This is a genomic window from Kitasatospora sp. NPDC056076 (assembly GCF_042266305.1).
Taxonomy (GTDB): Bacteria; Actinomycetota; Actinomycetes; order Streptomycetales; family Streptomycetaceae; genus Kitasatospora.
In genome coordinates this window covers 115,343-173,013 of sequence record NZ_JBHJWG010000012.1, presented here as the reverse complement: position 1 = coordinate 173,013, position 57,671 = coordinate 115,343, and the positions used below count along the sequence as shown (strand labels likewise).

The following is a 57,671-nucleotide window of genomic DNA, read 5'->3' as shown; positions in this document are numbered from 1 at the left end:
CACACCGGCCAGGCCACCCACACCACCCACACCGTCCAGGCCACCCTCACCACGCACCCGGCACACCCCGCCGCCGAGGCCGCCTTCCGCCTCACCCCCCGCCAACTCCCGGCCAGCATCAGCGACTTCATCGGCCGCCGGAGCCAGCTCGACGAGATCAAGAAGCTGATCGTGCCCTACGCCGGCACCCAGGCCCCCGGCTACGCGGTGCCGATCGTCAACATCTGCGGCCCGGGCGGGGTCGGCAAGTCCGCGCTGGCGGTGCGCGCCGCGCACGAGGCCGGCGCCCACTTCCCGGACGGCCACCTCTACGCCGACCTGCACACCCCGACCACCGAGCCGGGCGCCCCCGGCGAGGGCGGCGAGGGCCGGACCGGGACGCTGCTCGCCCGCTTCCTGCGGGCGGTCGGGGTGCCGGCCAAGGCGATACCGGAGGACCCCCAGGAGCGGGCCGAGATGTACCGCAGCCGGCTGGCCGACAGCCGGGTCCTGGTGGTCCTGGACGGGGTGACCAGCGCGGAGCAGGTGACGCCGCTGCTGCCGGGCAGCGCGAGCTGCGCGGTGCTCGCGACCAGCCGGGTCCGGCTGTCCCGCGTCCCGGGGATCCACCGGGTGGACGTCGAGGTGTTCGACATGTCCAACGCGCTGGACCTGCTCGCCGGGATCATCGGCAGACCGCGGGTCCAGGCCGAACTGGACACCGCCGTCGAGCTGGTGCACCTGTGCGACGGGCTGCCGCTGGCGCTGCGGATCGCCGGCGCCCGGCTGGCCTCGCACCCGCACTGGCCGGTGGAGCGGCTGGTCCGGCGGCTGCGCAACGAGCGCCGCCGGCTGGACGAGCTCAGCCACCACGGCCTCGAACTGCGCTCCACCATCAGCCTCACCTACCGCGCCCTGCCGCCCTCGGCGCAGCGGCTGTTCCGGCTGTTCTCCCTGGTCCAGCTGCCGGACGCGCCCGCCTGGATCGCGGCGGCGCTGCTGGACTGCGATCCGTACACCGCCGAGGACACCCTCGACCTGCTGGTCGAGGCCCAGGTGATGGACATCGTCCAGTACCCGAACCAGCCGGGGCCGCGCTACCGCTTCCACGACCTGGTCCGCGCCTACGCCCACGAGCAGCTGGTGGCCACCGAGGACGCGGCCGAGCGGGAGGCCGCGCTGACCCGGATGCTGGGCGGCTGGCTGGCCCTGGCCGAGGACGCCCACCGCCGGGAGTACGGCGGCGACTACACCGTCATCCACGGCACGGCCGAACGCTGGCGGCCGCCGTTGGAGGGCCGCCCCGGCGCGGCCGGGACCGGGGTGGACGGCTGGGACACCGAGCGGCTGGCCCTGGTGACGGCCGTACGGCAGGCCGCCGCGGCCGGGCTGGACGAACTCTGCTGGGACCTCGCGCTCACCTCGGTCACCCTGTTCGAGGCCAAGGGGCACTTCGACGACTGGGAGGAGACCTCCCGGCTGGCCCAGGAGGCGGCCGTCCGGGCGGGCAACACGGTCGGCCGGGCCGCGATGCTCTACTCGCTCGGGACCCTGCACATGTTCCAGACCCGGCACGAGCAGGCCCAGGAGCACTTCGCGCTCGCCCGGGAGCTGTTCGAGGCGGCCGGGCACGACCACGGACGGGCCCTGGTGCTGCGCAACGACGCCTTCCTGGACGGGGTGCGCGGCGACGACCTGGCGATGCGGGAGAAGTACGACGAGGCGCTGACCGTGATGCGGCTGGTCGGCGACCGGATCGGCGAGGCCCACATCCTGCGCAGCCTGGCCGGCTGGTGGATGACGGCGGGCCGGCCCGAGCAGGCCCGCACCCTGCTGGAACAGGCCCTGGTGATCTGCCGGGCGGAGCACTGCGTCCGGGTGGAGGCCCAGGTGCTGCAACGCTTCGCCGAGCTGCACCTGTCGGCCGAGCGGACGGACCTGGCCGAGGACGCCCTGCGGGAGGTGTTGCGGATCGTCCGGGCCGGCGGCGACCGGATCGGCGAGGCCTACGCGCTGCACGGCCTCGGCACGGTGCACCGCCGGGAGGGCAGGCTGGACGGCGCGGTGGACACCCTGACCCGGGCGCTGGAGCTGTCCCGACAGGTCGGCGAGCGGGCCGTGGAGGGCCGCTCGCGCTACGCGCTGGCCGAGATCGCGCTCCGCCGGGCCGACCGCGCCCAGGCCGCCGGGCACCTCAAGGCCTGCCGGACGCTGTTCACCGAACTCGGGTCCAAGCCCTGGCTGGAGCGCACCGAGGACCTGCTGGCCGAGTCGCGGCGCAGCCCCGAACCGGCCGCCGAGGCCGGACCGGCGCTGCGCCTGGGGAGCCGCCCGGACCGCTGCTGACGGCGGACCACCGCCCGGCCCGTCCTGCCTACTGTCCTGCCGCGAGGGGCTGTTCGTCCGCCGCCCGCCCGATCAGCTCGGCCAGCTCCGCCACGGCCAGGCTGCCGGGCTCGCGGCGCTCCCGTACCCAGCGGTGCACCAGCTCCTGGAGCAGCTCGTTGACGGGCGTCGGCACCCCGCAGCCGCGCCCCAGCAGCACGACCTCCCCGTTCAGGTAGTCCACCTCGGCGGACCGGCCGCCCCGCTTGAGGCTCTGCCAGGTCGAGCCGTGCCCGGCCCCCGGGTCCGACGGCCGGCGCTCGACCGCGCCGAGGCGCAGTTCGGTCAGCTCCTCGGGCGTCGCGAACGCGATGTCCGAACGCTCCAGCACCGCGACGGCCTCGGCCCGCGCCCGGGCGGCCAGCTCCGCGGATTCGGCCCCGGGCCGCTGCCCGCACAGCGCGTCGACGGCGTTGGCCAGGTTGTCGACCAGCTTGCCGTACTTCCAATACAGCACGTCCTCGTCCAGCACGGCCCGGAAGTCGGCCAGGTGCAGGTCCCTGGCGATCTGCCGGACGGTGTCGTCGACACCGTCCGGGTAGCGGCCCAGGACCAGGGCGCCGGTGCGCGGCCCGCACCAGGTGCGCACCTCGCCCGGGGTGAGGAAGGCGGCCGGCAGCACGACCATGGCGCCGTACACCCGGCGGAAGTGCCGCAGCGCCAGCCGCTCGTTCTCCACCCCATTCTGGAGGCAGACCAGCGGCAGCCGGGCGCCGGCCCGCGCACCGGCCGGGCCGACCGGGCGGTCGGCCCAGTCGGCCAGCGCGGCCGCGGTGTCCTGGGTCTTGACGGCCAGCAGCAGGACGTCGCCCTCGCGCAGCTCGACCTCCTGCGGACCGGCGGCCACCGGGATCCGGGCGGTGTCCGCCCCCGCCGGGCCGTGCACGGTCAGCCCGTGCTCGCGCAGCGCCGCGCCGTGCTCGCCGCGCGCGACCAGGACCACCTGCCGCCCGGCCCGGTGCAGCCGCGCGCCGACCACGCCGCCGACCGCCCCGGCGCCGATCACGATGTACCGCTCGTCCATCGACTCCTACTCCTCCCAGCTGATCCCGTTCGCGTACCACGCGGCCAACTCATCGGCGTTGGCGGCGATTTCGGCCGCGTCCCGGCCAATGATCACATAGCCGCCGAGGTAGTCCCCGGACTTCTCGCCGCCGTGGTAGCGGTGTCCGACCGTGCCCTTGATCCGCTCCTCGACCACGAAGGACGGCGGGTCCTGCGGCAGCCCGGTCAATCGGCCCTGCCCGGGGTAGAACAGCACCCAGCCGCCGGAGCCGCCCGGCGGCACGGCCCGCAGCTCCTCGGCCCGGGGGATCCGCTCGCCGAGCTGGGCGGCGAACCAGCGCTGGTCCAGGTCGAAGCCGGTGGCGGCGCGGATCGCCCCGGTGGTGCGGGCCCCGCCGGTCCGGCTGGCGACCTCGCAGAGCACCAGACGGTCGTCGGGGGTCAGGAAGACCTCCAGGTGGAAGTTGGTGCAGTCCGGCGTCGGGAGCACCGCCAGCACCGTCTCGGCGTACTCGATCAGGCGCTCCACCAGCGGCTCGCCCCGGTTCATCTGGGCCGAGCCGAGGTAGCCGCCGGAGTGGAAGGTGAGGCAGTCGTTGAGGTAGTGCGAGACGAACACGGCGGCCAACCGGCCCTCGGTGACCAGGCCGTCGACGACGTACATCCGGCCGTCGACGAAGCGCTCCACCTCGGCGTGCTCGGGCAGGCCCCCGGCGAGCAGTTCGGTGAGGTCGGCCTCGTCGCGCAGCACCACGGTGCCCTTGGAGCCGGAGCCCAGAGCGGGCTTCACCACCACCGGGTAGCCGTGCTCGCGGAGGAAGCCGAACAGGTCGAGGGCGACCCGCACCGGCGCGAACTCCGGTACGTCCAGGCCCTTCTCGCGCAGCATCGTCTTCATCAGGACCTTGTCGCGGAAGGCCAGGGCGCTGTCCCAGTGCTGGCCGGGCAGGCCGAGCAGCTCGCGCAGCCGGGCGGCCCGCAGCACGTCCCGCTCGCCTCGGGCGATCACCGCGGCGAAGTCCTGGTCGGCCAACTCCATGGCCACCCGCTCCAGTTCACTGCCGCCGTGGTAGCCGGAGATCGACCGGGCGGCCGGCAGGTGGGCGTACTGCGGGTACTTCTCCTCGGAGACCAGCAGGGTCAGCCGGACGCCGAGTTCGGCCGCCCAGACGTCGTACGGGGTGTCGGCGTGGTCGCTGTCCACCAGCACCAGGGCGTGCGGGGCGGTCGCCCCGGTGGCCGGCTGCTGCGGCGGTCGTGCTTCCGTCTCCATTGCTCCTCCAGTCGGATGGTGGGCGGGGGCCGGCTCCCGGCCGGGGTCAACTCCCGACGGGGGCCGACTCCCGCGCCGGGGGTCAACTCCCGCGCCGGGGTCAGCTCCTGGCCAGGGCGGGCTGGTCCACCGGCTGCATCACGCCGTGCAGGTGGACCAGGCTGTCGCCCGGCGCGCCCCGGCGGACCTCCGTGACGGCGGCCGTGACCACGTGGTGGTCGCCCAGGGTGCGGACGTCGTGCCGGGTGCAGACCAGCCAGCTCAGGCAGCCGTCGAGCAGCGGGACCTGGTGCGGCCCGGGGTGCCAGCGGGTGTCCGGGCCGAAGCGGTCGGCGCCCGGGGTGGCGAACAGCCGGGCCAGCTCCTGCTGGTGGGCGCCGAGGATCTGGACGCCGAACCACTCGCTGTCCCGGACCCGCGGCCAGGTGCTGGACGTCTCCGCCAGGGCGAAGGAGACCAGGGCCGGGCTGGCGCTGACCGAGGTGAAGGAGGTGATCGTCACCCCGACCGGCCCGGGCGCGGTGAGCACCGCGATCCCGGCCGCGTGCGGGCGCAGCGCGGCGCGCAGTTCCTTGGCGTCGACGCTCACTCGGCGACCCCCGGGCCGGGGGCCGGGGCGGCGCCGACCAGCCGGTCCGGGCGGGCCGCGATGGTGGCCAGGGTGCGGGCCGGCGGGCCGGTCTCGGCGGGCGCGGTCCGGATCGCGATCCGGGCGGCGAGGGCGCTCGCCCGCTCGGCCGCGTCCCGGCCGTCCCGGCCGCGGGCCAGCACCAGGCCGCAGCGGTCGTAGGACCAGGCGATCGGCACCACGGTGTCGCCCGGGGCGACGCTCACCGAGGCGTCGACGACCGCCGGGTCGGCGAGCACCCCGTCCAGGCCCTCGACCGAGGCGACCACGCCGGGTTCGGCGGTCAGGAAGCGGATCGAGGCGCCGCAGGACGGCTCCCCGGGCCGGACCGGGTCGGTGCGCCCGGCGTACCAGAGGAAGGCCAGGGCGTCGGTGTCGATCCCGTAGACCTCCTTCACCAGGTCGGTGATCCGGTCCCCGCCGCGCCGGCTGTGCGACTCGACCAGCCGGGGCCCCTGTTCGGTGAGGATCACCTCGGTGTGCGCGGGGCCGTCGGCCAGGCCGACGGTGTCGAGCATCGCGAAGACCAGGTCCTCGACCCGGCGGGCGGTGGCGTCCTCCAGCGGGGCGGGCTGGGTGTGGCCGACCTCGACGAAGGAGGCGAGCTTCTCCTTGGCCGTGAAGGCGAGCACCACGTGCCGGCCGGCGTAGCTGAAGGTCTCCACGCTGATCTCGGTGCCCGACAGGAACTGCTCCATCAGGAAGGAGTGCAGTCCGAAGCCGGCCGCCCAGGCGCCCGCCTCGTCGACGGCGGCGAGGTCCTCGACGAAGCGCACCCCGAGGCTGCCGGAGCCGTAGCGCGGCTTGATCACGGTCGGGCCGTGCTCGGCCACGAAGGCGCGGATGTCCTCGGTGCCGTGCCCGATCCGGGCCGCGACGGCGTCCACGCCGCGCTCGGCGAGCAGGGTGCGGAAGGCCAGCTTGTCCTGGAGCACCTGGACGAGGTCCAGCCCGTTGCCGGGCAGGCCGAGCCGGGTGGTCGCGGCGGCGGCCGGCTCCAGGCCGTCCTCGATGATCGAGACCACCCGGACCAGCGGGCGGGACCGGTGCACGGTGGCGAGCAGTTCGGCGACGGCGGCGGGCTCCCGGTAGTCCGTCAGGTAGGCCTCGGCGACGTGCGCCAGGCCGGCCGGGTCCAGCTCCTGCGGCCCGTACACCCAGACGATCTCGAAGCCCGCGGCGCGCACCTTGCGCAGGGTGGCGGGGGTGCCGCCGATCACGGCGATCCGCGGCGCGGGCGCGCCCTCGGCGGGGCTGGTGCGCTCGCTCATGACCGCAGCTCCCGTCCGGCCTCGGACTCCAGCCAGCGGACCAGCTCGACGTTGTCGGCCTGCTCCGGCAGCTTCTCCCGGGCGTCCTCCCAGAGCGCCCGGCAGGCCCGGCCCAGGTCGGAGCGGCCGCCGGCGTCCGCCAGCAGCCGGTCGGCGATCCGCAGGTCCTTGAGCATCAGCCGCAGGGCGAAGCCGGAGTCGAAGGTGCCGGTCAGCACGTGCGCCGGGAACTTGGTCTCGGAGGCGTGGTTGCGGCCGGTGGAGGCGTTCACCACCTCCAGCATGACGGCCGGTTCGAGGCCGAACGCCCGCCCCGCGAGCAGGACTTCGGCGGTGGCGGCGAGGCTGACCGAGGACAGCAGGTTGTTCAGCGCCTTCAACGCGTGGCCGGCGCCGGACGGGCCGACCCGGTACACCCGGCCGAGGGTGGTGAGCGCCGGCTCGGCCAGGTCGAGGGCCTGCGGGTCGCCGGCCGCCATCAGGGTCAGCTCGCCGCCGCGGGCCGCCGCCGGGCTGCCGGAGACCGGGGCGTCCACCACGTGCACGCCGTACCGGGCGGCCAGTTCGCGCAGTTCCCGGGTGTCGGCCGGGTCGCTGGAGCCGGTGTCGACCAGCACCGAGCCGGCCGCCATGGCCGGCAGCAGCTGCTCGGCGACGGCCCGGACGGCGGCGCCGTCCGGCAGCATGGTGACCACGACCGGCGCGGCCAGGCCGGCGGGCGCGGCCGCGGCGGTGATGCCGCTCTGCTCGGCCGCCCGTTCGGCGGCGGCGGCGTCCAGGTCGAAGGCCGCCACCTCGAAACCGGCCTCGGCCAGGCGCCGGCACATGCCGCCGCCCATCGTCCCGAGTCCGGCGAATCCGATCCGCATGGTCGGTCTCCCTACGTTCGCATCCATCACGTTGTCGTCAATTCGGTTTCCCGGGACGGGAGTTTGGCGTGCCCGGCGAGCGCGACCCGCTCCGCCGCGGCACCGGTCAGCGCGAACACCGCGGCCGCGCCGATCCAGCCGACCGCGCCGGAGCCGAGCAGCAGCCCGGTGACCACCACCGGTCCGAGCACCCGCTGGCCGGCCAGGCCGAGGCCGAACACGGCCAGGTAGCGGCCGCGCGCCTCGGGCGGGGCGAGCTCGATGGACAGGCTCCAGGTGGCCGAGGTGCTGACCACCTCGCCCACCGACAGCGCCACGATCGCCAGCACCAGCATCAGGACGGACGCCGCGCCGTGCACCGCGCCCGCCGCGGCGAAGCACAGGCTGCAGGCGGCCAGCGCGATCCCGCCCCACAGCAGCATCCGGCTGCTGCGCCGCACCTCGTCGGCGAGCCGGCTCACCGGCAGCTGGGCGACCACCACCAGGACGGTGTTGAGCGCGTACAGCACCGACACGGTGGCGTGCGGGGCGGTGGTGTGGTCCAGCACCCAGACCGGCATCGCCACCAGCAGCAGCACGTCGAAGAAGGACAACAGGAAGTTCAGGCCGGTCAGCGCCAGGTAGTGGCGGTCCGGCAGGGCCCGGGGGCCGCCGCCGACGGGGGTGGCGGCGGCGGCCGGTCGGGGCGGGGCGGGCACCCGCAGGACCAGGACGGCGCCGCCCAGGAACGCCGCGGTGATCAGCACCATGGTGATCCGGTACGCCTCGACGGTGTCGAGGGTGAGCGTCACCCCGCCGGCCATGGCGCCGAGCCCCAGGCCGATGTTGCGCACCACGTTGACCAGGCCGAGCAGCCGGCTGCGGTCGCGCTGCTGCGGCAGCGCGGCCGCGACCAGGGCCTGGAGCACCGGCGGGCCGGCCCGGTCGAAGGCCACCGAGAAGAGGGTGACCAGCAGGTACTGCCAGAGGTCCGTCACGAACGCGAAGGCGAGGAAGCAGAGTCCGCGCCCCGCGTACACGGTGGCGAGCACCCGCCGGGCGCCGTGCCGGTCGGCGAGCACCCCGGCCAGCAGCGAGCCGGCCAGGGCGGCGGCGCCGGCCACCGCGAGGCCGGTCGCCACCTGGTTGGCGGACAGCCCGACGTGCCGGGTGAACCAGGCGATCGAGCTGGCCGTGAACAGGCCGATGCCCAGGGACTGGACGAGTGCGGCCAGGGCCAGTCGGCGCCCTTCGGCGGAGAGCTCCCGCAGACCGACCGGCCGCCGCATCACTCGACCCCGAAGTCGAAGTCGACCAGTTCGGTCAGCTCCATCTCGCGCACGATCCGGCGGATGCCGGAGAAGTCGCGCACCAGCAGGTTGCTGCCCGCGGCCCGCCGGCAGTCCTCGACGATCTCGTCGGCCTTCTCGAACCCGGCGTGCTTGAGGATGCCGGGCCAGACCGCGAAGTCCTGGGCGACGAAGGCGTTCAGGGCCTCGGGCAGGGCGCCGACGAAGGCCCGCTGCTGCTCCTTGTTCAGGTGGGTGTAGAGGCCCTTGGCGACCTCGACCATCACGGAGGAGTGGGCGGACTCGTCGCGGGCGTGCAGCCGGGGCACCAGCGCGTGCAGCGGCTGGACGGTCTCGTCCCGGGAGAGCAGCTCCAGGTAGGCGTTGACGCTGATCTCCGAGACGGTCGTCCAGACCAGCTTGAGGAGGTCGCGCTCCCACTTCTCGGAGACCTTGGCCTCGGCCTCCAGCAGCCGCCGGTAGGTGACGGTGTGCGGGTAGGCCGGCTCGGCGGTCACCTCGCGCAGCTCCCGGGTGCGCTGCATGGCGACCATGTGCATGTAGGTGTGCCACACCTCGTCGACGTGGGTCTGCTGCACCGCCCGCTTGGTGTGCACGCCGTCGGCGCCGGGGAAGACGCCGTGCATGATCATCGCGAAGGTCGGGTTGGCGACGTACTCCTCGGCCGCGATGACCCGCTCGTTGTAGACCAGCCAGGCCAGCGTCTGCACGGTCCGCCGCTGCTCCGGGGTGGCGGCCAGCCAGAGCGGGTGCTCGGCGAAGGGCAGCAGCCGCTCGGGGTAGTCGGGCAGCGCGGCGTCGTACTCCGCGGGGTCCGGGTCGGTGATCCGGTCCAGGTCGGTGCGGACGGTGGCGCGGCGCGGCCAGGACGCGGCGAGCCGGCGCAGCACCGTCTCGTCGATTCCGTGGGCGTGGTCGTCGGGCCCGTCCGCGGCCTCCGGGGCGCCGGGGGTGTCGAGGTCGTGCAGCAGATCGGTCATCGGTCCTCCTCCTTGCGGGACACCGCGTCGATGACGTCGGCGAGCAGCGTGATGCCGTGCGTCAGCCGGTCCTCGGCGAGCACGATCGGCGGCATGATCTTGAGCACCTGGCCGCGCGCACCGGTGGTCTCCACCAGCAGCCCGGCGGCGAACGCGGCGCGCGAGACCTTGTCCGCGAGGGCGGGGTCGGTGAAGCCGAGGCCGCGGATCAGGCCCCGGCCGCGCGGGGTGCAGCCGAGCGCGGCGAAGCGCCGGGCGAGGTCGGCCAGCAGGCCGTCCAGCACCTTCACCCGGGCGGCCAGGCCCTCGGTGAACGCCGGGTCGGCCCAGTGGTCCAGGACGGCGGCGGCGGTGACGAAGGCCAGGTTGTTGCCGCGGAAGGTGCCGCTGTGCTCGCCCGGGCCGAGCTGGTCCAGCTCCGGCTTGACCAGCACCAGCGCCATCGGCAGCCCGTAGCCGCTGATCGACTTGGACAGGCACACCAGGTCCGGGGTGATGCCGGACTCCTCGAAGCTGAAGAAGGTGCCGGTCCGGCCGCAGCCGGCCTGGATGTCGTCGACGATCAGCAGGATGTCCCGCTCCCGGGCGACCTGCGCCAGCCGGCGCAGCCACTCGGGGGTCGCGGTGGCCAGGCCGCCCTCGCCCTGCACGGTCTCCACCACGAAGGCCGCGGGCTTGTCCATGCCGCTGCCCGGGTCGTCGAGCATCCGGGTCAGGTAGTCGATGGTGTCGACGCCCTCGCCGGCGAAGCCCTCGTACGGCATCCGCACCACGTTGCCCAGCGGGACGCCGGCCGCGTCGCGCTTGAAGGCGGTGGCGGAGGCGGCGAGCGCGCCGAGCGAGAGGCCGTGGAAGCCGCCGGTGAAGGCGACGATGTCGGTGCGGCCGGTGACCCGGCGGGCCGTCTTGAACGCGGACTCGATCGCGTTGGTGCCGGTCGGGCCGGTGAACTGGACCCGGTAGGAGAGGCCGCGCGGGGCCAGCACGACCTCCTGGAAGCGCTCCAGGAAGCGGCGCTTGGCGCCGGTGTGCAGGTCCAGCCCGTGCACCGGGCCGTCCGCGAGCAGGTAGTCCACCAGCGCCTGGCGGGCGTCGGCCGGGTTGTGACCGTAGTTCAGCGCGCCGGCGCCGGACAGGAAGTCCAGGTACTCGCGGCCGTCCTCGTCCCACATCCGGTGCCCGCTGGCCCGGGTGAAGACCGCCGGGAAGCGCCGGCAGTAGGTGCGGATCGCGGACTCCAGCTGGTCGAAGACCTCGGTGCCGGAGGAGGGGCCGGTGGGCAGGGTGGTCGTCATCGGGCGCTCCAGGGCTCGGTCGCGGAGATCCGCTCGGTCTCCTCGGGGGTCAGGACGGTGCGCGGCGACAGCGGGAAGCTGCCGTCCAGGGTGAGCCCGATCAGCTCGCGCAGGCGGTCCGCGATCAGGTCCGGGGTGTAGCGGGTCGGGGCCTCGGCGGCCTCGATCACCGCGGTCGGCGGGAAGAACCGGCCGCCGCGGGCCGGGCGGACCACCGCGTCCCAGACGTTGAGGCTCTGTCCGCCCCACTCGGCCCGGCCGCTGAACACCGAGTACAGCGGGATGCCGGCGGCGTGCGGGCGGCTCAGCGCCCGGTTGACGGGCTCGCTGACCATCTCGACGATCAGGCCGGCCGCGCCCGCGTCCCGCACCCGGCGGGCCTGGGCGAACATCCGCTCCGCGTCCTCGACGCTGTCGCCGTGCCGGCTCAGCTCGCCGCGCTGCGGGGTGTAGCCGAGGTGGCCGAGGGTGGTGCCGCCGGTCAGCGCGAGCGCCTCCAGGCAGTCGAGGTCGCCGTCGCCGGCCAGCTCGACCTTCACCGCGTCGGCGCCCGCCGCCCGGAACCGCTCGCCGGCGGCGAGGGCGGCCGCGGGGCTTGCGGTCGCGCCGTCCGGCAGGTCGGCCAGCAGGAAGGGCCGGCGGTGGGCCGGGAAGTGCGCGTCGATCGCCTCGCGTACCTCGGCGACCAGCCCGGTCAGGGTGGCCATCGCCCACTCGCGCTCGGCGTCGTCGGCCAGCGCGGTGCTCGGGCGGCCCAGGTGGGTCATGAAGTAGGAGTCGCCGACCATCACGCACTCCAGCGGGCAGTCGGCCAGTTCGGGCGCCTCCAGCGCCCGGGCCAGGCCCTCCACCTCGTAGCCCCGGTAGGCGTTGACCTTGAGGCCGACGCGCGACGGCGCGTCGTAGCGGCGCAGGAACGGAGCCAGGCCGGAATGCTCCAGGACCACCGTGTCAGTGCTCATCGATGCCCTCCCCGTAGATCTTGTTGATGCGGTCGATCGCCTCCGCCACCAGCGGCGGCGTGGCGGCGGTGAAGCAGAGCCGGGCCCAGTCGGCGCAGTGGGCGCCGAACACCCGGCCGGGGGCCAGTCCCACGCCCAGTTCGGCGCAGCGGCGGACGAAGCGTTCGCCGTCGCCGTAGGCGGCCAGGTCGAGGAAGGTGTACAGCCCGCCGGAGACCGCGGTGTGCGGGACCTCCAGCTTGGAGTCCGCGAGCCACCAGGCCGCGGCGGCCCGGTCGCGGCGGCGGGTGAGCTCCTCGGCCGGGGTGCGCAGCGCCTCGTACGCGGCGAACTGGGCCGCGGTGGAGACCGAGTAGAGCGAGTGCAGGGACCACTTGGTGAGCGCCTCGGCCAGGCCGGGCGGCGAGACCAGGAAGCCCACCCGGGCGCCCGGCATCGCGTAGGTCTTGCTGCAGCTGTACACCGAGAAGGTGCGCTCGGCGGCCCGCCCGACGGTGGCCGGGTCGACGAAGCCGGTCCGGGTGAAGTCGTAGTTCTCGTAGGCGTTGTCGGCGATCAGCCACAGGTCGTGCCGCTCGGCCAGCTCGGTGAGCGCCGCCAGCTGGGCCTCGCTGAGCCGGTAGCCGGTCGGGTTGTTGGGGTTGTTGAAGTAGATCGCCCGGGTGCGGTCGGTCACCGCCCGCTCGATCACCGACAGGAAGTCGAAGTCGGCGTCGGCGCTGAGCTCCAGGAAGACCGGCACCTCGCGCGGCACCCCGCCGGCCGCCCACACCAGGCCGGTGGCGAACAGCCACTGCGGGGACAGCACCAGCACCTCGTCGCCCTGGCCCAGGATCGCGTGCAGCAGCACCGAGATGGCGTGGGTGCCGCCGTTGCTGACCAGCACCTGCGCGGGCTCGACCGGGCTGCCGCGGCGGGCCGCCAGGTGCTCGGCGAAGGCCTCGCGCAGCTGTCGGACGCCGCCGGGCGGGGCGTGCTGGTGGGCGGCGGTGGCGAACTCCTCGGCGTTCCACGGCCGGGGGCGGGCGCAGGGCTCGAAGACCGTCTTGCCCTGGTGCAGGCCGATCGGGGCCAGGTCGCCGCTGCGGCTGAGCAGTTCCTCGACCTGGACCAGGGGCGAGGGGGGAATCTCTCTGAGGTCTCGTGCCAGTGACGGCATGCTCGGATGCTCCTCGGGTTCTCGGATGACGTGCGAGCTGTTCAGACGTTCTCGGCGCGGGCGGCGGCGCCGTGGGCGGGGCGGTCCAGGCCGAGGTTCTCGCGCAGCGTGGTGCCCTCGTACTCGGTGCGGAACAGGCCGCGGCGCTGGAGTTCGGGGACGACGAGGTCGGCGAAGTCGGTCAGGCCGTCCGGCAGCACCGGCGGCATCACGTTGTAGCCGTCGGCCGCGCCGCCGGTGAACCACTCCTCCATCGCGTCCGCGATCTCCTCCGGGGTGCCGATCAGCACCCGGTGGCCGCGGCCCCCGGAGACGGACTGGTAGAGCTGCTTGATGGTCAGCCCCTCGCGCCGCGCCTTGTCGTAGACCAGCCGCTGCCGGCTGGTGCTGCCCTGGGTCTCGGGCAGTTCGGGCAGCGGGCCGTCCACCGGGCTGCCGGAGACGTCGACGTCGCCGAGCAGCTGGGTGAGCAGGCCGAACCCGACCACCGGGTCGACGAGTTCCTGAAGTACGGCGTACTTGTCCTCGGCCTCGGCGCGGGTGCGGCCGACCACCGGGAACAGCCCCGGCATGATCTTCACCTGCTCCGGGTCGCGCCCGTGCGCCCGGACCTGCTCGCCCATCGCCCGGTAGAAGGCCTGCCCCTCCTCCAGGGTCTGGCTGGCGGTGAAGATCACCTCGGCCCACCGGGCCGCGAAGTCCTGGCCGTCGGCGGAGGCGCCGGCCTGGATCAGCACCGGGTAGCCCTGCGGCGGGCGGGACACGTTGAGCGGGCCGGCGACCGAGAAGTGCTCGCCCTTGTGGCCGAGGACGTGCAGCTTCTCGGGCCGGAAGAACTGCCCGCCGTCCTTGTCGAAGAGGAAGGCGTCGTCCTCCCAGCTGTCCCACAGCCCGGTGACCACCTCCATGAACTCGCGGGCCCGGTGGTAGCGGGCGCCGTGGTCCGGCTGGGAGTCCCGGTTGAAGTTGCGGGCCTCGGCGTCGGTCACCGAGGTGACGATGTTCCAGGCCGCCCGGCCCGCGCTCAGGTGGTCGATCGAGGCGAACTTGCGGGCCAGGTGGAACGGCTCGTTGTAGGTGGTCGAGGCGGTCGCGGCCAGGCCGATCCGCTCGGTGTGCACCGAGAGCGCGGACAGCAGGGTGATCGGGTCGAACTGCAGGAACCGTCCCCAGCGGCTGAGTTCGTCGGCGTCCTGGTACGGCGTGCGGATGCCGACGCCGTCCGCGACGAAGAACATGTCGAACTTGGCCCGCTCGGCCGTGCGCACCAGGTCCCGGTAGTGGCCGAAGTCCAGGCCGCCGTCGGCCCGCGCCGCCGGGTGCCGCCAGGAGGCGACGTGGTACCCGGGGACGAGCATGAACGCCCCCAGCTTCATCATCCGGCGTGTCCCGCCCATGACCTTTTCCTCCCTGTCCGTTGACGATCGGTCCCGACCCCGCGGGTCGTTCACTCGCCCGTCGTTCACTCGCCGGTCGTTCACTCGCCGGGGGCGAACTCCGGCCCGGTCACACCCCAGTGGGTGTCGTCGGTGACCGGCGCACCCCAGTGGGTGTCGTCCGCGACCGGCACCGGTGCACCCCAGTGGGTGTCGGCCGAGGAGTGCGCCATGCCCCAGTGGGTGTCGTCGACCGACCCGCTGCCCGGGCCGGCGACCGCCAGGACCACCCCGACCGCCATCGCGCCGGCCGCCAGGCCGAGCACGGTGCGGATCATGATCCGGGTCTTCGTCATTGCGCTCTCCCCCATGTGCTGTTCGCTGTGCTGTCGTGCGCCTTCGCCCGGCCCGGGGTGTGGTCCCGGTCCGGTTCCGCCGGGCGGCCCCGGCTGGGACCAGTCCAGACCGGTGCGCTTTCCAACCACCTTTCACGGGGCCTCCGCCGCGGCCCGAGTGTCGAAAGGCGATCAGAAGGACTCCAGAAGGGGGTTGCGCTCACGGCCCCCGGGACGGCGGTTCCGCGTGGGCCTCCGGGCGGGTCCTTCGGGCGGGCTTCCGGACGGGCTCGCGCGTGCGGGAACGCCGAAGGGCCGCCCCCGCCGGATGGCGGAGGCGGCCCTCGGGGCCTGTCTCTTGGATCTTGGTACAGGCGGCCGGGTGTCAGGCCTTGACGCGCAGGACGAGCTTGCCGGTGGAGCCGCGGGCCTCCAGGATCTCGTGCGCCTTGACGGCCTCCTCCAGTGCGAGTTCGGTGGTCTCGATCCGGACGGCGCCGGTGGCGAGCTGGCGGGCGGCCTCCACCAGGTGGCCGTGGACCAGGTCGGGCTGCTGGTCGGCGAGGCCGCCGATGTTGTAGCCGGCCACCGTCTTGGCGGTGTACCACATCTGGTTGGCCTCGTAGGTGTGGTCCTGCTGCGAGGCGTTGCCGAAGACCACGTGGCGGCCGAGCGGGGCCAGCAGGTCCAGGGCCTTGGCGCGCAGCGGGCCGCCGATGGAGTCCAGCAGGATGTCGACGCCGCGGCCGCCGGTCACCTCGGCGAGGCGCTCCTCCAGCTCGTCGTAGGTGAACACCTCGTCGTAGCCGAACTTCTCCTTGGCGAACGCGGCCTTGTCGGCGGTGCTCACCGCGCCGTAGACGGCGCCGGCGCCCAGGTTGCGGGCGATCTGCGCGGCGCCGCTGCCCACGCCGCCGGCGCCGGCCAGCACCAGGACGCTCTCGCCCTCGCGGACCCGGGCCACGTCGTGCAGGATCGCCCAGGAGACCGGCAGGTTGCAGGGGAAGGCGGCCGCGACCGGGCCGGGGATGGCGTCCAGCTCGCCGTCGAGGGCGACGGTCAGCCGCTCGCGGGCCACCGCGACCTCGGCGTAGCCGCCGCCGGCCAGGGTGATCGCGGAGACCCGCTGGCCGGGGCGCAGGGTGGTGACGCCCTCGCCGACGGCGCGGACGGTCCCGGTGACCTCCAGGCCGGGGACGTGCGGGGTGCCGGGCTGGAACTGGCCGCGGCGGAACATCACCTCGGCGAAGTTGACGCCCGCGTACTCCACGTCGATCGACACCTCGCCCGCACCGGGCTCGGGGATCTCCACCTCGACGAGGGTCAGGACCTCGGGGCCGCCGTAGCTGTCGAAACGAATGGCGCGCATGGGAATGCCTCCTGGCTGCTGTGCTGTCGAACTGCTGCTGCTACTGGTCTGCCGGCGCCGCGGCGAGCCGCGTGGACCGCGGCGCACCGCGTGAACTGCCGGGTACTGCGTGAACTTCCGCTCACAGCGGGGTACTTCGGTGGACCGGACCGGTCCGCTTCGAGCCGCTTCGCGTCCTTGCGGGGCGCGTCGAGCCGCCGAACAGCGGACCGGGTCGGTCGGGGGGCGCCCACCCGGGCCGGGGGGACCCGGGCGGGCGCCGGGGGGGGTGGGTCGGTCGGTCGGTCAGTGCTGCGCCGCGCCGTGGCCGAGGCCGGGCAGCCGGCTCCAGCCCCCGCGGTCGGCGTGCTCGGTCAGCACCGGGTCGTCGCCCACCACCGTGGGGTGGCCGACGAGTCGGAGCAGGTCGAGGTCGGAGGAGTGGTCGCCGTAGGCGTGGCACTCCCGCGGGTCGAAGCCGCCCCGGTCGAGCAGCTCGCGGGCGGCGACGGCCTTGGCCGCGCCGATCATCGGCCGCTCCAGTTCACCGGTGAGGATCCCGTCGGCCACCAGCGGGCGGCTGCACAGGACGGTGCCGGCGTCGACGTACCGGGCGATCGGGTCCAGGCAGCCGGGGAAGGACCCGGAGACCAGGACGGTGTGGTGGCCCTGCTCGGTGTGCCGGCGGAAGGCGGCCAGGGCGGGGGCGTGGAAGAGCTCCCCCTCCCCGGTCCGCTGCCGGAACCACTGCTCGCCCTGCTCGGCGAGGTCGGCCTCCCGCACGCCGGTGAACAGCCGGTAGTACGCCCGGTTGACCTCCTCGCGCGGCACGCCGCCGTCCGCCAGCCGGCGGAGGGCGCCGTGGTCCCGCGCGTAGTCGGACTCCGGGCGGCCCTCGACCCGGTACCGGAAGGCCAGGAAGTCGAACATGCTCTTGACGTTGATCAAGGTCTCGTCGACGTCGAAGAAGGCCGCGGGGCCGGTCGGGCGGGTCACTGGGTGCTCCTGGGGTTCGTCATGGCGTCCGGGGTCCGTCCGGGATGAGTCCGCGGCCGGTCGGGCCGGGTGGGCTGGGTCAGCGCGAGCCGGCGACGACCAGCTCGCCCTCCCGCTCCTGCTCGGTGCGGGCGAGGCGGACCTGCTCGACGGTGCGGGCCGCGCGCTTGCCCTCCTTCTGCGAGATGACGTCGCTCTCGAAGGCGGTGAACTCGACCCGGGACAGCGAGGCGCGGGCGCCGCCCTGGTGGACGGCGATCTCGACGCCGAAGGACAGCCGCTCGGGGTTGTCGATGCTCGCGCTGAGGATCTCGTAGTCGACGGTGGCGTCCAGCGGGAACAGGAAGTTCTCGAAGTCCGTGTCGAAGCTCTTGATCACGTAGTAGTACTGCCGCTCCGGCCAGGCCGAGGCGTAGAACCGCTCGGTGACGGCCAGGAACATCTGCCGCGCCGCCTCGATGATGATCATGCCCTGGATGTGCTGGCCGGTGGTGTGGTCCAGGAGCAGTTCGTTGTCGTTGTCCAGTCTCAGGTCCGCCTGGTAGCGCAGCGCGTCGATCTGGCGCAGGCCGGCGATCAGGACGTTCTGCTCGCGGTGCTTGTGCGCCTCGTCCCGGTAGGCCAGGCTCGGCTGCAGCTCGGGCACCGAGATGCGCTCGGCCGCACCGTAGCGGGTGATCTCACGGGCCACCCAGTCCCACTCGTACGAGCTCATGCCCTGACCGTTGATCAGCGTCAGGCGGAGCTCGGGGTCACTGTAGCGCCCCGCCCGCAGCTCCTTGACGAACCCACCCGCGGTGGCCACTCCGTCGTTCGTGGCCAGAGCGCCGAAGCGGTCGCCGACCAGGTACAGAACCTCGGTCCGATGCGTCATGTCAATGCCCCCATCACATGAAGTGCGCGTGGCGCGCGTCTCTGAACAGGCAAAAGGCTGAATTGCAGCCCTCTCCCGCCTTCCTGACGGGAGGCCAGCTGCCCAGGACAGTATCAGCATTCGTAGACAGCTTACGACCCTGTCTCATATCAAGACTTCCTCAAGAATCCCGATGCGAGGTCGACCGACCGCCTTGACGGCCGCCACGGCGAACCTATAGCGTCCTCTGCCATGAGTAAGAACCCTGATACCAACCAGGGTTCTTGCTGCTAATCGAACTCATCGACACCTTCGACATCGGAGTCCTCGACCCATGAAGAGCTACCCACGCACCACGCTCGCCGCGGTGTGCATCGCCGGCGGGCTGCTCCCCGCCTCGCTCACCGGCGCCTCGGTGGCCCTGCCGAAGATCGCCACCGACCTGGGCGCGGGCCTCGGACCGCTCCAGTGGGTGGTCAACGGCTACAACCTGACCTTCGCCAGCTTCATGCTCGCCTGCGGCGCCATCGCCGACCTGGTCGGCCGCCGCAGAATGCTGGGCATCGGCATCACGCTCTTCGGCCTCTGCTCCCTGGTCAGCGGCCTGAGCAGCAACATCTACCTGCTGGACGGCGCCCGCCTGCTGGCCGGCGCGGCCGCCGCCGCGGTGCTCACCGCCGGCAGCGCGGTGCTCGCCACCACCTTCTCCGGGCCCGCCCAGGCCAAGGCCTTCGGCGTCCTCGGCTCCTCCTTCGGCGTCGGACTCGCCCTCGGCCCCTCCACCTCCGGCCTGCTGGTCTCCTCCTTCGGCTGGCGCTCGGTCTTCCTGCTGCACGCGGCGATCGACCTGGCGCTGCTGCTGGCCCTGCCGCGGATCACCGAGTCCCGTGACCCGGGCGCCCGCGGCGTCGACTGGGGCGGCACCGTCACCTTCACCACCAGCCTCGCGCTGGTCACCCTCGCCATGGTCGAGGGCCCCCAGCAGGGCTGGACCAGCCCCGTCGTGCTCGGCCTGCTGGCCGGCTTCGTGCTACTGCTCGCGCTCTTCGTGATCGTCGAACTGCGCCAGGAGCGCCCGATGTTCGACATCTCCCTGTTCACCCAGGGCCGCTTCGTCGCGATCTGCTTCGTCCCCGTCGCGCTCGCCTTCGGCTTCGTCTGCCTGCTGGTCTTCCTGCCCTCCTACTTCATGGGCGCCAACCGGTTCAGCAGCTCCGAGGCCGGCGCCGTGATGCTGCTGCTCACCGCCCCCGTGCTGGTCTTCCCGATCATCGCCGGTCGCCTCGCCCAGAAGATCTCGGTCCGCACCCTGCTGGCCGTCAGCCTGCTGCTGGTCGCCGGCGGCGCCGCCTGGCTCACCACCATCCACCCGGGCATCGGCGTGGCCGGCCTGATCGGCCCGTTCCTGATCATCGGCACCGGCGTCGGCATCTCCTTCGGCCTGCTGGACGGCGCCGCGATCGGCTCCGTCCCGCCGGAGCGGGCCGGTATGGCCGCGGGCATGTTCAACACCATGCGCCTGGCCAGCGAGGCGATCGCCATCGCCGGCATGGGCTCCGTCCTGGTCAGCCTGGTCAGCTCCAACGTCTCCGAGAACCTCGACTCCTACGGCAGCGGCTTCACCGGCAACCCGGACGGCCTCGCCGCCAAGGTCGCCCAGGGCAACCTGGCCGACCCGGAGTCCGGTGTCGCCGAGGCCGGCCGCCAGGCCTTCCACACCTTCCTCGCCGACGGCTACACCGACGCGCTGCGCACCGTGCTGTGGATCCTGGCCGGCGTGGCCGCGCTCAGCGCCCCGCTGATCGCCGTGATGCTCCGTGACCGCAAGGCCGCCGCCTCCGCGGTGACCGCCCCGGAGGCCGAGCAGGCCCCGGAGCCGGTCGGCGCCGGGCGCTGACGCCCGCCTCGACCGGCCTGACGGCCAGACCCGAGCGACCGGTCCGGGAGGGGCGCGGTGAACCCGCCGCCCCGCCCGGACCGCTCCGCCTCCGCACCTCCCGCACCCGCTGCACCCGCTGCACCCCCGAACCACCGCGAAGGAAGAGATCATGCACAGCCGCCAGCTCGGCCCCACCGGCCTCGACGTCGGAGCCATCGGCCTCGGCTGCATGGGGATGACCGACTTCTACACCACCGGCGGCTACGACGAGGCCGCCTCGGTCGAGGTCGTCCACCACGCCCTCGACCAGGGCATGAACCTGATCGACACCGCGGACGTCTACGGCCCGCACAGCAACGAGGAGTTGCTCGGCCGGGCACTGGCCGGCCGCCGGGAGCGGGCCGTCCTGGCCACCAAGGTCGGGCTGGTCCAGGAGCCGGACCGGCCGATGTACCGCAACGGCCGCCCCGAGCACATCCACGCCTCGATCCGCGCCTCGCTCAAGCGCCTCGGCACCGACCACGTCGACCTGTACTACCTGCACCGGGTGGACCCGGACGTCCCGCTGGCCGAGTCCTGGGGCGCGATGGCCGAACTGGTCGAGGCCGGCCTGGTCCGCGGCATCGGCCTCTCCGAGGTCGGCGTCGAGGAGCTGGCGGCCGCGCAGGCCGTCCACCCGGTCGCCGCCGTCCAGACCGAACTGTCGCTGTGGAGCCGGGAGGTGCTCGCCGACGTGCTGCCCTGGTGCTCGGCCCACGGCGCCGCCTTCGTCCCGTACTCCCCGCTCGGCCGCGGCTTCCTCACCGGCGGCTACACCAGCCCGGACGCCTTCGCGCCGGACGACTACCGCACCGCCAACCCGCGCTTCGCCCGGGAGGCCTTCGCCGCCAACCTCGCCATCGTCGAGACCCTGCGGCGGGTCGCCGAGCGGCACGGCGCCACCCCGGGGCAGGTCGCCCTGGCCTGGACCCTCGCCCAGGGCGAGCAGGTCGTCCCGATCCCCGGCACCAAGCGGATCGGCCACCTCGCCGAGAACGCCGGCGCGGCCGACCTGCGACTGTCCGACGCCGACCTGACCGAGCTGGACTCCGCGCCGGCCCCGGTCGGCTCGCGCTACTGACACCCCGTCACCCGCGCTCCTCCCCAGCCCGCTTCACCACCCCCGCCCGCACGCCCCCACCCCCGACCCGCACCAACCACGAGGAGAGACCTTCCATGGCACAGCAGCGCACCCTGGGCGCCGAGGGACCCGCCGTCGGCCCGATCGGCCTCGGCTGCATGGGGATGAACTGGGTGTACACCTCCCAGCTGCAGAGCACCGAGGAGTCGATCGGCGCCATCCGGCACGCCGTCGACCTCGGCATCACCCTGCTCGACACCGCAGACCTCTACGGCCCCTTCACCAACGAGGAGTTGCTCGGCGAGGCCCTCCGCGGCGGGCTGCGCGAGCAGGTCGTGCTCGCCACCAAGGGCGGCCTCAAGGCCGGCCCGGAGTCCCACCTCGGCTCGGTGCAGGTGTCCGCCGACGGCCGGCCGGAGCACCTGCGCGCCGCGGTGGAGGGCTCGCTGCGCCGGCTGGGCACCGACCGGATCGACGTCTACTACCTGCACCGGGTCGACCCGAGGGTCCCGCTGGTGGAGAGCTGGGGTGCCCTGGCCGAGCTCCAGCAGGCGGGCAAGATCGTGCAGTTGGGCCTGTGCGAGGTCTCCGCCGGCCAGCTGGACGCGGCGCACGCGATCGCCCCGGTCGGCGCCGTGCAGTCCGAACTGTCGGTGTGGAGCCGGGACCCGCTGGCCGAGGTCCTGCCCTGGTGCAAGGCCAACGGCGCCGCCTTCGTCCCGTTCTCCCCGCTCGGCCGGGGCTTCCTGGCCGGCCGCTTCGACGGCGAGAACGCGCCGGACCAGGACGACTTCCGGGCCCGGCTGCCGCGTTTCCAGGAGGAGGCGCGGGCGCAGAACCAGCGGATCTCGGACGGCATCCAGGAGGTCGCCACCCGCCACGGCGCCACCCCCGCCCAGGTCGCCCTGGCCTGGACGCTGGCCCAGGGCGAGCACGTCGTGCCGATCCCCGGCAGCACCCGCCGGCTCCACATCGAGCAGAACGCCGCGGCCGCCGAGGTCCTGCTGAGCGCCGATGATCTGGCCGCGTTGGACTCCCTCCCGGCTCCGGTCGGAACCCGCTACTGACTTGCCCCGCAGACGAGTTCGTTTTCCGAGTTGTCAATCAGGGCTCTACGAAGTATTAAGGTTCTGAGTAGCAGTTCAGGTTCCGACCACCGAGGAGGCCCCGTGGCTCCCCCCGACCAGGACGTCCCCTCCCGAAGGCTGGGACACCTCCTCAAGCAGTGCGAGCAGACCATGATGGCCGCGCGCGGCCGGGCGCTGCGCACGGTCGGCCTGACCGTGCCGCAGTACCTGACCCTCCGGGTACTGGCCGAGCACCCGGACGCGTCCGGGGCCCAGCTGGCCCGGCACTGCCTGGTCACGCCGCAGACCATGGCCACCCGGCTCGCCTCCCTGGAGGGGCGCGGGCTGGTCCGCCGGCAGGTCTCCTCGGTCCACTCGCACGTCTTCACCGCGCGGCTGACCGAGGAGGGCCGGGCCCTGACGGTCCGGGGCGAGGCGGCCGAGCACACGGCCGAACAACGGCTGGTCAGCTCGTTCCTGGCGGAGGAGGTGGTGGTTTTCCGCTCACTGTTGCGGCGCGCCGTGGCAGCGGTGTCCGTACCGGAAGCCGACCCGGTTGGCCCGAATCAGTTCGTACGTAGCGACTGATCAGCCCACTGATGTACCTTAAAGTCCGAATAATCCGCCGTGGGGGGCAGCCAGGGATGCGATCACTGTGACCGAAAACAGCTCCAACCAGCCGAACTCAGCTCCGCTCGATTTCCACGACCGCCTGGGCCATGCCATCAAGCGGGCCGAGCAGGCGCTGATCGGCGAGAAGACCCGCGCGCTGCGCACCGTCGACCTGACGGTTCCGCAGTACGTGACCCTGCTCGTGCTCCAGCAGTCCTCCGGAATGTCCGGGGCGCAGCTGGCCCGGGAGTGCATGGTCACGCCGCAGACCATGACCACGATCCTGACCAATCTGGAGAACAAGGGCCTCATCACCCGTGAGACGTCGAGCGTGCACCAGAAGGTGCTCGTGGCCAAGCTCACCCGCTCCGGCCGCACACTGGCGAAGAAGGCCGACACCTTGGCCCGCGGGGTCGAGAAGCGGCTCACCGACGCCTTCGACGACACCGAGCAGGCCCAGCTGCGCGAGCTGCTGGAGCGCTCGGCGGCGGCTCTGCGCAAGACCGACTGAGCCGCACCGCGGCAGCACCGCAGTACGGGGCGGAAGGCCGCCCCCTGGACGCCCGATCACCACCCGGGGCGTCGAGGGGGCGGCCTTTCCCATGTCCAGGGCCGGACGCCCCGCGCCCCGCGCCCCGGAAGCCTCATGCTTCGGACACAGCCTATGGTCCACCCATTCATTAACATTGCGATACTGGATAAGGCATTGACCTAAGTCAGGCCTCTGATACTGTATCGATCATGCAGACAGCGCAGCAGCACGCGTCGTCCATCGGCATCCTCGGCACCGGGTCGCACCTGCCCGCGAACGCCGTCGACAACACCCTGGTCGGCTCCCGGGCCGGCGTGACCGCCGAGTGGATCCACCGCAAGACCGGCATCAGCGAGCGGCGCTACGCCGCCGAGGGCGAGGCCACCTCCGACCTCGCCGCGCACGCCGCCCGGGCCGCCCTCGCCGACGCCGGGATCCGCCCCGGCCAGCTCGACCACATCGTCGTGGCCACCTCCACGCCCGACCACCCGCAGCCCGCGACGGCCGCCATCGTGCAGGACCTGATCGGCGCCGAGCAGGCCGCCGCCTTCGACCTGAACTCGGTCTGCAGCGGCTTCGCCTTCGCCCTGCACACCGCCCACCGCCTGATCGCCGACGGCGGCCACGCGCTGGTGATCGGCGCCGACGTCTACTCCCGGATCATCGACCCCACCGACCGCCGCACCGCGATCCTGTTCGGCGACGGCGCCGGCGCCGTCGTGCTCGGCCCCGTCCCGGCCGGCTACGGCATCGAGACCTCCCTGCTGGAGACCTTCGGCCGGCACCACCGCACCATCCGGGTCCCGGCCGGCGGCAGCCGTAGACCGGCCTCGCCCGAGAGCCTGGCCGAGGGCGACCACTGGTTCGCCATGAACGGCCGCGAGGTCCGCGAGTTCGTCACCGACCGGCTGCCGCTCACGGTCAAGGAGCTGCTCCGCCGGGCCGACCGCACCGGCACCGAGGTCGACCACTTCGTGCCGCACCAGGCCAACGGCCAGATGCTGGCCGAGATCCTGCCCTCGCTCGGCCTGGAGCGCGCCCGCACCCACCTCACCGTCGCCGAGTACGGCAACACCGGCGCCGCCTCCGTCCCGATCACCCTCGACGCCGCCAACCGCGCCGGCGCCCTGCGCGACGGCGAACTGGTGCTGCTCTCCGGCTTCGGCGGCGGCATGTCGATCGGCAGCAGCCTGCTGCGCTGGCACGCCGCCGCGTAGTCCAGGCGCACCGCCCGCCCCCGAACGACCTCCCCTGACGACGACGGGGCCCGCACCGCAACCGGCCCGGCACCCGCCCGACACCCGTACGAGAGAAGAGACGTGACCAGCAGCGCCGACCCCACCGCCCCCCGCCCCACCGGCAGACGGCCCGTCCTGATCGTCGGCGCCGGCCCGGTCGGACTCACCTCCGCGGCCGAACTGCTGCGCCGCGGCGTCGACATCCACCTGGTCGACCGCGCCCCGGCCCCCTCCCCGCTCACCAAGGCCCTGCTGGTCTGGCCGCGCACCCTGGAGGTGCTGCGCCGGCTCGCCGACCCGGCCGGCACCGCCGCCCGCAGCCTGCCGGTCGACGCCTTCCACTACTACTCCGAGGGCCGCCCGATCGCCACGCTCGACCTGACCGGTCGCGCCCAGCCGGTGATCCTCCCCCAGCCCGAGATCGAGGACCTGCTCGGCGCCGCCGTCACCCGGCTCGGCGGCGAGGTCGAACGCGGCACCGCGCTCACCGGATTGGAGCAGCACCCCGACCACGTGGTCGCCGTGCTGCGCGGCGCCGACGGCGCCGAGCGGCGCGCCGAGTACGCGTACGTCCTCGGCTGCGACGGGGCCGGCAGCACCGTCCGGGAGCTGCTCGGCCTCAGCTTCGAGGGCCTCACCTACCCCAACACCTTCATGCTGGTCGACGCCTACGTGGACGGCCCGCTCAAGCACGACGCCGCCCACTACTTCTGCTCCTCGCGCGGCGTGCTGGTAATCATCGGACTGCCCGGCGGCCGCTCCCGGGTCTTCACCTCGCTCCCGCCCGGCCTCGCCCCCGAGGACGCCACCCTGGAGCTGATGCAGCAGGTCGTGGACGAGCGCGGCCCGGGCGGCCTCACCCTCCGCGACTCGGCCTGGACCAGCACCTTCGCGGTGCACGCCCGGCACGCCGAGCGCTACCGCGAGGGCCGGGTGTTCCTGGTCGGCGACGCCGCCCACATCCACAGCCCGGCCGGCGGCCAGGGCCTCAACACCGGTGTCACCGACGCCCAGAACCTCGCCTGGAAGCTCGCCCTGGTCTGGCGCGGCGAGGCCGGCGCACCGCTGCTCGACAGCTACCACACCGAGCGCACCCAGGTCGCCCGCGCCGTCGTCCGCCAGGCCGACCTGCAGACCCGCGCCTGGCTGCTGCGCAAGCCCGCCCAGGTCACCGCCCGCGACCGGGCCGCCGCGGCCGCCTCCCGGTTCGGCCTGTTCGACCTCGACTACATCCCCTGGCTGGCCGGCCTGCGCACCGTCTACGGCGAGGGCCGGGAGACCAGGCTGCGCAGCTGGAAGCTCTGGGGCCACCGCTTCGTGCCCGGGGCGCTCACCCCCGACCGGCAGGTCTGGGACCGCCGGCTCGGCCGCCGGCTGTCGCTGCGCGAGGCCGTCTCCGACCTCCAGCACACCCTGCTGGTCGAACTGCCCGGAACCGCCCTGCCGCCGCGGGTCGCCCGCGCCCTGGAGCAGGCCGAGAAGCGCCACCCCGGGCTGCTGGACGTCCGGGTGCTGGACGCCACCGGCACCCTGCACGACGGCGCACCGGCCGAGCCCGACCCCGCCCGCGGGTCGTCCGGCCGCACCGCCGGCCGCGGGTCCGGCCGCGGCTCCGTGGTGCTGGTCCGCCCCGACCAGCACGTCCACGCCCGGCTCCCGCTGCACGAGGCGCACCGGGTCACCGCCCTGCTGGACGAGGCCCTGCACCACCCCGCCCGCTGATCCCGCCCGTTGGCCCCGCCCGCCGACCCCTACCCCTGAGGACCGCCCCGATGCGCTTCGACCCACCGCCCCGGATCGCCGCCGTGGTCGACTGGCTCCCCCCGACCACGGACACCGCGGCAGCGGCGGTCGCCGGGGGGCGGGTCACCGCCGAGAACGCCGCCAAGGACGGCTACCTCGAACTGCCCGTCAGCGACGGCCCCTCGGGCCCCGAGATGGCCGTCCTCGCCGCCGCCAAGGCGATCGGCGAGGCCGGCTGCCCGCCCGAGTCGATCGGCCTGGTCGTCCACGCCTGGATCTACCACCAGGGGCACGACTTCTGGTCCCCCGCCCACTACGTCGCCCAACACGCGGGCGCCGTACGGGCGGTGCCGCTCGGCGTCCAGCAGATGTGCAACGGCGGGGCCACCGCGGTCGAGCTGGCGGCCGTCCGGCTGGCCGCCGACCCGGCCCTGGAACGGGCCCTGGTCACCACCGGCGACCGCTTCGCCGCCCCCGGCTTCGACCGCTGGCAGGGCGACTACGGGGTCGCCTACGGGGACGGCGCGACCGCGCTCGTGCTGGACCGCGAGCGCGGCCCGTACCGGCTGCTCGCCGCGCACACCGCCGCCGCCCCCGACCTGGAGTCCATGCACCGCGGCCACGACGCCTTCTCCCCCGCGCCCCGCGCCAACGGCGAGACCCTCGACATCCGGCGCACCAAGAAGGCCTTCCTCGGCGACGGCCTCGGCCCGCACTTCGCCGCCACCGCGGGCGAGGGCGTGGTCCGGGCCGTCCGCGGCGCCCTCGCCGACGCCGGCCTCGCCCCGGACGACCCCCGGCTCGGCCACCTGCTGCTCCCCCGGCTCGGCCGCACCGTCCTGGAGACCGCCTACCTCCCGGCCGTCGAGCGCCTCGGACTCACCGGCGTCGAGGTGCTCGACCTGGGCACCCGCACCGGCCACCTGGGCGCGGGCGACGCCGCCGCCGGCCTGGCCCACCTGCACACCCGCGGCTTGCTCGAACCCGGCCGGATCGCCATCCTGCTGAGCGCCGGTGCCGGCTTCACCTGGACCGCCCTGCTCGTCGCCGCCGAGTGAGCGACCGGCCGCCACCCGTCACGACCGACCACCGAGGAACCCCGATGCCCAACTCCCCCGCCGCCCTCACCCCCGGCACCGTCCTGGTGCTGGTCGACCTCCAGCAGTGGATCGTCAGCCGCCCGGTCGCCCCGCTCAGCGGCCCCGAGGTGGTCCGCTCCGCCGCCCGGCTCAAGACCGCCTTCGAGGCCGCCGGCCAGCCCGTCGTCCTGGTCCGCTACGCCCGGATGGACGGCAGCGACGGCGGCCCCGACTCCGCCTTCAACCGCTTCGCCCCCGAGGTCGCCGCCCGCCCCGGCAACGAGGTGGTCACCAAGTACGGCATCGACGCCTTCGCCGGCACCGACCTCGCCGACCGGCTCAACCGCCTCGGCGCCACCGACCTGGTCATCGCGGGCATCGCCACCGAGTACGGCGTCGGCGAGACCGTCCGCACCGCCGTCAACCTCGGCTACCCCACCACCGTCGTCGAGGACGCCGTCGCCGCCCTCTCCCCCCAGGGCCACACCGCCGCCGTCGACGCCTTCCACCGCATGGGCGTCACCCTCACCCGCACCGACCCCCTGCTCACCCCCGCGGCCTGAGCGCCCCCACGCGCCGGCACCACCGAGCCCCCGCCCGGGACCTTCCCCGGGCGGGGGCTCCGCGCGCTCCCACGCTCAGGCCGCGGCGCGGACCGGGGCGGGAACCGGGGCGGACGTCGGGGCGGACGTCGGGGCACCGGACAGCCGGCGCGTCTCCCGGAGGGTCAGCAGGCCGATGACGACCATCGCCACCCCCGTCGGGCCGTGGACGCCGAACGCGGCCCCGGCGGAGCCGTGGTGGGCGAGCACGGTGGCCATGTCGCCGAACGGGACGACGGACCCGGCCAGCAGGACCCAGGCCAGGGCGCGGCGCTGACCGGTCAGCAGCAGCACCCCCAGGATCAGGGCGTTCGCGACGTCGCGGACGCCCTTGAGGACCAGGAAGCCGCCGCCGTCGCCGGCGGGCCAGCTCGGCAGGCCGAAGGTCGGCGCGATGGTCCCGGGCGCCAGCACGAAGGTCAGTCCGAACCAGAGGACGAAGAGGATGCCCGCGGTGGTCAGGGCGGTGTTCACGGTCTTGAGGGACATCGGGGTCTCCTTGCGGAAGTCGGGCGTGCGGGCTCAGACGAGGGCGGCGACCAGCAGGGCGAAGGCGGCGACGATCACGGCGACCCGGGCGTAGTGGTAGCGGTCCCAGCGGTCCGACTGCTCCTGCCAGTCCGCGGGGCGGTTCTCCGCGGTCCAGGTCTTGCTCCGGTTGTTGATCGGGACGAGCAGCAGGACCGACATCAGCACGCTGACGATCAGCAGCGCGCCGGCGGTGACGAGGAGCCAGGTGCCGTGGTGGTGCCGGTCGGCGACGGCCCAGACCGCGACCAGGACGAGCGAGCCGATGTACCAGAACGGCATCACGGCGCCGAGCATCCGCCCCCCGTGGGCGCGGCCGAGCTGGCCGGCGTCCTCGGGGAGCGCCTTGAGGATCCGGTTGAGGACGACGGCGACGGCGAACTCCACCCCCACCATCACGCCGAGTTCCACGGTGGTGAGGACCTTGAGTGCGGCGAGCATGATTCCCCCTGGTTTCTAGCGCTGCTAGCTGACGTGTCGATGCTAGACCTGCTGCCGCTTGAATGTCTAGCGGTGCTAGGATCGAGTCATGTCGGTACAGGAACGAAAGCAGCGCGAGCGGGCGGAACGTGAGCGCCTCATCGTGGCGACGGCCCGTGAACTCGCCGAGCAGCAGGGCTGGGAGGCGGTCACCACCCGCCGGCTCGCCGAGCGCATCGAGTACAGCCAGCCCGTCCTCTACAGCCACTTCCGCGGCAAGCGGGAGATCATCGGCGCCGTCGCCCTGGAGGGCGTCACCGAGATGGCCGCGGCACTGCGGGCCGCGACCCGCGCCGCGGACGGCCCGCGCGCCCGGGTCACCGCCCTGGCCCGCACCTACCTCGACTTCGCCGCCCGCAACCCGGCGGTCTACGACGCCCTGTTCCAGCTCGACGGCGGCCTGGCCTTCGCCGAGGAGGACACTCCCGAACCGCTGAAGGACGGCTTCGCCGCCCTGCTGGAGACCCTCGCCGACGTCGCCGGGGAGGGCGTGGACCCGGGCCTGTTCACCGAGGTGTTCTGGGCCGCCCTGCACGGACAGGCCACCCTGACCAGGGCCCGGCGCCTGCCCCCGGAGGACACCGGGCGCCGGGTGCAGCTCCTGGTGGACCGGCTCGCCGTGCTCTGAACCACCGCCGTGCTCTGAACCACCGCCGGGCGCCGTCCGGAGGACGGCGCCCGGTCCATCGGTTCGCGGGTCAGAGGTGGGGCGAGGACGGGTCGCCGCCGAGGCGGAGCTCGCCGACGGCGTCGAGGACGCGTTCGGCGGAGGCGACGTGCCGGCCGGCCGTGATGACGTCGCGCAGGCAGCGGTCGAGCGGGGTGCGCTCGGTGTAGACGGCCGAAGAGCCGACCAGGTCGTAGAGGTGCTGGACGGCCTCCCGGCAGGCGCGGTGGGCGTACTGGCGGGCGAGGGCAGCGGTGCCGCGCTCCGGGGCTCGGCCCGCGGCCTGGGCGGCCCAGGCCCGGTCCAGGGTGGTGTAGACGTAGGCGTCGGCGGCGCCGATCAGGGCCTCCGCGTGGGCCAGGTCGGCCGGGGCGGAGGGCCTGGGCAGGGCGGGGCCGCGGGCGGTGAGCAGCTCCCGGGCGCAGGCCAGCGCGGAGCGGGCGATGCCGAGCGGGATGCCGGCCATCTTGAGGGCGAGGTTGTCGGCGCGCAGGTGGAGCGGCTGCGGGGCGCCGGCCGCCGGGGGCGCGAAGGTGTGCCGGTCCGGGACGAACAGGTCGGCGACCTCGACGTCGTGGGAGCCGGTGCCGCGCAGCCCGGTGGTGTGCCAGGTGTCGAGCACCCGGACGTCCGCGGTGTGGAGGACGGCGACCCGCGGGGTGCCGTCGGGGGTCAGGAACCCGGCCAGCAGCCGGTCGGCGTGGGTGATCCCGCTGGCGTACGTCCACCGGCCGGACAGCAGGTACCCGCCGTCGTGCCGGACGGCCCGGCCGAGCGGCGGCAGCACCGTGGCGGTGATCAGGTCCGGGTCCGGGAACAGCTCGGCGAACACCTCGGCGGGCAGCGAGACCACCGCGAGCGAGGCGTTGAGCGCGACGGCGGCGCACCAGGCGACCGAGGCGTCGCCCTCGGCCAACAGGTCGACGGCCCAGGTGAGTTGCGGCGCGGTCAGCTCGACCCCGCCCAGGGCGGGCGGCAGGGCGGCGCGCAGCAGCCCGGTGGCCCTGAGGCCGTCGAGCAGGTCGGCCGGGATCCGCCCCCGCCGCTCCACCTCCGGCGCGCGGGCCGGCAGGGTCGCGGCGAAGGCCCGGACCCGGTCCAGTACGTCACCGGCGGTGGGCCCCGATCCGGGGGCCCGGGGCGGCAGTTCGACGACGGTCATCCGCTCGTCCTCCAAGCTCGGCCGGTCCGGCCGGTGGGTGTCGGTCACAGATCGCCCAGCGCCTTGTCGAGCTCGGCCGCCAGGGCCGGGAGGTGCGGCGGGCGCATCACGGTGTAGTGGTCGCCGGGCAGGTCGACGGCCTCGGCCGCGTCGCCGAGCAGGTCCAGCCACCGGCGGGTGGTGCCGGTGGTGGCGCCGTCCATGGCGCGCAGCAGCCGGACCCGGCCCCGGTACGGGGTGGGCCGGTGCCCGGCCAGGGCGCGGCTGAGGTGCAGGAAGCGGCCCGCGAGCCGGTCCAGGGTGGCGGGGTCGACGTCGTCCGGGAGGACGGCGGCCCGCCGGACCCGGGTGAGCAGTTCCTCGGTCGGGGTGCGGTCGCCGGTGGGCCGGAAGGCCTCCGGGCCGGGGTGCCAGTCGCGTCCGGCCAGCCCGGCGAGGTCGCGGGCGAACCGGGCGAGCAGGTCGGCGTCGGACTGCGGCCCGGCCGGGCCGGGCGGCTCCAACAGGTCGACGGCCGCGACGAGTTCGACAGTGGCGCCGCGGGCGGTGAGCAGCGCGGCGGCCTCCAGGGCGAGCACGCCGCCCATGGACCAGCCGCCGAGCCGGTACGGGCCGTCCGGGAAGCGCGCGGTGATCGCGTCGGCGTAGTGGGCGGCCAGCTCGGCCACGGTCGGAGCGGGTTCGGGGTCGGGGTACTGGAGGGCGTGCACCGGCTGGTCCGGGTCCAGCAGGGCGGCGAGCCCCGCGTAGCAGAGCACGTCGCCGCCGACCGGGTGGATCAGGAACAGCGGCGGCCGGCTGCCGGCGGCCCGGATCGGGACGAGCGCCGCCCGGCCCTCGTCGGCGGGCCGTTCGCGCAGCACCTCGGCGAGCGACTCGACGGTCGGGCGGGCGAGCAGGGTGGCGACGGGGAGCGAGCGGCCGGTGTCCCGGTGGATCCGGGCCATCATCCGCACCGCGAGCATCGAGTCGCCGCCGAGGTCGAAGAAGTTCTCGGTGACGCCGAGCTCCCGGGTGGCCGCGTTCGGGAAGAACTCGGCCCAGATTCCCACGAGTTGGTGTTCGACCGCGTCGCGCGGCGGGACGGTCGCGGCGGTGCGCGGGGCCGTCCGCTCGGGCGCGGGCAGCTGGCGGCGGTCCACCTTGCCGTTGTCGGTCAGCGGCAGTTCGTCCAGCCGGACGATCCGGGCGGGCACCATGTAGCCGGGCAGTTCCCGGCCGAGCGCCGCCCGCAGTTCCTCCTCCGGGAGTTCGGCCGACGCGGTGTCGCCCACCACGTACCCGAGCAGCCGTCGGGGCCCGCCCGGCTCGCCCTCGGCCACCGCGGCGGCCGCCCGGACGCCCGGTCGGCGCAGCAGCGCGGCCTCGACCTCGCCGAGCTCGATCCGGTGCCCCTGGATCTTCACCTGGAAGTCCGCGCGGCCCAGGAACTCGATCTCGCCGTCCGGCAGGTAGCGGCCGAGGTCGCCGGTGCGGTAGAGCCGCTCGCCGGTGACCGGGTGGTGCGGGAAGGCGGCGCGGGTCCTGGCCTCGTCGCCGAGGTAGCCGCGGGCCAGGCCGGTGCCGGCGATGTACAGGTCGCCGGGGACGAGCGCCGGGCGCGGGCGCAGCGCCTCGTCCAGCACGTGGAAGCGCTGGTTGCGCATCGGCCGGCCGTACGGGATGCTCGCCCGCTCCCGGTCCGTCCGCTCGACCGGGTGCTGGATCGACCAGACGGACGCCTCGGTCGCGCCGCCCAGGGCGTGGACGCGGGCGCCGGGCAGCAGCTCGGCGACGCTCTCGGGGAGGGTGACGGGGATCCAGTCACCGCTCAGCAGCACCAGGCGCAGCGGGGGTGTGCCGCCGACGGCCCGCAGGTGGTCGGTGAACATCTCCATCAGCGCGGGGACGCTGTTCCAGACCGTCACCCGGTGCCGTTCGGCCAGCTCCAGCCAGGCGGCGGGTTCGCGCCGTGCGGCCTCGTCGGGCAGGACGAGGGCGCCGCCGGCCGCGAGCAGTCCGAAGACGTCGTAGACGGAGAGGTCGAAGTTGAGCGCGGACAGGGCGAGGACGCGGTCCTCGGCGCTCACGCCGTACCGGTCGTTGACGTCCCGGAGGGTGTTGACGGCGCCGGTGTGCTCGATCATCACGCCCTTGGGCACGCCGGTGGAGCCCGAGGTGAAGATGACGTACGCGAGGTCCTCGGGCCGGGCCGGGGAGGGCGGCAGCGGCTCGCCGGAGCCGTCCTCCTCCGGCTCGGTGTCGACGTTCAACAGCTGGGTGCCGTCCGGCAGTTCGAGGGTCTCCGCGAGCGCCGAGCGGGTCAGGACCAGCCCGATGCCGGCGGTCTCGACGATCATCCGCAGCCGGCGGGCCGGCATCGCGGCGTCCACCGGCACGTAGGCGGCGCCGGCCTTGAGGACGCCCAGCGCGGCGACCACCTGCTCCCAGCCCTTGTCCGTCACGATGCCGACCGGCACGCCCGGGCCCGCGCCGTGCGCGATCAGCCGGCGGGCGATCCGGTCGGAGCGGCGGTCCAGCTCGCCGTAGCTCAGCGTCCGGTCGGCGGTGATGACGGCGGGGGCGGTGGGCCGGGCCGCGGCCTGCCGCAGGAAGCCGTCGTGCAGCAGCTCGGCCGGGACGGGGGCGTCGGTGGCGTTGGCGGCCCGTCGCAGGGCCAGGTCGGCGGCGGGCACGGGCACGGCCGCCGGTCGGCGCCACGCCCCCTCGCCGCACAGCTCCCGGACCAGTTCCCGGTAGGCCTCCCACATGCCGTCGACCACGCCGTCGGGGAACACCTCCTCGACCACGTCCCAGTTCAGGACCAGTTCACCGGCCTCCTCCAGGGCCTGGTGGTCGAGCCAGACCTGCGGGGTGCGGACCGAGCTGGAGGCCAGCCGGCCGGAGCGGCCGAGCCCGGTCAGCGCCGTGAGGGCGCCGCCGCCCTCGCCGGAGGCGTCCTGCGCCGAGAAGCCGATGGTGCTGGTGAACACCACGGGCATGCTCGCCAGGCCCGTCCCGGCCCGGGTGCGGTTGAGTTCGCGCAGCACCTCGACGCCGCTGACGTAGCCGTGGTCGAGGTCGGTCAGCAACTGGCGCTGGAGCCGCAGGGCGCCGGTGGCGAAGGACTCGGCGGGGGCGGCGTCGACCTCCAGCAGGGTGGTCGCGCTGAGGTTGCCGAGGACCCGGGCGACGTCCTCGTGCAGCGGCCGCCGGTGGAAGGCCAGCAGGTTGAGCGTGAAGCGCGGCGACTCGCTCCAGGCGCCCAGCACCTGCGCGTACGCGGCGCACAGGGCCGCCGAGGGCGAGACGCCCGCCGCGTCGGCGTTCGCCCGGAAGCGCTGCCAGGCCGCGGGCTCGATCCGGGCCGTGCGGTGGGTGAACACCGGCCGGCGCGGTGCCGCCCCGGGGCGCAGCGGCAGCCGGGGCGCGGACGGCAGGGTGGCGAGGCGGGCCTGCCAGTAGGTGAGCGACTCCGCGCGCCGCTCGGCGTCCGTGCGGGCGGCGGCGAGCACGTAGTCGCGGTAGCTGACGCCGGGGGCGGGCGTCGCGGGGGCGCCGTCGCGGTAGGCCTGCGCCCACTCCCGGAACAGCACGCCGGAGCTGCGGCCGTCGACGATCAGCGCGTCGAAGGTGAGGTGCAGCCGGGTGGTGCGCTCGTCCAGCAGGGTCGCCCGGACGTCGAACAGCGGCCAGGCCTCGGTGTCGAACACCCGGTCGCGCAGCTCCCGGTGGGTCGCGGCGAGGCGCTCCGCCCGCTCGGCCCCGTCGAGGGTCCGCAGGTCGGCGGTGGCGATCCGGTACGCGGGGACCTCGGCGAGCACCCGCTGGTACCCGTCCCGGGAGACCACCGCGCGGAGCATGTCGTGGCGGTCGATCAGCTGCCGCAGGGCGGCGGCGAGCCGGTCGAGGTCGGTGTCGGTCAGGTCGAGCTCGACCAGGAAGGAGGTGGCGACGTTGCCCAGCTCGAAGGCGTCCGTCCGGCCGACCAGGTAGGCCTGCTGGAGGTCGGTGAGCGGGAACGGCTCGTACCGGGCCGCCGGGTCGGCGACCAGCGCCGCACCGGGCCGCTCCGCCGGGGCGGTGGCGGCGCCGCCGTACGAGGCCCGGACGCGCTGCGCGAGTTCGGCGACGCTCCGGCCGTCCAGCAGTTCGGGCAGCGGGAGGTCGACGCCGAGCCGCCGGGCGAGGGTCTGCCGGATGTCCATCGCGATCAGCGAGTCGGCGCCCAGGCTGCGCAGCGGTCGGTGCAGGTCCTCGCCGGTGACGGCCGCGCCGCGCGCCCGGCCGACGATGCCGACCACCAGCGCGGCGACGTCGACGTCCTGGTCCCCGGGTACGGCCTCCCCCGCTACGGCCCGCTCCGCTACGGCCTGCCCCGGTACGGCCTGTTCCGGCCGCGCGGCGCTCGGCACCGCCTCCAGTCGTACGCCCTCGGCCAGGGCCACCGGCGCGCCGTCGGCGCCGACCAGCCGCACCTGGGCGACCAGCGGCCCGCCACTGTGCGCCGGTGCCCCCTCCGGCCGGGGGCCGCCGTTCCACAGCCAGTAGCGCTCGCGCTGGAACGGGTAGCCGGGCAGCGGCACGGGCGGGCCGACGGGCTCGCCGTGCACCCGCGCCCAGTCGATCCGGGCACCCCGGACGTACAGCGCGCCGAGACCGTCCAGCAGGGTGCGGCGGGCCTCCTCCCCCGCGCGCAGCGACGGCAGGAACCCGGCGTCCCCGGCGTCTGCCCGGGCCCGGTCGAGGAGCGGGGAGGCGGGGCCGAGCACCACGAAGGCACGGTGCCCCTCGCGCAGCAGCGCGGCGAGGCCCTCGGCGAACCGCCGGTCCGCCTCGGCGGCGGTAGCGGCGGTGCCGGTGGCGGCGGTACCGGTGGCGGCCGGGCTCGCCGTGCCCGCGACGCGGGCGGCCACCGCCTCGCCCTCGGCGCCGTGCCCGAGGACGGCGGCGGGCTGCACGCCCCAGGACCGCCACAGCTCGGCCAGCGCGTACTGGACGGCGGACGCCGAGGGCCGGTCACCGGGCTGCTCGGCGCACCGCTCCAGGGCGCTGCGGACGACCGGCTCGGTCGCGGCCAACTCGGCCGCCGCGTCGGCGAACCGCCCCGCCGGGCCCCCGGTGAACAGGAACACCGGTCCGCGCCCGCCCTCCGGGGTGCGGGCCCCGTGGCGGACCCCGGCGGGCCGTTCCCCGTCCGGGCCGGTCCGGGCGAGCAGCCCGCGCAGCTCGGCGGTGGAGGAGGCGACGGCGGTGAGCCGGTGCGGGAAGTGCGCCCGCCCGAGGCCGGTGGTCCGGCAGATCTCCGCGAGCGACCGTCCGGCGAGCCCGGAGTCGAGCGACTCGGCGTAGCGGACGGCGAGTTCGGCGAGGGCGGCCGGCGTCTTCGCCGACAGGGTGAGCAGCTCCGGACGGTCCGGCGCCGCCTCCGCGCCGTCGCCGGGGACGGCCGCCGGGGCCTCCTCGATGATCACGTGGGCGTTGGTGCCGGTGATGCCCTGCGAGGACACCCCGGCCCGCCGGGGCCCCGCGCTCGGCGGCCAGTCGCTCGCCTCGGCGACCAGCTCGACCGCGCCCGCCGACCAGTCGACGTGCGGGGTGGGCTCGGTGACGTGCAGGGTGGCGGGGAGCCGGCCGTACCGCATCGACAGCACGGTCTTGATCACCCCGGCGACGCCCGCCGCCGCCTGGGTGTGCCCGATGTTGGGCTTGAGCGAGCCGAGCCGCAGCGGCTGCCCGGGGTCGCGGTCGCGCCCGTAGGCGGCCAGCAGGGCGCGGGCCTCGATCGGGTCGCCGAGCGGGGTGCCGGTGCTGCTCGCCTCCACCACCTGGACGTCGCCGGGCGAGAGCCGGGCGTCGGCCAACGCCTGCCGGACGACCCGCTGTTGGGCCGAGCCGCTGGGCGCGGTGAAGCCGTTGCTGGCGCCGTCCTGGTTCACCGCGCTGCCGCGCACCACGGCCAGCACGGGGTGGCCCAGCCGCCGGGCGTCCGACAGCCGCTCCACCAGCAGCACGCCCACGCCCTCGGCGAGCCCGCTGCCCGCGGCCTGCGCGGAGAACGGGCGACATCGGCCGTCCGGCGACAGCCCCTGCATCCGGGTGAACTCGGTGAACAGCTGCGGGGTGGCCATCACCGTCGCGCCGCCCGCCAGCGCCATCGCGCACTCGCCGCGGCGCAGCGACTGCACGGCCAGGTGCAGCGCCACCAGGGAGGACGAACAGGCCGTCTCCACGGTCAGCGAGGGGCCGCGCAGGCCCAGCGTGTACGAGATCCGGCCGGCGGCGGCGCCGCCCACCGAGCCGGTGGTCAGGAAGCCCTCCGCCTCCTCGGGCACCTCGCCGCGCCCCTGCCCGTAGTCCAGGCAGGACAGCCCGGTGAACACCCCGGTCTCGCTGTCGCGCACCGACTCCGGGTCGATCCCGGCGTCCTCGAAGGCCCGCCAGGCGGTCTCCAGCAGCAGCCGCTGCTGCGGGTCCATGGCGAGCGCCTCGCGCGGGCTGATGCCGAAGAAGGCCGCGTCGAAGTCGGCCGCGTCGGGCAGGAAGCCGCCGGAGCCGGTCAGGCTCGGGCCCCCGCCTCCGACGGGGTCGTGCAGGCCCTCCGCCCAGCCGCGGTCACGGGGGAACGCGCCGACGGTCTCCCCGCCGGAGGCCAGCAGCCGCCACAGGGCCTCCGGCGAGTCGATGCCGCCCGGGTAGCGGCAGGCCATGCCGACGATCGCGATCGGCTCCTGCGGCCCCTCCTCCAGTTCGCGCAGGCGCTCGCGGGCCTGGTGCAGGTCGACGGTGAGGCGCTTGAGGTAGCCGAGCAGCTTCTCGTCGGCTGCCGGTGTCACTGCTGCTGATGCCATGACGGATCGGTCCTTGCGGGGAGGGTGGGGGTGGCCGGTGGGGGGTGGGGGCGGTGTCAGGTCAGCTGGGCGTCGATGAAGGCGAACAGCTCCTCGGCGGTGGCGGCCTCGATCAGCGCCGCCACGTCCTCCGCCGGGTCGGCCGTCTCCGCCGCGACCTGCGGTTCCGCCGCCCCCGTCACGGGTTCCGGATCGGCCGCCTCGGCCGGTGCGAGCGCGGCGTCCAGCACCGCGACCAGCTCCGGCAGCGTCGGCGCCTCGAACAGCAGGGTGACGGGCAGCTTGACCTCCGTCGCCGCGCCGAGCCGGTTGCGGAACTCGACCGAGGTGAGCGAGTCGAAGCCGAGCTCGCCGAACGGCCGGTCGGCCGGGACGGCCTCGGGCCGGCAGCCCAGGACGGCGGCCATCTGGGTGCGGATCAACTCGGCGAGCAGCTCCGCGCGTTCGTCGGCGCCCAGCCCGGCCAGCTCCTCCCGCAGCGGCCGGTCGCGCCGCCCGGGGGCGTTCCCGGGCCGCTGCGGCCCGGCGGCGGCCAGGACGGAGCGCAGCACCGGCGGCAGGTCGCCGCCGAGCTCGCGCAGCGCCGCGCGGTCCAGCCGGGCGGGCAGCAGGGCGGCGTGCGGGGACGGCAGGGCCGCGTCCAGCAGGGCGAGGCCGAGCTCGGGCGCCATCGCGACCAGTCCGGCCCGGGCGAAGCGGGCGCGGTCGGCGGCGCCGAGCCCGCCGAGCATGCCGTCCGGGTCGTCCCACAGGCCCCAGCCGAGGGCGAGCCCGGGCAGGCCCTGGGTGCGGCGGTGCCGGGCGAGCGCGTCCAGGAAGGCGTTGGCGGCGGTGTAGCCGCCCTGCCCGGCGCCGCCGAGCGTCGCCATCACGGAGGAGATCAGCACGAAGGCGGTGAGCGGGTGGTCGGCGGTCAACTCGTGCAGGTGCCAGGCGCCGTCGGCCTTGGTCCGCATCACCCGGTCGATCCGGTCGGGGGTGAGCGAGGTGATCGGGGCGTCGTCCACCACGCCCGCGGCGTGGACCACCGCGGTCAGCGGGTGCCGCTCGGGGACGGCGGCGATCATCGCGGCCACCGCGGCCCGGTCGGCGACGTCGACCGCGGCGAACCGCACCTCGGCGCCCGACTCCGCCAGTTCGGCGGCGAGTTCGGCCGCGCCGGGCGCGTCCGCGCCGCGCCGTCCGGCCAGCAGCAGCCGTCGGGCACCGTGGGCGGTGACCAGGTGCCGGGCGAGGGCCCGGCCGATGGCGCCCGTGCCGCCGGTGATCAGGACGGTCCCGTCCGGGTCGAGGACCGGCGGCACGGTCAGCACGACCTTGCCGACGTGCCCGCCCCGGCTCAGCAGCCCGAAGGCCTCGGGTGCGCGCCGCACGTCCAGGTCGGTCACCGGCGCCCGGCCGAACGCGCCCTCGGCGAACAGCTCGACCACCCGGCGCAGCAGCCGGCCGAGGTGCTCGGGCGGCAGCTCCAGCAGGTTCATCGCCCGGTAGCGGGCCCCGGGGTGGGCGGCGGCCACCTCGGCGGGGTCGCGCCGGTCGGCCCGGCCGAGTTCGACCAGCAGGCCGCCGGGGCGCAGCGACCGCAGGGACTCGTCGACGGCCGCACCGGTCAGCGAGTTCAGGACGAACGCCATCCCCCGAGCGCCGGAGGGGAGTTCGGCGAAGCGCGCGCCGAAGCCGGGCTCACGGGAGGAGGCCAGGTGGGCGTCGTCCAGCCCGAGGGCGCGCAGGGCGGGCCACTTGGCGGGGGCGGCGGTCGCGAAGACCTCCGCGCCCAGGTGCCGGGCGAGTTGGACGGCGGCCGTGCCGACACCGCCCGCCCCGGCGTGGATCAGCACGGCGTCGCCCGCGCGCACCCCGCCCAGTTCGACCAGGGCGTGCAGGGCGGCCAGGTGGGCGACCGGCACGGCGGCGGCCCGGGTGAAGGACCAGCCCTCGGGGATCCGCACCAGGGTGCGGTGGTCGGCGTGGGCGACGGTGCCGAGGGCGGCGGGGAACAGGCCCATCACCCGGTCGCCGACGGTCAGCCCGGTGACCCCGGGGCCGGTCGCGGTGACCACGCCCGCGCCCTCCAGACCGAGCGGGCCCGGGTCCCCGGCGTGCAGGTCCAGCGCGCCCAGGACGTCGTGGAAGGTGAGCCCGGCGGCGCGGACCGCGATCCGGACCAGGCCGGGGCCCGGTGTGGCGGCGGCCTCGGGGCAGGGGCGCAGCTCCAGGGCGTCGAGGGTGCCGGGCTCGGAGAGGTCCAGCCGCCAGTCCACCGCGTCCTTCGGGACCGTCAACGCGCGCTCCCCCGCCGCGGATCGCAGCCGGGGCACCAGGACGGATCCGTCCCGGACGGCCAGCTGGTGCTCCTCCGGCGTCAGCGCCTCGGCCGGGACCCCGGCCGTCTCCGGCCCGAGGTCGACCAGGACGAACCGGCCCGGGTGCTCGACCTGGGCCGTCCGCACCAGCCCCCAGGCCGCCGCCTGGGCGAGGTCCCGGACGGTCTCGCCGCCTCGGACGGCGACCGCCCCGCGGGTCACCAGCACCAGCCGGGCCCCGGCGAGCCGCTCCTCGGCCAGCCAGCGGCCGAGCAGGTCCCGCGTCCGGCGGGTCACGGTACGGGCCGCCGTCGCCGGGTCGGTCCCGTCCGCGCCCGCCGGACAGTCCACCAGGACGTGTGCGGGCGGCCCGGCCGCCGTGCACAGCGCCTCCAGGTCGAGGGCGTCCCACGGAACGGTTGCCTGACTGTCCGTCAGATCACTTTCGATAGATCCCAGTTGCTCCCAGTCGAGGGCGAACAGCGAGTCCCGCGCGGCGGCTTCGGGATCGACCGAGCCGCCGGTCTCCGCGACCGGGCACAGCTCGACCGACTCGACCAACCCCACCGCCGCCCCCGAGGCGTCCCGCAGGGTCAGCCGGAGGCCTCCGCCCGCGGCGGGCACCGCGTGCACCCGCAGGGCCGTCGGGCCGGCACCGCCGGTCAGCGACACGCCGCGCCAGCGCAGCGGCTGGGTGCGCCGCCCCTGCTGCCCCAGCGCGTCGGCGATCAGCCCGTGCAGGGCTGCGTCGAGCAGGGCGGGGTGCAGGCGGTGGGCCCCGGCGGCCCCGGCGGCCGGCTCGGGCAGGACGGCCTCGGCGAACCGTTCGCCGTCGCGCCGCCAGGCGGCCCGCAGTCCCTGGAACACCGGCCCGTACGCGTGGCCGTGCAGGGCGAGGTCCTGGTACGCGCGCTCCGGCGGCACCGGCACGGCGCCGGTCGGCGGCCACTCCCCGGCCTCCCCGGCCTCCCCGGACGGTACGGCTCCAGCGGCCCCGAGGGTGCCGGTGGCGTGCTCGGTCCACTCCCCGCCGGTCACCCGGCCGGAGATCCGGCAGGTCCGCAGCCCGGCGCCGTTCTCGCCGGTGATCCGGACCCGCAGGTCGACGGCGCCGTCCGCGGGCAGCACCAGCGGTGCGGTGACGGTCAGTTCCTCGATCCGGGCCGCCCCGGACCGGGCACCCGCGTGCAGGGCCAGGTCCAGGAAGGCGCTGCCGGGCAGCACGACCGCACCGGCGAGGGCGTGGTCGGCCAGCCAGGGGTGGCTGCGGATCGCCAGCCGTCCGGTGAACACCGTTTCGCCGTCGCCGAGTTCGACGGCCGCGCCGAGCAGCGGGTGGTCGGCCGGGGCCTGGCCGAGGCCGGCGGTGCCGGTCGGTCCGGCGGTGGCGGTGAGCCAGTAGCGGCGCCCCTGGAAGGGGTAGGTGGGCAGCTCGGGGCGGTCGGCGGCGGTGCCGGTACCGGTGCCGGTGAGCCGGTCCCAGGCGATCGGCAGGCCCCGGACGTGGGCCTCGGCGGCGGAGGTGAGGAAGCGGCGCAGTCCGCCGTCCTCGCGGCGCAGCGAGCCGGTCACCGTCCCCTCGACCCCGGCCTCCCCCAGGATCCGGCCGATGCTGGCGACCAGCACCGGGTGCGGGCCGACCTCGACGAAGGTGGTGTGGCCGGCGGCGATCAGCGCCTCGACGGCCTCCTGGAAGCGCACGGTGTGCCGCAGGTTGGCGTACCAGTAGGAGGCGTCGAGCCCGGCGCCGTCCTGCCAGTCGGCGGTGACCGAGGACATCAGCGCCGTGCCGCCGCCGCGCGGGGTCAGCGGCGCCAGCCCGGCCAGGATCCGTTCCCGGATCGGTTCGACCGCCGGGCAGTGCGAGGCGAAGGCCGCCGGGATCACCCGGGCCTCGACGCCCTCGGCCCGGTAGCCGTCGACCAGTTCGGCGATCGCCGCCGGCGGCCCGGCCACGGCCGTACTGCCGGGGCCGTTGACCGCGGCGACGGCCAGCGGCTCGACGAGCCGTTCCCGCACCCGCGCGGCGGGCAGCGGGACGACGGCCATCGCGCCCTTGCCCATCAGCTCGATCGCCACGCTGCTGCGCAGCGCGATGGCGCGGGCGCCGTCCTCCAGCGAGAGCGCCCCGGCCACCACGGCGGCGGCGATCTCGCCCTGGGAGTGGCCGACCACGGCGTCCGGGACGACCCCGGCGGCGCGCCACAGTTCGGCCAGCGACACCATCACCGCCCACAGCGCGGGCTGCACGACGTCGATCCGGTCCAGCAGCGGCGCCCCGGCCAGGACGTCCGCCAACGACCAGTCCACGTACGGCGCGAGCGCCCGCTCGCACTCGGCCAGCCGGGCCGCGAAGACCGGGCTCTCGGCGGCGAGCGCCGCCGCCATCCCCTGCCACTGGCCGCCCTGGCCGGGGAAGACCAGGACGGTCCGCCCGGGCTCGCCGGCCCGGCCGGTGACGACGGCGCGGTTCTCCTCGCCGCGGGCCAGGGCGTCCAGCGCCCGGTCGGCCTCGGCGCGGTCGGCGGCGATCACCACGGCGCGCTCGTCGAAGGCCGTACGGGCGGTCAGGGCCGGTGCGGCCGCGGTCGGGTCGAGCGGGGCGGCGGCCAGCCGCCGGGCCTGCTCGCGCAGCGCCTCGGGGGTGCGGGCGGACAGCACCACCGGCACCACGGGCGGGCGCTGCGGCTGCTCCGCGGTTCCGGCGTCGGTCCCGGCCTCGGTCCCGGCGTCGGTTCCGGCCTCGGTTCCGGCCTCGGTTCCGGCCGCGACGACGGGCGGCTCGGTCAGGATGACGTGCGCGTTGGTGCCGCTGATCCCGAAGGAGGAGACGCCGCCGCGCCGGGGCCCGCCGGTCCGCGGCCAGGGCCGGGCCCGGTCGAGCAGGGCCACCGCTCCGGCCGTCCAGTCCACGTGCGGGGACGGCCGGTCGACGTGCAGGGTCGCGGGCAGGGTGGCGTGCCGGATCGCCTGCACCATCTTGATCACGCCGCCGACGCCGGCCGCCGCCTGGGCGTGCCCGATGTTGGACTTGAGCGAGCCCAGCCACAGCGGCCGCCGCCCGTCCCGGTCCTGACCGTAGGTGGCGAGCAGGGCGTTCGCCTCGATCGGGTCGCCCAGCGCGGTGCCGGTGCCGTGCGCCTCGACGGCGTCGACCTGGCGCGGGGTGAGTCCGGCGTCGGCGAGGGCGTCCTCGATGACGCGCTGCTGGGCGAGGCCGTTCGGCGCGGACAGCCCGTTGGAGGCGCCGTCGGAGTTGACGGCGCTGCCCGCGACGACCGCCAGCACCGGGTGGCCGTGGCGGCGGGCGGCGGAGAGCCGCTCGACCACCACCATCCCGGCGCCCTCGCCCCAGCCGGTGCCGTCCGCCTGCGCGGAGAACGCCTTGCAGCGGCCGTCGGCGGCCAGCACCCGCTGGCGGGAGAGCTCGACGAACATGCCGGGGGTGGCCATCACGGTGACGCCGCCGGCCAGGGCGAGCGTGCACTCCCCGGAGCGCACCGAGCGCACCGCCTGGTGCAGCGCCACCAGCGAGGCCGAGCAGGCGGTGTCGACGGTCAGCGCGGGGCCGTTCAGGCCGAGCAGGTAGGCGATCCGGCCGGAGACCACGCTCACGCTGGTGCCGGTCAGCAGGTGCCCGGCGACGCCGGGGCCGGCCGTCTCCATGCCGGGCCCGTAGTCGGCATGCATCGCACCGGCGAACACGCCGGTCCGGCTGCCCGCCAGCGCCGTCGGGTCGATCCCGGCGCGCTCCAGGGCCTCCCAGGCGACCTCCAGCAGGAGCCGCTGCTGCGGGTCCATGGCGAGGGCCTCGCGGGGGCTGATCCCGAAGAACTCCGCGTCGAAGTCCGGCGCCTCCCGGACGAAGCCGCCCCGGCGGACGTACGAGGTCCCGGTCCGGTCCTGGTCCGGGTGGAAGAGTGCGGCCAGGTCCCAGCCGCGGTCGTCCGGGAAGTCCCCGGTGGCGTCCGTCCCGGTGTCCACCAGGCGCCACAGGTCCTCGGGCGAGCGCACCCCGCCGGGGTAGCGGCAGGCCATGCCGACGATGACCACCGGGTCGTCCTCGTCCGGCTCCGGCGCCGCGTCGGTCCCCGGCGCACCGGTCACGTCCGGCGACGGGGGCTGCGCCACCGGCTCCGGGCCGGCCCGGAGCGCCCCGATCGCGCCGGCCAGGGCGGCCGGGCTGGGGTGGTCGTACAGGACGGTGCTCTCCAGTGCCAGGCCGGTCGCGGCCGACAGCCGGTCGCGCAGTTCGAGCGCCATGGCGGAGTCCAGGCCCAGTTCCCGGAAGGTCCGGCCGGGCCGGACCTCGGCGGCCGAACCGGCGTCCAGCACCACGGCGGTGTGGCTCCGGACCAGCTCCAGCAGCGCCCGCTGGTCCACGGCGGGGGCCTGCGGTGCGACGGGGTCCTCCGGCATGACGGGCGCCTGCGCTACGGGCGCGTCCGCCGTGCCCCCGCTCTCCTCCGGCTTCGCCCCCGGCAGCCCCGCCGGCCAGCAGGAGCGCCGCTGGAACGGGTACGTCGGCAGGTCGACCAGCGGCGCCGTGCCGGGCAGAAGCGCCGCCCAGTCCACCGCGACGCCCCGGACGAAGGCCTCGGCCGCCGCCGTGAGGAAGCGGCGGCGGTCCCCGCGCCCGCGCCGGAGCGTGCCGAGCACCGCGCCCGCGCCGCCGCGCGCGTCGACCGCCTGCCGGAGGCCCAGCGCCAGCACCGGGTGCGGGCTGATCTCCAGGAAGGCGGTGTGGCCCGCGTCCAGCAGCCGCTCGACGGCCGGCCCGAAGCGCACCGGCTCGCGCAGGTTGCGGTACCAGTAGTGGGCGTCCAGCTCCGCGGTGTCCACGGGCGCCGCCGTGACGGTGGAGTGGAACGGCACGTCGACGGCGCGCGGGGCGACCCCGGCGAAGGCGGCGAGCAGCTCCTCCCGCAGGTCCTCGACGGCCGCGCTGTGCGAGGCGTAGTCGATCGGCACCCGGCGGGTGCGCACCCGCGGCCCGTAGTGGGCGGCCAGCGCGTCGAGCGCGTCGGCCGGGCCGGCCACCACCGTGTGCGCGGGCCCGTTGACGGCCGCGACCGACAGCGCCGGGTGCACCGCCGCGAGGTCCGACCCGACCTCCCCGGAGGGCAGTTCGACGGACAGCAGGCCGCCCCGGCCGGCGATCCGGTTCAGCGCCCGGCTGCGCAGCGCGACGATCCGCGCGCCGTCCGCCAGCGACAGCGCGCCCACGGCGGTGGCGGCGGCGATCTCGCCCTGGGAGTGGGCCACCACGGCGGCGGGCTCCACCCCGGCCGAGCGCCACAGCGCGGCCAGCGACACCATCACCGCCCACAGCGCGGGCTGGATCACCTCGTCGCCCGCCAGGGCCGGCGCTCCCTCGGCGCCGCGCAGCACGTCCGTCAACGACCAGTCCACGTACGGGCGGAGGGCCTGCGCGCAGGCGTCGATCCGTTCGGCGAAGACCGGCGATCCGTCGAGCAGTTCCGCCGCCATGCCGGCCCACTGCGAGCCCTGGCCGGGGAAGACGAAGACCGGACGGACCGGCGGCCCGTCGTGCCGGCCCTCGACCACGGCCGCCGACGGCTGCCCGGCCGCCCGTGCCGCCAGGGCGGCGAGGAAGGCGTCCCGGTCGTCCGCGACGACGACGCAGCGCTGTTCGAAGGTGCTGCGGGTGAGGGCCAGCGAGCGGCCCACCGAGGCCGGTCCGAGCTCCGGACGCTCCGTCACCCGGGCCCGCAGCCGCTCCGCCTGGTCCCGCAGCGCGGGTTCGTCCCGCCCCGAGAGCACCCAGGGCAGCGCCCCGGCCGCGCCCCCGCCGCCCGCCGGCGCGGGCTCGCCCGCGCGCCAGTCGGCCAGCAGCACGTGGCAGTTGGTGCCGCCGATGCCGAAGGAGCTGACCCCGGCGAGCAGCGGCCGCTCGGGCGCCGGCCAGTCCCGGAGCCCGGTGTTGACCGCCAGGTTGAGGTCGTCCAGCGGGATCCGCCCGCCGGGCCCGGTGTGGTTCAGGCTGGGCACGAGTTCGCGCGCGCCGACGCACAGCACGGCCTTGATGAGCCCGGCGATCCCGGCCGCGCCCTCCAGGTGGCCGATGTTGGTCTTGACCGATCCGACCAGCAGCGGGTCGCCCGCCGCCCGGGCGGTGCCCAGCGCCGCGCCGAGCGCGGCGGCCTCGACCGGGTCCCCGGCCCGGGTGCCCGAGCCGTGCAGTTCGACGTACTGGACCTCGCCCGGCTCGACGCCCGCGTCGGCGCAGGCCGCGAGCAGCACCCGCCGCTGCGAGGCCCGGCCGGGGGTGGGCAGCGTCTCGGTGGCCCCGTCGTTGTTCAGGGCGCTGCCGCGGATGACGGCATGGATCCGGTCGCCGTCCCGGACGGCGGCCTCCAGCGGTTTGAGGACGACGATCCCGCCGCCCTCGCCGCGGACGTAGCCGTCGGCGCGGGCGTCGAAGGTGTGGCAGCGCCCGGCGGGCGAGAGCGTCCCGGCGCGCTCCAGGGCCAGGGTGCTCTGTGGCGCCAGGATCAGGCTCACCCCGCCGGCCAGCGCGAGTTCGGACTCACCGCTGCGCAGGCTGGCGCAGGCCAGGTGCACGGCGGTCAGCGAGGAGGACTGCCCGGTGTCGACCACCAGGCTCGGCCCGTGCAGGCCCAGCGCGTAGGAGATCCGGTTGGCGGTCACCCCGCGCTGCAGTCCGGTCAGGGTGTGCCCGGTGACCGCCTCGGGGCCGAGGCCGTGCAGCAGCGCGGCGTAGTCGTCGGCGATCACGCCGAGGAACACGCCGGTCCGGCTGCCGGCGAGCCCGGCCGGTCCGGTCCTGGCGTCCTCCAGGGCCTCCCAGGCCAGTTCGAGCGCCAACCGCTGCTGCGGGTCCATCGCGACGGCCTCGCGGCGGGAGATGCCGAAGAACTCCGGGTCGAAGCCGTCCACCCGGTCGAGGAAGCCGCCGCGGGCCGGCCCCCGGTCGCCGGGGCGCCCGGTGACCGCGTCCCCGCCGGCGCGCAGCAGCCGCCAGAACGCCTCCGGCCCGTCCGCCTGCGGGAAGCGGCAGCCGATCCCGACCACCGCGACCGCCCGGGGCGGGAGACCGTCCGCTTCGCGCCCAGCCATGCCCTGCATCGATGCACCCCCGTGAACCCCGGACAGTCGGACCGCAGGCGACCGGGCACGGCACAACAGGCCACTCCCTCAAGTGGCCTGATGCACCGTCACCCGGTCTAGCCCCGGGCCCCCGCCGACCCGTTCCCCGTAGTCGGCATGCACCCCTGAGCTGTCTGCGTGATCGACAGAGTATCAGCGTCCTTAGTCACGTCAACACCTCATCGAGTATCGGAACTGTCAGGAATGGACGCGCCCGGGCCGTCGGGTCGGGGGCCGCCGGGCCGGAAGTCGGCCGCCACCGCACGAATCCGGCCACTGCGTGAACCGACGCTTCCGGGTCCGGGAGACTGGGGATTACCCGAACAGGCGGCTGGTCATGCGGCATTGTAAGGACCGTGCGATCTGTTGAGGCAGACATGTCTATTCGGGAGGGGGCGGTTCCGGTGCTGGATCTGCGCGAGGTACGGACACTGTTGACACTCGGGGAGGAACTGCACTTCGGGCAGGCCGCCAAGAGACTGCGCGTGTCGCAGTCCAGGGTCAGCCAGACGCTGCGGGACGTGGAGCAGCGCATCGGCGGCCAGCTGTTCGAGCGGACCAGCCGTCAGGTCAGGCTGACCAAGCTGGGGGTGGGCCTGGTCGACCGGTTGAAGCCGCTCTACCAGGAGATGACCGCCGCGTACTCCGAGACGGTGGCCCAGGCCTGCGGCGTCGACGGACAGCTGCGGCTGGGCTTCACCGGCGCGGCCGGCGGATCGTACGCGGCGGGCCTGATACGCGCCGGGCAGGCGTACGCGCCGGAGTGCGACATCACCCTGCACGAGGTGGCCTGCAGCGACCTGCTCGGCCCGCTGCGCCGGGGCGAGGTGGACGCCCTGGTGGTGCGGCTGCCGATCGAGGAGCCGGACATCACGGTCGGGCCGGTGATCGGCCTGGAGTCGCGGATGCTGGCGGTCGCCCTGGACCACCCGGTCGCCGGGCGGCAGTCGATCTCGATCGAGGAGATCGCGCGCGAGACGGTGTTCGCCCTGGCGAACACCGCGCCCGACTATTGGCGGGACTTCCACCTGCCGGTGGCGACGCCCTCCGGGCACGTGCTGCGCCGGGGGCAGGAGGTGCAGACCTGCCAGGAGATCCTGTCCCTGGTGGCCGCCGGGAAGGGGGTCGCGCCGCTGGCGGAGTCGGTGGCCCGCTACTACGCCCAGCCGGACGTGGCGTTCGTCGCGATCCACGACCTGCCACCGGCGCCGGTGGCGCTGATCTGGCGCACCGCCGAGGAGAACGCCCGGATCCGGGCGATCGCGGACTGCGCGGCCCGACTGGCGGACGCCACCGTTCCCGGTCAGGTCCGCCGACGGGTCCCGGTCCCCGCGTCGGCCTGACCGGGCTGCGAGGGGCCGGGCCGCGCGGGGCCGGGCCGCGAGGAGCCGGGCCGCGAGGAGCCGGGCCGCGAGGAGCCGGGCCGCGACTCCCCCGGCGGCACCCGACCCGACCGGGGCCGCCCGGGCCGCGCCCGCGCCGCGGGCAGCACCGCGGCCACCGCGACGGCCGACAGCAGGAAGGCCCCACCCACCCCGACCAGCCGGGAGGCGACACCGACCAGCAGGGAGCCGGCCCCGGTGCCCACGTCGTACGCCATGTTCCAGGCGGTGCTGGCCATGCCGCGACGGGCCGGTCCGGTCCGGGCGAACACCAGCACCAGGGTCTCGTTCTGCAACGCCCCGAACCCCGCCCCGCAGACCGCGGCCGCCAGGGCCGCCGGGACCGTCGCCGCAGCGGTGAGCAGCACCGCCGCGGCGATGCCGCCCGTGCCGAGGGCCGCGGCGATCACCGCCGGGACCAGCGTGCGGCCCTCACCGAACCGGTCGGCGAGCCCGCCCGCCGCCAGCCGGCCCAGGATCATCGCGGCGGACAGCGCGAACAGCACCACCGCCGCCGCTCCCGGGGCCGGCAGCGCGAAGGCCACGAACGAGGTGACGCCGCCCACCGCGGCCGCACTCGCGGCCAGCAGCGCCAACAGGCCGACCAGCGGGGCGAATCCGCCGGCCGGCGGGTGCGGTGGAGCCGTCGGCGCCGGCCCGGACGCCGCCACCGCCGCGGGCTCCACCCCGGACGGCTCCACCGCAGCAGGCCCGTCGGCAGGCACCGCGGCCGGCACCACCAGCGCCCACGCGAGCGGTACCGCGAGCCCGCCCAGCACCGTCGCCCCCAGGAACACCACCGGGAAGCCGAAGGTCTGCGCGCACCACACCCCCAGCGGCAGGCAGACCACCTGCGGGAGCCCCGCGGCGGCCCCGTACCAGCCGACCACCGCGGCCCGCCGGCCCGGCGGGGCCAGTTCGGCGGCCAGCGCGCTGCCCGCCACGGCGGCCATGCCGAACCCCGCGCCCCGGACGGCCGAGACGGCCAGCACCCACCCGAGCGCGGGCGACAGCAGGTAGGCCGCCGTCGGCAGGCTGAGCAGCAGGGAGCCGGTCACCAGCAGCCGGCGCAGGCCGAGCGCCGGGACCAGCCGGCCCATGCACAGCTGCACCAGGATGCCCGCGCCCATGGTCACCCCGGTGGCCGCCCCGGCGCCGACGCCCGAGGAGCCCCCGGTCGCGGACCAGAGCGGCACCACCGAGAGCAGCGGCGCGTAGTCGGAGAAGACGGCGAAGGTCGCGGCCAGCAGCAGGGGGAGGTTGCGCGCGCGGGTCACGCCCCGGCGCCCGGCTCCCCCGGCCCCGCGGAGCCGGACAGCGGTGCGGCCGCGTCGGCCGGTTCGCCCGCTTCGGCCGCGTCGCCCGCGTCGGCCGGTTCGCCCGCTTCGGCCGGCCAGCGGGGCGAGCGTCCGAGCATCGCCAGGATCCGGTCCAGCCGGCCGGTGCTGCCGGTGGCCAGCCCCGGCCGGAAGGAGGACCCGGGCTGGAGCCGGTTGCTCCCGTCCGGCACCTCCTCGACGTACGGGAGCACCGCGTCGAGCAGTTCCGCCTCGTACGCGGCGGGCACCCCGATCGCGGCGGCCACGTCCCAGCCGTGCACCACGTAGTCGACGAAGTGGAAGCCGATCGCCGTACGGGCCGGGAACATCTGTCCGCCGCGCACCTCGGGCAGCCAGAACTCGGTGTCCAGCACGCCCTCGCGGGCGAAGGCCCGGGCGACCCGGGCCGAGGAGTCCCGGAAGGCACCGGCCCAGTCGTCGCCGAACTCGCGGTCCGCCCAGTCGGCGCGCTCGGTCCGCACGCCTTCGGCGGCGGCGGCGAAGCCGTGGTTCTGGCCGATCATGTGGGCCAGCAGCTTGTGCAGCGTCCACTCCGAGCAGGGGGTCGGCCGGTCGAGGTCGGTGGCCTCGACCCGGTCGACGATCTCCTCGGTGATCCGGAGCGCCCGCCGGTCCCAGGGCCGGATGTCGGGTGCGGTGGTGTCGGGCGCGGTGGTGTCAGGTGCGGTGTCGATGGGGATCACCTGTCCTTCGACTGCGGGCCGGACGACGTGACGCGCTGCCCCGGCAGCGACTGGCTCTGGCCGCGGAACTCGGCGATCACCTTGCCGTCCGCCCGGCGCACCGTGACGTCGTAGATCCCGCTGCGGCCGAACCGGGAGCGCTCCACCGCCTCGGCGGCGAGCTCGTCCCCGGCCGAGGCCGGGCGCAGGAAGGTCACCTGGGCCGCCTGGGCCACGGTGGCGACGTCGTGGGTGTTGCAGGCGTAGGCGAAGGCCGCGTCGGCGAGCAGGAACAGGTACCCGCCGTGCGCCGTGCCGTGGCCGTTCACCATGGTGTCGGCGAGCTTGAGGTGCGCGGTGGCGCGGCCGGGGCCGACCTGGTCGATGGTGATGCCGAGCGACTGGCAGGTCCGGTCGTCGGCGTACATGGCCTCCACGCAGCGCCGGGCGGTGGCCTCCGCCTCCGACGCCGCCGAATCACTGGTCATGGGTGGGCTCCTGGGGCTGTCGGGTCCTGGGCGCGGGTGGGTGCCGGTACCGCGATCGGTACCGGCACCCACCACAGCGATGTGACGATATATCAGTCGCTCGGGGCCGGTCAGCCGGCCGGAGCGATCTCCTCCGCCGCCCGCAGGCCCGAGCGGATCGCGCCCTCCATCAGGCCGAAGAACTCGGTGCTGGTCTCCGTGCCGGCCCAGTGCACCCGGCCGAACGGCTCGGTCAGCTGCGGGCCCTGGGCGAGCCAGTCGCCCGGCCCGAACAGCGCGGCGTAGCAGCCGCGGCTGTACTCCTCGTTGACCCAGTCGGTGACGTGGTAGCCGATCGGCTCGGGCAGCTGCGGGAAGAGCCGCCGGGCCTGGGCCAGGACGGCGCTGCGCTGCTCCTCGGCGGGCAGGGCCGCGAAGGTCTTGGCCTCGCTGCCGGTGACGAAGCCGGTCAGGATGCCGACGCCCTCGCCGGGGGGCGAGTCGTCCACGGTGGACAGCAGCGGCCCGTCGGAGCTGACCGACCAGCCGGACAGCCCGTGGTCGCGCCAGAGCGGCTTGGGGTGGATCAGGTGGACCTTGACGGCGCAGCCCCGCGCGGTGACCTCGCTCGACCGCGGCGCGGGCAGCTCCGGCCGGAACTCGACGGTGTCGGCCAGCAGCGGCGGCAGCGCGATGACCACGCTGTCGCCCTCGTGCACGCCCTGGTCGGTGTGCACCCGGACCCGGTCGCCGATCTGCTCGACCAGGCGCACCGGCCGGGAGAGCAGCACCCGGTCGCCGAGCTTGTCGGCCAGCAGCTCGCTCAGCCGGTGCGCGCCGCCGTCGACCCGCTCCTCCTGGGCGCCGCCCTGGAAGGCGTTGAGGTAGCGGATGCCGCCGCCGGAGTTCAGGTAGAAGGCCATGTGCAGCACCGACACGTCGGCCGGGTCGGCGGCCATCATCTCGCCGAGGAACAGCGGGAAGAACAGCCGGGCGTCGGGGTGCTGGACGTTCTGCTCGATCCACTCGGCCACGGTGAGCCGGTCCAGCCGCTCCGCGTCCGGGGTGAGGTGCGGGGCGTCCGCGCGGACCGCCTTGGTGACCTCGTCCAGCAGGTCGAACATCTCGCCGAGGGCGATCGGGCTGAGCGGCGGGAAGCGGCCGTCGGTGCTCTCCGGGTCGCCGCCCAGGGAGAACCGGCTCCGGCCGAGCATGGTGGTGGGCGCGGTGGCCAGGCCGAGGCGCTCGATCAGCGCCTTGAGCTCGGTGTGGCGCTCGCCGAGGTAGGCGGCGCCGGCGTCGGCCCACTGGCCGGGGGCGACCTCGAGGCCGTGGGTGCGGCCGCCGACCCGGTCGCGGGCCTCCAGGACGGTCACCTCGACGCCTCTGGCGGCCAGTTCGGTGGCGGCGGTGAGTCCGGCCAGGCCGGCTCCGACAACGATGACGCTCATCGGGCCGCACCTTCGATCAGCTTGGCCAGGGCGGCCGGGGTCGGGGCGTCGATGAACTCGGCGATGCCGAACTCCGCGCCGAACTCGCGGGCGACCCCGCTGAGCACCCGGGTGGCGAGCAGGGAGTCCCCGCCCAGGTCGAAGAAGTCCGAGTCGGCGGTCACCTGGTCGGATTCCAGGACCCGGCCGAAGATGCCGATCACGCTGTCGACGGTACCAACGGTGGACACGGTCATTCTCCTTGCGTCAGTTGCTGGTTGTGTACATCTGGTGGGTCCGGCGCCGGTCGACCTTGCCGCTCGCGGTGAGGACGAGTTCGGGCACGACGGTGATCCGGGACGGTACGAGGTGGCTCGGTCCCGACGTGCGCAGGTACCGGGCGAGCCCGGCCGCGAGGGTGTCGGCGTCGGCGTGCGGACGGGGTGTCACATAGGCGACCAGGACGGTGTGGTCGCCCAGCGCGGCGCCGGTGGCGGCGGCGGCCGCCACGTCCGGGTGGGCGCAGATCCGGGCCTCGACCTCGCCCGGGCTGACCCGGATGCCGCGGACCTTGAGCTCGTCGTCCAGGCGGCCCTGGTGGACGAGGACGCCGTCCGGCTCCCGGCGGACCCGGTCGCCGGTACGGAAGTAGCGCCCCGGCGCGCCGGGCAGGTCGAGTTCGGCGAACCGCTCGGCGGTGACCTCCGGCAGGCCCCGGTAGCCGAGCGCCAGCCCGTCCCCGCCGATCAGCAGCTCGCCGTCCTCGCCGATCTGCTCCCGGACGTGCGGCAGCGCCCGGCCGATCGGGACGACCCGGGCGGCCCCCGCGGCGACGGCCGGGCCGGCGAGCGGTCCGTGCAGGTCGATCGCGTGGGTGACCAGGGTGGTCTCGGTGCAGCCGTAGGTGTTGACCAGGCGGACGGCGTCGGCGCCGGGCAGCGCGCACCAGTCGTCGATCCGGGCCGGCCGGGCCGCCTCGCCGCCGATGACGACGGTGCGCAGGCTCTCCGGCAGGGCGGCCCGCTCCTCGGTCAGGTGGTTGACGAACTCGTGCCAGAACGCCGTGGGCAGGTCCAGCAGGGTGATCCGGTGCCGCTCGACCATCCGCAGGAAGCGCGGGAAGGAGGCCGAGTAGGCGTCCGCGTCGAAGACCAGGGTCGCGCCGACGGTGAGCGCGGGCAGGATCTCCTCGAAGCAGGTGTCCCAGTTGAGCGAGGCGAACTGGAGCACCCGGTCACCGGGGGCGACCGCGAACAGGGTGGCCAGCGAGGCCACCGAGGCGCCGATCGCCCGCCGCGGGGTGACCACCGGCTTGGGCTGCCCGGTGGAGCCCGAGGTGAACAGCAGGTAGGCGGGGGCGGCCGGGTCGGGCTCGGGCAGCCGGCCTTCCGGGAAGCCCTCGGGCTCCTCGCTGCCCGCGGCGTCGGACGGGTCCAGCACCGGCAGCCCGGCGGGCAGCCGCCCGGGGTCCGCGGCGATCGCGACGCGGACCTCGGCGGCCGCCAGCAGCGCGGCCGTGCGCTCCGGCGGGAACGCCGGGTCGATCGGGCAGTAGGTGCCGCCGGCCGCGAGCACGCCGAGCAGCGCCGCCACGGTGTCCGCGGAGCGGGAGGTCAGCACGGCCACCGTGCCGCGCTCCGCGCCGAGCCGGGCGGCGATCCGCCGTACCCGGCGCTCCAGTTCGCCGTACGTCACGGTCGACGTGTCGTCGACGACGGCGACGGCGTCCGGGTCGCGCCGGGCGGTGAGCAGGAACCGGCGGAGGACGTCCACCTCGGCCGGCTCGTAGCCGGCCGGCCGGTTGTCGTCAGTCATGGGAAGCACCTCGGGTAGACGTGAACCTGGACGTGAACCTGGACGTGAGCGGGGCGCGTGGACGGTCGGTCAACGGCGCGCCGACCCGGAGACGGGCACCGGCTCGCTCCCGTCGCGCTGCCGGCGCTGCTCCTTGCGCTGCTGCACCTGGAGACCGGCGGTGGCGGCCACCGCGAGCACCATCACGGCGATGCCGTACACCGTCGCGGTGGACTTCAACCCGATGTGGCCCACGGCCACCCCGGCGGCGACGGCCGGCAGGCTGAACCCCAGGTAGCAGACGACGTACATGCTGGCGATCAGTTCGGCGCGGACCTCCGGTCCGGCCAGCGGCCCGACGGTCTGGAAGGCGCTCAGGAAGCCCGTCCCGAAGCCGTACCCGGCGATCACCGTGCCGACGAAGAACAGCGGGGTGGAGGCCGTGGCCAGGGCGCCCAGGGTGGCGCCGACCCCGACGAAGAAGGCCACGAAGCCGAGGGTCATGGTCTGCCGCGGCGGGTGGTTGCGGCGCAGCAGCGAGCCGACCGCCCCCGTCCCGGTCAGCGCGAAGATGACCAGGCCGCCGATGACGTGGTTGGAGATGTGCAGGATGCCGGCCGCGATCGACGGGCCGAGCGACATGTAGAGGCCGCCCAGCGCCCAGACCGCGAACAGGCAGGGCACCACCACCAGGAACATCGGCCTGGCCTCGCGCGGGATGCCCGTCCGCGGCATCAGCGAGGCCACCGCGCCCGGCCGGCGCGGCGAGGTCTCGGCGAGCGCGGGGACGCCCAGCGCGCAGAGCACGAAGGCCGCGAGCAGCAGGGCGTACACCAGGGTCTGCGGGTGCGGCGCGTACTGGACCAGCAGGCCCGCGCCGAGCGCGCCCAGCGCCAGGCCGACGATCGGCGCGGCGCTGTTGACCAGCGGGCCGAGCCGGGGCCGGTGCTGCGGGGCGAGGTCCAGCATCGCGGCGCTGGTCGCCCCGGTCGCGGCGCCGGTGGCCAGGCCCTGGGCGATCCGGGCGGCCATCAGCCAGGCGACGCCGTCGGCGCGGATGAACAGCGCCATGCTGGCCACCTCGACGACGAGCGCGCCGAGCAGCACCGGCTTGCGGCCGATGTAGTCGGACAGTCCGCCGACCACGAGCAGCGCGACCAGCAGCGCGATCGCGTAGGCCGCGAACACCTCGGTCAGGGTGATCGAGGAGAAGCCCCACTTCGCCTGGTAGACCACGTAGAGCGGGGACGGCGCGCTGGAGGCGAACAGCAGCAGGCACTGGGTGGTGGCGATCAGCCAGAACGCCACCGGGCCGTGCAGCCCGCGGGGGCGCACCGCCGGGGAGAGGTGGTCACTCATGCTGGCTCCTTCACGCGTGGTTCTCCTGGTGGCGCCGCAGCACGCGGTCCACCAGCTGTTCGGCGGCACCCAGGTAGCCCTCGGGGGCCAGCAGGTCCTGGACGGTGACGCCGGCCGGCAGTTTGGCCACCAGGTCCGAGCGGGCCTCCATCACCTCGGTGAACGAGGCGGTGCCGGAGGCGGACCGGCGGGCGCACTCGGCCAGCAGCTTCTTCGCCTCGGCCTTTCCCAGCAGCGGGGCGAGGGCGACGTTCAGCCGCTCGGAGACGATCGAGCCGCCGGTGAGCGCCAGGTTCTCCCGCATCCGCTCCGGGAAGACCTCCAGGCCCTCGGCGAGCTCCACGGCCGTGTAGGCCGCGCCCGAGGCCAGCCGCAGCGCCTCGCGCAGCGGCTGCCACTCGGCGTGCCAGGCGCCGGGCGCCCGCTCGTCCTCGGCCACCATGCTCTGGGCCAGGATCAGCGCGTGGGCGGGCAGTTGACGCGCGGCCGCCATGATGAGGGTGGCCAGCACCGGGTTGCGCTTCTGGGGCATCGCCGAGGAGACGCCGCGGCCCGCGGCGGCCGGTTCGGCGACCTCGCCGACCTCGGTGCGGGACATCCCCTGGACGTCCAGGGCGAACTTCCCCAGCGTCCCGGTGACGGAACTGAGCACCCAGCCGAGGTCGTTCAGCGGGACGCGCAGGCTGTGCCAGGGGGCGGAGGGCTCGCGCAGGCCGAGTTCGGCGGCGAAGCGCGCCGCGAGCTCGATCCCGTGGCCGGGCCGGTCGGCCGGGGTGGCCCTGGCGTACTCCTGGTAGGCCGCCATCGTGCCGGCCGCGCCGCCCAGTTGGGCCGGCAGCAGGGCGGCGGTGCGGTCGACCCGCTCGAGGGTGTCCAGCACCGAGTCCAGCCAGCCGGCCGCCTTCAACCCGAAGGTGGTGGGCACGGCGTGCTGGGCCAGGGTGCGGGCGGCCATCGGGGTGGTGCGGTGCTCGTCGGCGAGCTTCGCCAGCGCCGCGGCCACCCGGGAGAGGTTCTGCCGGATGTCCGCCAGCACTCTCGCGCCGAGCAGCATCGCGGCCGAGTCCAGGATGTCCTGGCTGGTGCTGCCGAGGTGCACGTACCCGGCGGCGGCGGGGTCGACGGCGGCGACCGCCGCCGTCAGTTCCCGGACCAGGACGACGACCGGGTTGGCGGCGCCGCGGGCCTCGGCGGCCAGCTCGGCGACGTCGATCCGGGCTCTCGCGGCGCCCTCGGCGATCGCTCCCGCCGTGTCGGCGGGTATCACGCCGAGGGACGCCTGGGCACGGGCCAGCGCGACCTCGGTCTCCAGCATCGCGGCGACCCATGCCTCGTCGCCCAGGGTTCGGAGCGCGTCGGTGCCCGCCCAGACCGGTGAGAGCAGTCCGGCGTCGACGCTCACCGGTGCGCGGTCACTGCCGCTCGGTCGGCGTACGGTCGAATCGGACGCGGCCTGTTCGGGCACTGCGCGGTCCTCCTTCTGGATGGTTCAACTCAGGACTTTCTCAAGGGACTTGTCGGTACGACCGGCGGCCGGGGCCACCGGGTGGTGCGGTGGAGCCCGGCGCTCAGAGGGTGACCCGCACCCGCGCCGCCGACGGCGAGCGCTGGCCCGGTTCGGCCGACAGGCAGGCCCGGGCGATCGCGTCGGCGTCGCCGAGGATCACCGAGTCGACCCCGGGCCGGATCCCGGCCGCGGTCGCCCAGTGCACCGTCTCGGTCGGCACCCCGAAGGCGTAGCGGTACGGGTGCACCCGGCCCGCCGCGTCGACCAGCCGGTACGGGCGCTCGGTGACCGTCAGCCCGCCGGTCTCGACGTGCCCGTCGGTGCCGGTGGGGATCAGGTACGGCCGGCAGGCCCGGCGGTCCACCAGGTTGCGGACCAGCGGGTCCTCGGTGGTCCGGATGTCCACCTCGGGCAGCCGCGCCTCGATCAGCGCGGTCACCTCGACCTCCCCGCCCGGGACGGACGTGGAGTCGACGGTGAACCCGGCCCCCGCCGGTGCGGGCGTGACCCGCATGCCGGGGGCGAGCATGGTCACCACGCCCGCCTCGACCAGGGCGATCAGCTCCTCGATCCGTCTGGGCGGCGGACCGATCGAGACGTAGGCGTTGAGCGGGGTGTACCAGGACTGCAGCTCGTCGCGGTAGGACTCGCCGGTGATCCCGGCGTGGTCGACCAGCAGGCGGACCTCGTTGCGCAGGTCGCGCATGACGTCCAGGGCCGCTTTCAGCGCCCCGCCGACGTTGCCGCGCCGGGC

41 protein-coding genes (2 of these 41 running past the window's edge) are annotated in these 57,671 nt (G+C 75.2%); 12 read left to right on the top strand and 29 right to left on the bottom strand.

The genetic code is table 11. From position 1 onward, the window contains the following. A protein-coding gene (locus tag ACFC1T_RS12985; RefSeq protein WP_375887326.1) for a BTAD domain-containing putative transcriptional regulator crosses the window boundary here: on the top strand, positions 1 to 2,325 show its 3' portion. It extends 966 nt beyond the left edge of the window; only the last 2,325 of its 3,291 coding nucleotides appear in the window; its start codon lies beyond the left edge, outside the window; the stop codon is at positions 2,323 to 2,325. Positions 2,326 to 2,353: 28 nt separating this feature from the next. Here ACFC1T_RS12985 and ACFC1T_RS12980 read toward each other — a convergent pair whose 3' ends face one another. From ACFC1T_RS12980 to ACFC1T_RS12910, 15 genes are all read right to left on the bottom strand, one after another. After that, positions 2,354 to 3,388: a ketopantoate reductase family protein gene (locus ACFC1T_RS12980; RefSeq protein WP_375887323.1), complete on the bottom strand. Its 1,035-nt coding sequence runs from the start codon at positions 3,386 to 3,388 to the stop codon at positions 2,354 to 2,356. A gap of 6 nt (positions 3,389 to 3,394) precedes the next feature. Continuing rightward, on the bottom strand, positions 3,395 to 4,642 hold the full coding sequence (locus tag ACFC1T_RS12975) for an acetyl-CoA carboxylase biotin carboxylase subunit family protein (RefSeq protein WP_375887322.1): 1,248 nt from the start codon (positions 4,640 to 4,642) through the stop codon (positions 3,395 to 3,397). 100 nt (positions 4,643 to 4,742) lie between these two features. Next, positions 4,743 to 5,231, bottom strand: coding sequence for a flavin reductase family protein (locus ACFC1T_RS12970; RefSeq protein ID WP_375887320.1), 489 nt, complete (start codon positions 5,229 to 5,231; stop codon positions 4,743 to 4,745). Next, complete coding sequence (locus tag ACFC1T_RS12965; protein WP_375887318.1) at positions 5,228 to 6,541, bottom strand: ATP-grasp domain-containing protein; 1,314 nt, start codon at positions 6,539 to 6,541, stop codon at positions 5,228 to 5,230. Before ACFC1T_RS12965 ends, ACFC1T_RS12970 begins: the two co-directional genes overlap by 4 nt. Beyond that, entirely contained in the window at positions 6,538 to 7,410 is an 873-nt protein-coding gene (locus ACFC1T_RS12960) for an NAD(P)-dependent oxidoreductase (protein ID WP_375887315.1), read from the bottom strand. Before ACFC1T_RS12960 ends, ACFC1T_RS12965 begins: the two co-directional genes overlap by 4 nt. Before the next feature lie 26 nt (positions 7,411 to 7,436). Beyond that, complete coding sequence (locus ACFC1T_RS12955) at positions 7,437 to 8,678, bottom strand: MFS transporter (RefSeq protein ID WP_375887313.1); 1,242 nt, start codon at positions 8,676 to 8,678, stop codon at positions 7,437 to 7,439. After that, positions 8,678 to 9,679 (bottom strand): diiron oxygenase, encoded by a 1,002-nt coding sequence (locus ACFC1T_RS12950; protein WP_375887310.1) that lies wholly within the window; start codon positions 9,677 to 9,679, stop codon positions 8,678 to 8,680. The genes ACFC1T_RS12955 and ACFC1T_RS12950 overlap by 1 nt, the downstream gene beginning before the upstream one ends. Continuing rightward, the gene (gene ectB, locus ACFC1T_RS12945; protein ID WP_375887307.1) at positions 9,676 to 10,974 is read right to left on the bottom strand and encodes a diaminobutyrate--2-oxoglutarate transaminase; all 1,299 of its coding nucleotides are present in this window, start codon (positions 10,972 to 10,974) and stop codon (positions 9,676 to 9,678) included. The genes ACFC1T_RS12950 and ectB overlap by 4 nt, the downstream gene beginning before the upstream one ends. After that, complete coding sequence (locus ACFC1T_RS12940; RefSeq protein WP_375887305.1) at positions 10,971 to 11,936, bottom strand: 3-methyl-2-oxobutanoate hydroxymethyltransferase; 966 nt, start codon at positions 11,934 to 11,936, stop codon at positions 10,971 to 10,973. The genes ectB and ACFC1T_RS12940 overlap by 4 nt, the downstream gene beginning before the upstream one ends. Further along, a complete protein-coding gene (locus ACFC1T_RS12935; protein ID WP_375887303.1) occupies positions 11,926 to 13,095 on the bottom strand; it encodes a pyridoxal phosphate-dependent aminotransferase in 1,170 nt (389 codons plus the stop codon). Before ACFC1T_RS12935 ends, ACFC1T_RS12940 begins: the two co-directional genes overlap by 11 nt. A 41-nt stretch (positions 13,096 to 13,136) precedes the next feature. Next, positions 13,137 to 14,492, bottom strand: a complete 1,356-nt coding sequence (locus ACFC1T_RS12930; protein ID WP_375887300.1) for an LLM class flavin-dependent oxidoreductase — start codon at positions 14,490 to 14,492, stop codon at positions 13,137 to 13,139. A gap of 80 nt (positions 14,493 to 14,572) precedes the next feature. Next, positions 14,573 to 14,827, bottom strand: coding sequence for a hypothetical protein (locus ACFC1T_RS12925; RefSeq protein WP_375887298.1), 255 nt, complete (start codon positions 14,825 to 14,827; stop codon positions 14,573 to 14,575). A 364-nt stretch (positions 14,828 to 15,191) separates the two neighbouring features. Next, positions 15,192 to 16,175, bottom strand: a complete 984-nt coding sequence (locus ACFC1T_RS12920) for a zinc-binding alcohol dehydrogenase family protein (RefSeq protein ID WP_375887295.1) — start codon at positions 16,173 to 16,175, stop codon at positions 15,192 to 15,194. A 285-nt stretch (positions 16,176 to 16,460) separates the two neighbouring features. Next, positions 16,461 to 17,150: an HAD family hydrolase gene (locus ACFC1T_RS12915; protein ID WP_375887293.1), complete on the bottom strand. Its 690-nt coding sequence runs from the start codon at positions 17,148 to 17,150 to the stop codon at positions 16,461 to 16,463. Between the two features lie 79 nt (positions 17,151 to 17,229). Beyond that, positions 17,230 to 18,024 (bottom strand): AfsA-related hotdog domain-containing protein, encoded by a 795-nt coding sequence (locus ACFC1T_RS12910; RefSeq protein ID WP_375887290.1) that lies wholly within the window; start codon positions 18,022 to 18,024, stop codon positions 17,230 to 17,232. A gap of 313 nt (positions 18,025 to 18,337) precedes the next feature. Between ACFC1T_RS12910 and ACFC1T_RS12905 the strand changes: the two genes are divergently transcribed. The 9 genes from ACFC1T_RS12905 (at position 18,338) to ACFC1T_RS12865 (ending at position 27,836) form a co-directional block, all read left to right on the top strand. Then, on the top strand, positions 18,338 to 19,900 hold the full coding sequence (locus ACFC1T_RS12905; RefSeq protein ID WP_375887288.1) for an MFS transporter: 1,563 nt from the start codon (positions 18,338 to 18,340) through the stop codon (positions 19,898 to 19,900). 151 nt (positions 19,901 to 20,051) lie between these two features. Further along, positions 20,052 to 21,002 carry an aldo/keto reductase gene (locus ACFC1T_RS12900; RefSeq protein ID WP_375887286.1) on the top strand — a complete coding sequence of 317 codons (951 nt, stop codon included), beginning with the start codon at positions 20,052 to 20,054 and terminating at the stop codon, positions 21,000 to 21,002. A gap of 95 nt (positions 21,003 to 21,097) precedes the next feature. Then, positions 21,098 to 22,069: an aldo/keto reductase gene (locus ACFC1T_RS12895; RefSeq protein WP_375887284.1), complete on the top strand. Its 972-nt coding sequence runs from the start codon at positions 21,098 to 21,100 to the stop codon at positions 22,067 to 22,069. 102 nt (positions 22,070 to 22,171) lie between these two features. Next, complete coding sequence (locus tag ACFC1T_RS12890) at positions 22,172 to 22,657, top strand: MarR family winged helix-turn-helix transcriptional regulator (protein WP_375887281.1); 486 nt, start codon at positions 22,172 to 22,174, stop codon at positions 22,655 to 22,657. A gap of 67 nt (positions 22,658 to 22,724) precedes the next feature. Next, a complete protein-coding gene (locus ACFC1T_RS12885) occupies positions 22,725 to 23,192 on the top strand; it encodes a MarR family winged helix-turn-helix transcriptional regulator (protein ID WP_375887278.1) in 468 nt (155 codons plus the stop codon). A gap of 230 nt (positions 23,193 to 23,422) precedes the next feature. Continuing rightward, positions 23,423 to 24,430 (top strand): 3-oxoacyl-ACP synthase III family protein, encoded by a 1,008-nt coding sequence (locus tag ACFC1T_RS12880; RefSeq protein WP_375887277.1) that lies wholly within the window; start codon positions 23,423 to 23,425, stop codon positions 24,428 to 24,430. Positions 24,431 to 24,532: 102 nt separating this feature from the next. Then, a complete protein-coding gene (locus ACFC1T_RS12875; RefSeq protein ID WP_375887275.1) occupies positions 24,533 to 26,173 on the top strand; it encodes an FAD-dependent monooxygenase in 1,641 nt (546 codons plus the stop codon). Positions 26,174 to 26,223: 50 nt separating this feature from the next. Then, positions 26,224 to 27,252 carry a 3-oxoacyl-[acyl-carrier-protein] synthase III C-terminal domain-containing protein gene (locus ACFC1T_RS12870; RefSeq protein ID WP_375887272.1) on the top strand — a complete coding sequence of 343 codons (1,029 nt, stop codon included), beginning with the start codon at positions 26,224 to 26,226 and terminating at the stop codon, positions 27,250 to 27,252. Between the two features lie 44 nt (positions 27,253 to 27,296). Continuing rightward, on the top strand, positions 27,297 to 27,836 hold the full coding sequence (locus ACFC1T_RS12865; protein WP_375887269.1) for a cysteine hydrolase family protein: 540 nt from the start codon (positions 27,297 to 27,299) through the stop codon (positions 27,834 to 27,836). 75 nt (positions 27,837 to 27,911) lie between these two features. Here ACFC1T_RS12865 and ACFC1T_RS12860 read toward each other — a convergent pair whose 3' ends face one another. Both ACFC1T_RS12860 and ACFC1T_RS12855 read right to left on the bottom strand, forming a co-directional pair. Next, on the bottom strand, positions 27,912 to 28,364 hold the full coding sequence (locus tag ACFC1T_RS12860) for a DUF4267 domain-containing protein (RefSeq protein ID WP_375887267.1): 453 nt from the start codon (positions 28,362 to 28,364) through the stop codon (positions 27,912 to 27,914). Positions 28,365 to 28,397: 33 nt separating this feature from the next. Continuing rightward, entirely contained in the window at positions 28,398 to 28,844 is a 447-nt protein-coding gene (locus ACFC1T_RS12855) for an anthrone oxygenase family protein (protein ID WP_375887264.1), read from the bottom strand. A gap of 88 nt (positions 28,845 to 28,932) precedes the next feature. Between ACFC1T_RS12855 and ACFC1T_RS12850 the strand changes: the two genes are divergently transcribed. Next, positions 28,933 to 29,511, top strand: coding sequence for a TetR/AcrR family transcriptional regulator (locus tag ACFC1T_RS12850; protein ID WP_375887262.1), 579 nt, complete (start codon positions 28,933 to 28,935; stop codon positions 29,509 to 29,511). A gap of 70 nt (positions 29,512 to 29,581) precedes the next feature. On the opposite strand, the gene ACFC1T_RS12845 is transcribed toward ACFC1T_RS12850, so the two are convergent. From ACFC1T_RS12845 to ACFC1T_RS12835, 3 genes are read right to left on the bottom strand one after another with little or no spacing between them, the layout of a single operon-like run. Next, the gene (locus ACFC1T_RS12845; protein WP_375887259.1) at positions 29,582 to 30,760 is read right to left on the bottom strand and encodes an acyl-CoA dehydrogenase family protein; all 1,179 of its coding nucleotides are present in this window, start codon (positions 30,758 to 30,760) and stop codon (positions 29,582 to 29,584) included. After that, entirely contained in the window at positions 30,757 to 37,542 is a 6,786-nt protein-coding gene (locus tag ACFC1T_RS12840) for an amino acid adenylation domain-containing protein (RefSeq protein WP_375887256.1), read from the bottom strand. The genes ACFC1T_RS12845 and ACFC1T_RS12840 overlap by 4 nt, the downstream gene beginning before the upstream one ends. 56 nt (positions 37,543 to 37,598) lie before the next feature. Further along, entirely contained in the window at positions 37,599 to 46,946 is a 9,348-nt protein-coding gene (locus tag ACFC1T_RS12835; protein WP_375887253.1) for a type I polyketide synthase, read from the bottom strand. A 407-nt stretch (positions 46,947 to 47,353) separates the two neighbouring features. Here ACFC1T_RS12835 and ACFC1T_RS12830 point away from each other — a divergent pair, with 407 nt between their 5' ends. Continuing rightward, complete coding sequence (locus ACFC1T_RS12830; protein ID WP_375887250.1) at positions 47,354 to 48,319, top strand: LysR family transcriptional regulator; 966 nt, start codon at positions 47,354 to 47,356, stop codon at positions 48,317 to 48,319. Here the strand turns inward: ACFC1T_RS12830 and ACFC1T_RS12825 are convergent. From ACFC1T_RS12825 to ACFC1T_RS12785, 9 genes are all read right to left on the bottom strand, one after another. Next, on the bottom strand, positions 48,280 to 49,635 hold the full coding sequence (locus ACFC1T_RS12825) for an MFS transporter (RefSeq protein WP_375887248.1): 1,356 nt from the start codon (positions 49,633 to 49,635) through the stop codon (positions 48,280 to 48,282). The two genes, ACFC1T_RS12830 and ACFC1T_RS12825, sit on opposite strands and share 40 nt — an antisense overlap. Next, positions 49,632 to 50,381, bottom strand: coding sequence for a TIGR03086 family metal-binding protein (locus ACFC1T_RS12820; protein WP_375887245.1), 750 nt, complete (start codon positions 50,379 to 50,381; stop codon positions 49,632 to 49,634). The genes ACFC1T_RS12825 and ACFC1T_RS12820 overlap by 4 nt, the downstream gene beginning before the upstream one ends. Next, positions 50,378 to 50,848 (bottom strand): hydroxyphenylacetyl-CoA thioesterase PaaI, encoded by a 471-nt coding sequence (paaI, locus tag ACFC1T_RS12815; RefSeq protein ID WP_375887243.1) that lies wholly within the window; start codon positions 50,846 to 50,848, stop codon positions 50,378 to 50,380. The genes ACFC1T_RS12820 and paaI overlap by 4 nt, the downstream gene beginning before the upstream one ends. Positions 50,849 to 50,958: 110 nt before the next feature. Next, entirely contained in the window at positions 50,959 to 52,278 is a 1,320-nt protein-coding gene (locus ACFC1T_RS12810; RefSeq protein ID WP_375887242.1) for a flavin monoamine oxidase family protein, read from the bottom strand. Further along, positions 52,275 to 52,508, bottom strand: a complete 234-nt coding sequence (locus ACFC1T_RS12805; protein WP_360237721.1) for a phosphopantetheine-binding protein — start codon at positions 52,506 to 52,508, stop codon at positions 52,275 to 52,277. Before ACFC1T_RS12805 ends, ACFC1T_RS12810 begins: the two co-directional genes overlap by 4 nt. A 16-nt stretch (positions 52,509 to 52,524) precedes the next feature. Continuing rightward, a complete protein-coding gene (locus ACFC1T_RS12800; protein ID WP_375887241.1) occupies positions 52,525 to 54,072 on the bottom strand; it encodes an amino acid adenylation domain-containing protein in 1,548 nt (515 codons plus the stop codon). A gap of 69 nt (positions 54,073 to 54,141) precedes the next feature. Continuing rightward, positions 54,142 to 55,410, bottom strand: coding sequence for an MFS transporter (locus ACFC1T_RS12795; protein WP_375887240.1), 1,269 nt, complete (start codon positions 55,408 to 55,410; stop codon positions 54,142 to 54,144). A 10-nt stretch (positions 55,411 to 55,420) separates the two neighbouring features. Continuing rightward, positions 55,421 to 56,875 carry an adenylosuccinate lyase family protein gene (locus tag ACFC1T_RS12790; protein ID WP_375887237.1) on the bottom strand — a complete coding sequence of 485 codons (1,455 nt, stop codon included), beginning with the start codon at positions 56,873 to 56,875 and terminating at the stop codon, positions 55,421 to 55,423. Between the two features lie 103 nt (positions 56,876 to 56,978). Continuing rightward, positions 56,979 to 57,671, bottom strand: the 3' end of a protein-coding gene (locus ACFC1T_RS12785) for an FAD/NAD(P)-binding protein (protein ID WP_375887235.1). Its footprint extends 1,182 nt past the window's final position; the window shows 693 of its 1,875 coding nt (coding positions 1,183-1,875); the start codon falls outside the window, past its right edge — the gene reads right to left on this strand; its stop codon occupies positions 56,979 to 56,981.

What these genes read in the sequence shown, in the direction of transcription:
- ACFC1T_RS12975 (WP_375887322.1), bottom strand. Translation starts at nt 4,642, where the DNA reads ATGGAGACGGAAGCACGACCGCCGCAGCAGCCGGCCACCGGGGCGACC.
- ACFC1T_RS12905 (WP_375887288.1), top strand. Translation starts at nt 18,338, where the DNA reads ATGAAGAGCTACCCACGCACCACGCTCGCCGCGGTGTGCATCGCCGGC.
- ACFC1T_RS12840 (WP_375887256.1), bottom strand. Translation starts at nt 37,542, where the DNA reads ATGGCATCAGCAGCAGTGACACCGGCAGCCGACGAGAAGCTGCTCGGC.
- ACFC1T_RS12830 (WP_375887250.1), top strand. Translation starts at nt 47,354, where the DNA reads ATGTCTATTCGGGAGGGGGCGGTTCCGGTGCTGGATCTGCGCGAGGTA.
- ACFC1T_RS12800 (WP_375887241.1), bottom strand. Translation starts at nt 54,072, where the DNA reads ATGACTGACGACAACCGGCCGGCCGGCTACGAGCCGGCCGAGGTGGAC.
- ACFC1T_RS12935 (WP_375887303.1), bottom strand. Translation starts at nt 13,095, where the DNA reads ATGCCGTCACTGGCACGAGACCTCAGAGAGATTCCCCCCTCGCCCCTG.
- ACFC1T_RS12855 (WP_375887264.1), bottom strand. Translation starts at nt 28,844, where the DNA reads ATGCTCGCCGCACTCAAGGTCCTCACCACCGTGGAACTCGGCGTGATG.
- ACFC1T_RS12980 (WP_375887323.1), bottom strand. Translation starts at nt 3,388, where the DNA reads ATGGACGAGCGGTACATCGTGATCGGCGCCGGGGCGGTCGGCGGCGTG.
- ACFC1T_RS12835 (WP_375887253.1), bottom strand. Translation starts at nt 46,946, where the DNA reads ATGGCTGGGCGCGAAGCGGACGGTCTCCCGCCCCGGGCGGTCGCGGTG.
- ACFC1T_RS12850 (WP_375887262.1), top strand. Translation starts at nt 28,933, where the DNA reads ATGTCGGTACAGGAACGAAAGCAGCGCGAGCGGGCGGAACGTGAGCGC.
- paaI (WP_375887243.1), bottom strand. Translation starts at nt 50,848, where the DNA reads ATGACCAGTGATTCGGCGGCGTCGGAGGCGGAGGCCACCGCCCGGCGC.
- ACFC1T_RS12810 (WP_375887242.1), bottom strand. Translation starts at nt 52,278, where the DNA reads ATGAGCGTCATCGTTGTCGGAGCCGGCCTGGCCGGACTCACCGCCGCC.
- ACFC1T_RS12865 (WP_375887269.1), top strand. Translation starts at nt 27,297, where the DNA reads ATGCCCAACTCCCCCGCCGCCCTCACCCCCGGCACCGTCCTGGTGCTG.
- ACFC1T_RS12895 (WP_375887284.1), top strand. Translation starts at nt 21,098, where the DNA reads ATGGCACAGCAGCGCACCCTGGGCGCCGAGGGACCCGCCGTCGGCCCG.
- ACFC1T_RS12920 (WP_375887295.1), bottom strand. Translation starts at nt 16,175, where the DNA reads ATGCGCGCCATTCGTTTCGACAGCTACGGCGGCCCCGAGGTCCTGACC.
- ectB (WP_375887307.1), bottom strand. Translation starts at nt 10,974, where the DNA reads ATGACGACCACCCTGCCCACCGGCCCCTCCTCCGGCACCGAGGTCTTC.
- ACFC1T_RS12965 (WP_375887318.1), bottom strand. Translation starts at nt 6,541, where the DNA reads ATGAGCGAGCGCACCAGCCCCGCCGAGGGCGCGCCCGCGCCGCGGATC.
- ACFC1T_RS12860 (WP_375887267.1), bottom strand. Translation starts at nt 28,364, where the DNA reads ATGTCCCTCAAGACCGTGAACACCGCCCTGACCACCGCGGGCATCCTC.
- ACFC1T_RS12930 (WP_375887300.1), bottom strand. Translation starts at nt 14,492, where the DNA reads ATGGGCGGGACACGCCGGATGATGAAGCTGGGGGCGTTCATGCTCGTC.
- ACFC1T_RS12950 (WP_375887310.1), bottom strand. Translation starts at nt 9,679, where the DNA reads ATGACCGATCTGCTGCACGACCTCGACACCCCCGGCGCCCCGGAGGCC.
- ACFC1T_RS12955 (WP_375887313.1), bottom strand. Translation starts at nt 8,678, where the DNA reads ATGCGGCGGCCGGTCGGTCTGCGGGAGCTCTCCGCCGAAGGGCGCCGA.
- ACFC1T_RS12795 (WP_375887240.1), bottom strand. Translation starts at nt 55,410, where the DNA reads ATGAGTGACCACCTCTCCCCGGCGGTGCGCCCCCGCGGGCTGCACGGC.
- ACFC1T_RS12880 (WP_375887277.1), top strand. Translation starts at nt 23,423, where the DNA reads ATGCAGACAGCGCAGCAGCACGCGTCGTCCATCGGCATCCTCGGCACC.
- ACFC1T_RS12870 (WP_375887272.1), top strand. Translation starts at nt 26,224, where the DNA reads ATGCGCTTCGACCCACCGCCCCGGATCGCCGCCGTGGTCGACTGGCTC.
- ACFC1T_RS12910 (WP_375887290.1), bottom strand. Translation starts at nt 18,024, where the DNA reads ATGACGCATCGGACCGAGGTTCTGTACCTGGTCGGCGACCGCTTCGGC.
- ACFC1T_RS12925 (WP_375887298.1), bottom strand. Translation starts at nt 14,827, where the DNA reads ATGACGAAGACCCGGATCATGATCCGCACCGTGCTCGGCCTGGCGGCC.
- ACFC1T_RS12900 (WP_375887286.1), top strand. Translation starts at nt 20,052, where the DNA reads ATGCACAGCCGCCAGCTCGGCCCCACCGGCCTCGACGTCGGAGCCATC.
- ACFC1T_RS12940 (WP_375887305.1), bottom strand. Translation starts at nt 11,936, where the DNA reads ATGAGCACTGACACGGTGGTCCTGGAGCATTCCGGCCTGGCTCCGTTC.
- ACFC1T_RS12960 (WP_375887315.1), bottom strand. Translation starts at nt 7,410, where the DNA reads ATGCGGATCGGATTCGCCGGACTCGGGACGATGGGCGGCGGCATGTGC.